The following is a 57,130-nucleotide window of genomic DNA, read 5'->3' as shown; positions in this document are numbered from 1 at the left end:
ATTGGGCGCGGGCAGCGGTAATCCGGTCAGCAGCGACTTGTGTTCATCCGTGATCAGGCGGTTGAGGTGCAGCACACCGCCACGGTCCGGCGCATTGGTTTCCTCGATCAGCAGATCAACCAACAGATTGCGCAGATGAAACACCCCCAACACGCCGTTGATGTACTCACCGCGCCCTTCGGCCAGATGCAGCAGGCCGAGAATGCGAATGAACTCCTCGAACTGGTAGGCAAGCCGCCGGGGGTTGGGGGCCGTGTGCGCCGACCCTTCGGCCAGACCGTCATAAAGCCCGTCGTGATCGAAAACAGGCGTCAGCGCATGACGCGTCTGCGCGCCCAACTGATCGGGGCGCAAAACAATGACATCGGTGCGCGTCCAGTCGGCCGTTATGGCGTTGATCAACACCGGCACAGTGGTCCGATCCCACCACAAAACGATCTCACCCGTACGCGCGACGGCCTCGCGCCAGATCTGCGCAACCGCGTCGTTGATACCTTCCTGCGTCACGAGGACAAAGTCGATGTCGCTATAGGCATCGGCACGCCCGTTGCCATGGCTGCCGCTCAGAAACAGGGCGCGCACGGTGGGTGCGTCGCGCAGCGCCTCTGCGATGGTATCGATCACATGCTGATGTGTCATGCGTGCCCCTCGGTTCGGGTCGGCGCCGCTCAGACCAGCTTGCCTTGCGACATCCGCTCCAGAAAGGCGTCGGCCTCTTCTATCACGGTCGCGCGCTTGGTGTCATCCATCCGGTCCCACGTCCGGTACATGTTGCCCATTCGGGCATTGTTCGAAAACCGGTCGCGGTGCCGATCAAGGAAATGCCAATAGAGCAGGTTGAACGGACACGCCCCCTCGCCCGTCTTGACGCTCACCTTGTAATGGCACCCTTTGCAGTAATCAGACATCCGGTTGATGTAAGCCCCTGAACTCACATAAGGTTTCGACGCAATCACGCCCCCGTCGGCAAATTGCGACATGCCCACGACATTGGGCGCTTCGACCCATTCAAACGCATCCGCATAAACGGCCAGATACCACTCCGACACCTCTCCCGGATCCAGCCCTGCCAACAAGGCAAAGTTCCCCGTGACCATCAACCGCTGGATATGGTGGGCATAGGCCTCGGCCCCCGTCTGCTCGACCGCCTTCGACACGCACCGCATCCGCGTCTCGGCCCCCCAAAAGAAATCGGGCAGTTTGCGCCGATGGTTCAACCCATTGCGCCGCGGATAGTCCGGCCCCTCGTGGAAATAGATGCCCCGCACATATTCCCGCCAGCCGATGATCTGCCGGATAAACCCTTCGGCGGCGTTGATCGGCGCATCGCCGTCCTTCCACGCCTGCTCCACCGCGCGGCAGACCTCCAAAGGATCCAGCAGACCCACGTTGATATAAAGGCCAATGACCGCGTGATAGAGAAACCGGTTGTCGGCCAGCATCGCGTCCTGAAAATCCCCGAACTTCGGCAGCGCATGGGCCACGAAATGTGCCAGCGCCCGCCGCGCCTGCCCCTGATCGGTGGCAAACCAGAACGGGCGCAAGTCCCCGAAATGATTGCCAAACCGCCGCTCGACCAGATCCAGCACCGCCTCCACGTCTTCATCCGGCGTAAACTGCATCGGCCCGCCAAAATCCACGTCATCCGGTGCGGGCTTGCGGTTGTCGTGGTCATAATTCCACTTGTCGCCCGCAGGCTTGTCGCCTTCCATCAACAGGCCCGTCTTGCGCCGCATCTCGCGATAGAAATACTCCATCCGCAGCGCCTTGCGTCCCTCGGCCCAGGCCTCGAACTCCTTGTGAGACGCAATAAACCGATCATCCTCCAACAGGCGCACGGTCAACGGACAGTCCTCCAGCGCCGCGATCAACCGATACTCGCCGGGCCGCGTCGCAATCACCTCCGACGCCCCATGCTGATCCGCCCGCCGCAACAGCTCACCGACAATCGACTGGCTGTTCTCGGTGTCGTCCAGCTCGGAATAGGCAACCGTCCAGCCATCCGCCCGCAACCGCGCCGCAAACTTGCGCATCGCGGCGAGAATAAAGGCGATCTTCTTGGGATGGTGCGGCACATAGGATCCCTCCTCTGCCACCTCCGCCATCACCACCACGTCGCGCGCCTTGTCCGCCGCTTTCAGCGCCGCAACGCCCGCGCTCAACTGGTCCCCAAGGATCAGGATCAACCGGCTCACCACGGCACCTCCGCGCCCGAATAGTCAAAAAATCCGCCCGTCTGTTCTGGCCCCAAACCATCCAAAACCGCGATCAACTCCGCCGCCGCCTGTCCCGGCTCCACCGCCGGATGCCGCCCCAGATACTTCTCGGTAAAGGCCGTCTTCACCGTGCCGGGATGCAGCGCGACAACCGCCGCCCGCCGGTGCGTGCGCGCCAATTCCACAGACGCCGTGCGCACCACCTGGTTCACCGCCGCCTTTGCCGACCGATAGGAAATCCACCCGCCGATCCGGTTGTCGCCAATCGATCCCACCCGCGCCGACAACACCGCAAACACCCCCGGCGCATCCCGGTCCAGCAGGCGATGCGCATGGGCAAGCACCAGTGCAGGCCCCACCGCATTCAGCGCAAACTGATCCATCATCGCGGCCGGATCCAACCCCTTGATCGTCTTTTCCGGCCCCGCCCCGCCGATCTCCAGCGCACCCGTCGCCACGACCACCCGCGCATAGGGCCCGCGCCCCTCCAGATGCCGCGCCACCGACGCTGCATCCGTCACGTCAAACCCGTCCACCGACCGCGACAGCGTCTCGACCCGCGCACCGCGCGCGCCATACCCCGCCGCCAGCGCCGACCCGATCCCGCCCGACGCGCCCAAAATCAAAACCGTTTCCATCAGCGCCCAGCTAGACCGGATCGCGCGACAAACCACCTTCATTGTTCCAAAAATATGCACATCACGACCGAGGGATTCAAAACGACACTTCCCATTTACGGCACACCGGCTATAGTTCGCGCCATGACACATGCCAGGCATATCCCGACCGCACGCCGTTCCGGCGCGTCCTCGCGTGGCCTGCTGCTCCTAATCCGCCTCTGAGCGTGCCCCCAGGCGCGCCCGCTCAGAGGTAGTTCGCGCGCCATGATTAGGACCACATCAAAAGAGATACCGACATGACCCAAGACAAAGTTGTCATTTTCGACACGACCCTCCGCGACGGCGAACAATCCCCCGGCGCCACCATGACCCACGCAGAAAAGCTCGAAATCGCGGGCCTGCTGGACGACATGGGTGTCGACATCATCGAGGCCGGCTTTCCCATCGCCTCCGAAGGCGACTTCAACGCCGTCTCCGAGATCGCAAAGAACGCCGAAACCTCGGTGATCTGCGGCCTCGCCCGCGCCCAGCTGGGCGACATCGACCGCTGCTGGGAGGCCGTCAAGCACGCCAAACAACCGCGCATCCACACCTTCATCGGCACCTCGCCCCTGCACCGCGCCATTCCGAACCTGACCAAGGACGAAATGGCCGAGCGGATCGAACAGACGGTGACCCACGCCCGCAACCTCTGCGACAACGTGCAATGGTCGCCCATGGACGCCACGCGCACGGAGCTTGACTACCTCTACCGGGTCGTCGAAATCGCGATCAAGGCCGGGGCGACCACGATCAACATCCCCGACACCGTGGGCTACACCGCCCCGCGCGAAAGCGCCGATCTGATCCGCAAATTGCTGGAAAACGTGCCGGGTGCGGACGAGATCGTGTTTGCCACCCACTGCCACAATGACCTCGGCATGGCGACGGCGAACTCCCTCGCCGCGGTCGAGGCCGGTGCGCGCCAGATCGAATGCACGATCAACGGGCTGGGCGAACGCGCGGGCAACACCGCCCTCGAAGAGGTCGTGATGGCCCTCAAGGTCCGTAACGACATCATGCCGTTCCAGACCGGCATCGATTCGACCAAGATCATGAACATCTCGCGCCGTGTGGCGGCCGTTTCGGGCTTTCCCGTCCAGTTCAACAAGGCCATCGTCGGCAAGAACGCCTTTGCCCACGAGAGCGGCATCCACCAGGATGGCATGCTCAAGAACGCCGAAACCTTCGAAATCATGCGCCCCGAGGACGTGGGCCTGTCGGAAACCAACCTCGTCATGGGCAAGCATTCGGGCCGTGCTGCCCTGCGCGACAAGCTCGAACAGCTGGGCTTCGAGGTGGGCGACAACCAGCTCAAGGACGTCTTTGTCCGGTTCAAGGCGCTCGCTGACCGCAAAAAGGAAATCTTTGACGACGACCTGATCGCCCTCATGCGCACGTCCGAGGATGACGACTCGACCCGCCTGCGCATCGTGTCGCTGGCTGTGCAGTGCGGCACCGAAGGCCCGCAACAGGCCGAACTGACCATGGAAATCGACGGCGAGGTACACAGCACCACCCAGACCGGCGACGGCCCCGTTGATGCGACATTCAACGCGGTCAAGGCGCTCTTTCCGCATGACGCGCGGCTGCAACTCTACCAGGTCCACGCCGTGACCGAAGGCACCGATGCGCAGGCCACGGTCAGCGTCCGGATGGAAGAGGCGGGCCGCATCGTCACCGGCCAATCGGCCGATACCGATACGGTCGTGGCCTCGGCCAAAGCCTATGTGCACGCGCTCAACCGCCTGCTGGTCCGCCGCGAGAAATCGGGCACCGACAAGGCCGAGATCAGCTACAAGGACGTGAGCTAAACGCGTAAGGTGGGCAGTATTGCCCACCCTACACCTATAGCGGACGTCTCATGCAATATCACCTCAACGGCTTCCGCCCCGGCGACCCAACCCATCACCCGGCCTCCGACACCAGCAAAACCGACACCGATGTCCTGATCGTCGGCACCGGCCCCGCGGGCCTCACCCTCGCCGCATACCTCGCGCAGTTCCCCCACATCCGCACCCGCATTATCGAACGCCGCGACGGCCCATTGGTCATGGGACAAGCCGACGGCATCGCCTGCCGCACGATGGAGATGTTCGAGGCCTTCGGCTTTGCCCATCTCGTCCGTCACGAGGCCTACCACGTCAACGAGACCTCCTTCTGGAACCCCGACACCACAGGCCAGATCACCCGCACCGGCCGCATTGATGATGTCGAGGACGGGCTCAGCGAACAGCCCCACGTCATCCTCAGCCAGGCGCGCGTGCACGACTTCTACCTCGACCTGATGCGCAAATCGCCCACCCGGCTGGAACCGGAGTACAACACGCAGCTCACCGGCCTCACCATCGGCGACAGCGTCACGGCACACACGACCCAAGGCGACATTCAAACCCGATACGTCATCGGCTGCGATGGCGCGCGCAGCGTCGTCCGACAGGCGCTCAACATCCCCCTCAAAGGCGAAGCGGAAAACGCAGCCTGGGGTGTCATGGACATCCTCGCCACCACCGACTTCCCCGACATCCGCCTCAAATCGGCCATCCAGTCCAGGGATCAGGGCAGCCTCCTGATCATCCCGCGCGAGGGCGGCTATATGGTCCGCTTCTACATCGAACTGGCCAAACTCAACCCGGACGAACGCGTGGCCGACCGGGACCTGACCGAAACCGACCTGATCGCCGCCGCCAAACGCATCCTCCATCCCTATACTCTGGACGTCAAAGACGTGGTCTGGTGGTCGGTCTACGAAATCGGCCAGCGCGTCACCGACCGTTTTGCCGACACCGCCCCGGACGACCCGCCCCCGCCGCGCGTCTTTATCGCGGGCGACGCTTGCCACACCCACAGCCCCAAGGCGGGCCAGGGCATGAACGTGTCGATGCAAGACGCCTTCAACCTCGGCTGGAAACTGCAAACGGTGATCGAAGGGCGCGCCGATCCCGTCCTGCTGCACAGCTATTCAGCCGAACGTCAGGCCATCGCGCAGGACCTGATCGACTTCGACCGCGACTTTGCCCGCGCATTCGCCGCGCGCGGCACCGACCCGCACGCCTTCCAAAGTCATTTCCAGAAACATGCGCGCTACACTGCAGGCGTCGAAACCGGCTACGCGTCCGGGCGGCTGACCGGGCCCGACACCTACCAAGGTTGCGCCACAGGCTTTGCCATCGGCAAACGGTTTCACTCCGCCCCCGTGATCCGCTGGGCCGACGCCTACCGGATGCAGCTGGGCCACACGATCACCGCCGACGGGCGCTGGCGCCTCTTTCACTTTGTGGGCGACACCGACCACACGCACGCGCTGCGCGACCTGATCGCCCGTTACACGCCGCACGGCGCAGACCCCGACGCCGTCATTGACCTGCGCACGATCCTGCAATCACCGCACCGCGACACACGAGGCCACCACACCCTGACCAAGGGCGCCCTGAACCTGCACGATATGGAAAAGCTCTTCTGCCCGGACCCCGCCGCCGACATCTTTGACAGCCGCGGCATCGACCGGATGACCGGGGCGCTTGTTCTGGTGCGCCCCGATCAATACGTGTCACACGTCCTGCCACCGCAGCAGCAGGACACACTGGTTAAATGGCTGGACCAGATCCTGACGACCTGACCCCCGTAGGGTGCGCCGTCACGGCGCACCGCACGTCTCAGCCGCTGGCACCATCCGCATCGAACATAAGGCGCAGCGTTACCGGCACCGCGCGCACGATGTTGGGCAGGCTTGCCAGCTCCATCAACTTGTCCACACCGGGGTCCAGCTCCGCATCCGCCGTCGACAAAAACAGCATGCTGTCCGTCGTCACCATCACCTTGTCCTCCGACAGGCGCATCACGAACATATCACCGTAGAGGGGCACTTCGACGCCCAGCAGGCTCAGATCCCCCTCGACCTCCATCACCGCGCTCTCGCCCACGGCCATGCCTTCCATCGCGGCCATGTCGATCTGTGCCGAAATCGCAGCGCGCGGCGCGTTCTTGAACACATGTTCCACCATCCGCTCGTTGCGGATGTCGATATTCGTCTCGACCGACGCCAGATCAATGCCCAGCGCCACCGCACCATCCGCACCCACGGTTCCGTCCAGTGATTTGAAACTGTGCACCTCGCCCAGATCGTTGAACTTGATCGACCCAAAGGCCAGCTTGGACGCGGCCCCATCCAGGGTCCATGTGTCGGCCTGCGCGGCCGCAGCGCCCAGCGCCAGTGTCAGCCCGAAACAGGCGGTGCGAAACAGTGTCATCTTATCCTCCCAGAGATGCGTGATGCCCCGAACCGGTCGTGGCCGGGCACAGGGAAAACAGCGCAGGCCGGCGATTTATTCAGAGCCTGCGAAAATTTATTTCCCGACGGATCCGCAGCTTGGCAAAAGACCGCCGACCCCGCCGCCGTTTCGGGCCTTTCGTCCCATCCGTCACAGCCCTATAAAGCGGGCGGTCCGCCCTCGTTCTGAGTCGCGGACCCAAATTTATTGGGGCGAGGCGGAAGCCCCGTTAATAGGCAAGGTGCGCAGCATGTCGATATTCGGAAATCTGGGCGGACTGTTCTCGTCCGATATGGCGATTGACCTCGGTACGGCCAACACGCTCGTCTACGTCAAGGGCCGCGGCGTGATCCTGTCCGAACCCTCCGTGGTGGCCTATCACGTCAAGGACGGCGTGAAAAAAGTGCTCGCCGTGGGCGAAGACGCCAAGCTGATGCTGGGCCGCACGCCTGGGTCCATCGAGGCCATCCGCCCCATGCGCGAGGGTGTGATCGCCGACTTCGACACCGCCGAAGAGATGATCAAACACTTCATCCGCAAGGTCCACAAACGCTCGACCTTTTCCAAGCCCAAGATCATCGTCTGCGTCCCGCACGGCGCGACACCCGTTGAAAAACGCGCGATCCGCCAATCAGTGCTGTCCGCAGGTGCCCGTCGCGCGGGCCTGATTGCCGAACCCATCGCTGCGGCGATTGGTGCGGGCATGCCGATCACCGATCCTACCGGCAACATGGTCGTGGACATCGGCGGCGGGACCACCGAGGTGGCTGTGCTGTCGCTTGGTGACATCGTCTATGCCCGCTCCGTCCGCGTCGGTGGTGACCGCATGGACGAGGCGATCATCTCCTACCTGCGCCGCCAGCAGAACCTGCTCGTGGGGGAAACCACCGCCGAGCGGATCAAGACCTCCATCGGCACCGCGCGCATGCCCGATGACGGGCGTGGGACGTCCATGCAGATCCGCGGCCGCGACCTTTTGAACGGCGTGCCTAAGGAAATCGAAGTGACCCAGGCCCAGATCGCCGAGGCACTGGCCGAACCGGTCCAGCAAATCTGCGAAGCGGTGATGACCGCGCTAGAAACCACCCCGCCCGACCTGGCGGCGGACATCGTCGACCGGGGCGTGATGCTCACTGGTGGTGGTGCGCTGTTGGGTGATCTGGATCTGGCCTTGCGCGAACAGACCGGGCTGGCCGTGTCCATCGCGGATGAAAGCCTGAACTGCGTGGCGCTTGGCACCGGCAAGGCGCTGGAATACGAAAAACAACTGCGCCACGCCATCGACTACGACAGCTGATCCGGGGGCTGTCGGAAAATTTAACATAATGTGTCCCCGCGGGGACAAAGAGTTGACTTGCCCCGATCCGGCAAATGTCAGACCATCGTTAAAACGGACCAACCGTGAGGTGAGATCGCCTTGGCCAAGGACCGCGGACAGGTAGATTATGCAGGCCCGCTTCGGCGGCTGGTGCTGGCTGTGCTGGTGCTGGCGCTGACGGGTGTGTTCCTGCTCTGGCGCATCGACAGTCCGCGCGTCGAACGGTTCCGCGCGCAGGTCACTGACCGGATCGTGCCCAACATGGACTGGGCCATGGCCCCGGTCACCGGCACCATCAACCTCGTCCGCGATTTCCAGAGCTATCGCCGCATCGCCGAACAGAACACCGAACTGCGCCGCGAGCTGCGCCAGATGCAGGCGTGGAAAGAGGCGGCCCTCCAGCTCGAACAGGAAAACGCGCGGCTCCTCGATCTCAACAACGTGCGGCTTGACCCGCGCCTGACCTACATCACCGGCGTGGTGCTCGCCGATAGCGGCTCGCCCTTCCGTCAGTCGGTGCTGCTGAATGTCGGCGCGCGCGACGGCATCGTCGAAGGCTGGGCCACCATGGACGGCATCGGCCTTGTGGGCCGGGTGTCGGGCGTGGCGCAGAACACCAGCCGCGTGATCATGGTCACCGACGCCTCAAGCCGTGTGCCAGCCGTCATCCAGCCCTCGGGGCAAAAGGCAATTGTGGCGGGCGACAATTCGGCCGCCCCGCCGGTCGACTTCTTGGAAAACCCCGACCTTGTGCGCCCCGGAGACCGCGTGATCACCTCCGGCGACGGCGGCGTGTTTCCGGCGGGCCTGCTGATCGGGCAAGTCGCTGCCGACCCCGGCGGGCGGCTACGCGTGCGGCTGGCGGCGGATTACGAACGGCTCGAATTCCTGCGGGTGCTGCGCCACTACGGCAACGAACCGGTCAGCGATGACAGCAACGTGCTGGCCCCCGGCGGCGCGGCGCTGCTGCTGGACGGGGAGGTCGCGGAATGACCGAGCTGAGCCCCTCCCGCCTGTGGTCGATGCGCGCGGCCTTTGCGGGCCTCGTGCTGGTACTTCTGTTCCTGCACCTGCTGCCGCTCCAGACGTCGACCGGCGGGCTGATCTGGCCCGACCTCATCCTCGGCTTTGCCTTTGCATGGTCGGTGCGGCGGCCCGAGTTTGTGCCCGCCGTCCTGCTGGCCCTCGTCTTTCTGATGGCGGACCTGCTGCTGCAACGCCCGCCCGGTCTGTGGGCGCTGCTGGCGCTGATCGCGTGCGAGCAGATCAAGGCCCAGTCGCGCAGCCTGCGCGACGCGAGCCTTGCCACCGAACTGGCCTCTGCGGGCGCGTGGATCGTGGGCATCGGCCTTGTCTATCACGTGGTTCTCGCCATCCTGCTGATCGACCGCCCGCCGCTGGGGCTGGTCCTGATCCAGATCATCGTTACCGCACTGGCCTATCCGCTGGTGGTGGCGGTGACGCATGCGTTCATGGGTGTGCGCAAGGCCGCGCCAAATGACATCGGCGGCAAGGGAGCGCGATCATGAAAGGGCCCCGCGTCGATACCGAGGCGAACCACCGCCTGTTCACGCGCCGCGCCGCGCTGCTGGGCGGCGTGCAGCTGGCCTTTGTCGCGGGTCTGGGCGCGCGGATGCAGTTCCTTCAGGTTGATCAGGCCGACCAGTTCCGCCTGCTGGCCGAGGAAAACCGCATCAACGTCCGCCTGATCCCGCCCGCGCGCGGCGAGGTGTTCGACCGCAACGGCGTGCCGCTGGCGCGTAACGTGCCCAGCTACCGGATCGTGATCGTCCCCGAGGATGCAGGCGACGTCGAAGAGGTGGTCGCCCGCCTGTCGCAGGTCGTGCCGCTGGATCCCGACGATGTGGAACGCGCCATGGCCGAGGTCAAACGCTCGGCCCCGTTCCTGCCCATCACCCTCGCCGACGAAGTCAGCTGGGAAGACCTGAGCCGCGTCAGCGTGAACGCCCCCGCCCTGCCCGGCGTCACGCCCGAGGTCGGGCTGAGCCGGGTGTACCCGCTGGGCTCGGACTATGCGCATGTGCTGGGCTATGTGGGGCCGGTCAGCGACTTTGATCTGGAACGGATCGAGGATCAGGACCCGCTGCTGCGCATCCCGCGCTTTCAGATCGGCAAGGTCGGGGTCGAGGCCAAGGCCGAAACCGCGCTGCGCGGCAAGGGCGGTGCCAAGCGAGTGGAGGTCAACGCCACGGGCCGCGTCATGCGCGAGCTGGACCGCCGCGAGGGCACGCCCGGTTCCGACTTGCAGCTGACCATCGACGCCAAATTGCAAAGCTATGTGCAGGCGCGTCTGAACAATGAAAGCGCCAGCGCCATCGTGATGGACGTGCAATCGGGCGACCTGCTGGCGATTGCCTCGGCGCCCACATTCGATCCCAACCTGTTCGTGCGCGGGATCTCGTCTCGTGACTACAATGCGCTGACGGAGAACAAATTCCGCCCGCTGGCGTCCAAGTCGGTGCAGGGCGCCTATCCACCCGGATCGACGTTCAAGATGATCACGGCCATGGCCGCCCTCGAGGACGGGTTGATCGGGCCGGACGAGACAGTCTATTGCCCCGGCCATCTCGAGGTGGCGGAACGCAAGTTCCACTGCTGGAAACGGGCCGGACACGGTTGGGTCGATCTGCAAAACTCGCTGAAACAGTCCTGCGACGTCTACTACTATGACTTGGCGCTGAAGGTCGGGATCGAGAAGATTTCGGCCATGGCGAACCGCTTTGGGCTGGGTGTGCGGCACGATGTGCCGATGTCCGCCGTGGCCTCGGGCCTGACCCCCACCAAGGAGTGGAAGGCGCGCGTGCACGGGCAGGACTGGGTGATCGGTGACACGGTCAACGCATCCATCGGGCAGGGATATCTGTTGGCATCACCGCTGCAACTGGCGGTGATGACTGCACGGCTGGCCAGTGGGCGCGCGGTCGAGCCGCGGCTGGTCAAATCCATCGACGGCATCGAACAGCCCGCGCGCGGTGGCGACAGCATGGGCATGAACGAAAACAACCTGCGCAAGATGCGCCGTGCCATGTACGAGGTCGTCAACGACCGGCGCGGCACCGCCTATGGCAGCCGCATCATCGAAGACGCGATGCGCATGGCCGGCAAGACCGGCACCAGCCAGGTGCGCAACATCACCGCCGCCGAACGCGCGCGCGGTGTCACCAAGAACGAAGACCTGCCATGGGAGCGCCGGGATCACGCGCTGTTCGTGAACTTTGCCCCCTATGACGATCCGAAATACGCGGTCGCCGTGGTGGTCGAGCATGGCGGCGGCGGGTCCACTGCCGCGGCCCCGATTGCACGCGACGTGACATTGCAGGCGATGTACGGGGACGAACCCCCGCTCGAGGCCTATCCGACCAAGGACCGTGACCGCATCCGCGAGCAACAGCGCGTGCTGCGCGGGATGCAGCCCTTGGCCAATATCTCGGGCAAGGATCAAGCATGAGCTATCTTGAGTACACGGTCAAATACGTCCCCACGGGGCCGCGCAAGGTGCTGTACCTGAACTGGCCACTTGCGCTGTTGCTGGCGGCGGTGGCGGGCGTCGGGTTCCTGATGCTCTATTCCGTGGCGGGCGGGTCGTTCAGCCCCTGGGCCGAGCCGCAGATGAAACGGTTTGCCGCGGGCTTTGTCCTGATGGTGATGATCGCGATGGTGCCGATCTGGTTCTGGCGCAACATGGCGAGCCTTGCCTATCTGGGCTCGCTTGCGCTGCTGTTGGCGGTGGAGTTTTTCGGGTCCGTCGGGATGGGCGCGCAGCGCTGGATCGATCTGGGGTTCATGCGGCTGCAACCTTCGGAATTGATGAAGGTGACGCTGGTTTTGATGCTGGCGGCCTATTACGACTGGCTGCCCCCGCACCGCAAATCGCGGCCCTTCTGGGTGCTGTTGCCGGTGCTGTTGATCCTGATCCCCACGGCGCTGGTTCTGCGCCAGCCGGATCTGGGCACCTCGATCCTGCTGATGGCGGCGGGTGGCGGGCTGATGTTTCTGGCCGGTGTGCACTGGGCCTATTTCGCGGCCGTGTTTGCGGCGGGCGCGGGGCTGATCACCGCCGTACTGCAATCGCGTGGGACCGAGTGGCAGCTTCTCAAGGACTATCAGTTCCGGCGGATCGACACGTTTCTGGACCCCAGTTCCGACCCGCTGGGCGCGGGCTATCACATCACGCAGTCCAAGATCGCGCTGGGATCCGGCGGCTGGACCGGGCGCGGGTTCATGCAGGGCACGCAGTCGCGCCTGAACTTTCTGCCTGAAAAGCACACTGACTTTATCTTTACCACGCTGGCCGAGGAGTTCGGGTTCATCGGGGCGTTTTCGCTGCTGGCGCTTTATGCGCTGATCATCCTGTTTTGCGTCGTGTCGGCACTGGCCAACAAGGACCGGTTTTCGTCGCTGCTGACGCTGGGAATTGCGTTGAACTTTTTCCTGTTCTTTGCGGTGAACATGTCGATGGTCATGGGGCTGGCGCCGGTGGTGGGTGTGCCCCTGCCGCTGGTCAGCTATGGCGGGTCCGCGATGCTGGTTCTGATGCTGGCCTTCGGGCTGGCGCAAAGCGCGCATGTGCACAGGCCGCGATAGGCACGCCGCATCACGATTTGTGGTCGCGGCGATCACAACTGCGGGTTTTGCAATTTGCATGTCACGCGGTACACGGGTCCCGACATAGCCACGTTCGGAGACCGCCATGACCGCCCTGTTTCACCTTGCCTTCAATGTCACGGACCTTGACGCCACCCGCGCCTTTTACGGCGACCTTTTGGGATGTGCCGAAGGGCGCAGCACGGACACCTGGGTCGACTTCGACTTTTTCGGGCACCAGCTGTCGTGCCATCTGGGCGCGCCCTTTGCCAGCGCGCCGACAGGCAAGGTGGGCGACGTGCAGGTGCCGATGCCGCATTTCGGGGCCGTGCTGCCGATGGCCACATGGCGCGCGCTGGCCGACAGGCTGACGGAGGCGGGGGTGGTTTTCGTGCTGAAGCCGCAGATCCGGTTCGAGGGCGAGCCGGGCGAGCAGAGCACCATGTTCTTTACCGATCCGGCCGGAAACCCGATCGAGATCAAGGGCATGGCCAGCCTTGATGCGGCATTCGCCACATGAGCGTGAACGTCCTGTTCGCCGCCACCGAAGACCGGTGGCCCCAATACGAAGGCCCCCTGTCCAAGGAGATCGCCGCCGCTGGCGTGGACGCGCATATCGCGCAGGATATCGCGCCGGACGAGGTCGACTATATCGTCTATGCGCCCAATTCCACGGTGCAGGATTTCGCGCCCTTTACCCGCGCCAAGGCGGTGTTGAACCTGTGGGCCGGGGTCGAGGACATCGTGCACAACCCCACGCTGCGCCTGCCGCTGGCGCGGATGGTTGACCCCGCGTTGACGCAAGGCATGGTCGAGTGGGTCACGGGCCATATCCTGCGCCTGCATCTGGGGATGGATGCGCATATCGGCGCGGCCCCCGGCACGTGGGCACCCAAACCGCCGCCGCTGGCCTTTGACACGCGGGTCACCGTACTGGGGCTGGGCGAGCTGGGTGCGGCCTGCGCCGGCGCGCTGGCGGGCCTGGGCTTTGACGTGGCGGGCTGGAGCCGGTCGGAAAAGCAGATCGCGGGCATCACCTGTCTGCACGGCGATGCGGGTCTGCGCGCAGCGCTGGAGCGGGCGGACTATTGTGTGCTGCTGCTGCCCAGTACGGCGGCCACGGAGAACACGCTCGACCGCGACAGTCTGGCGCTGATGCCGGTGGGGGCGCGGATCCTGAACCCCGGACGGGGGCCGTTGATCGACGATGACGCGCTGCTGGGCGCGCTGGACAGCGGCCAGATTGACCACGCCACGCTGGATGTGTTCCGGGTGGAGCCGTTGCCTGCGGCACATCCCTACTGGACCCATCCGCGCGTCACGGTCACGCCGCATATCGCATCCGAGACGCGCGCGGCCTATTCCGCCAAGACCATCGCCGAGAACATCCGGCGCGGCCAAGCAGGCCTGCCGTTCCTGCATCTGGTGGACCGCGGCGCGGGGTATTGAGATCACGCGTACTTCACGGACAGTTTTATTGTACCGATTGGTTCCAAACTCTAGCTTGGGGTCACCGCGCCACCCGATGGCCGATCCATGACCCCAAGGGAGAGACCCCCATGTTCCGCTTTTTCACCCGCCAGATGCACGCCTATATCGACTATCCCGTAGCGCTTGGCCTCATTGTCATGCCGTTTGTGTTGAACATCGGGGCCAGCAACCCCTGGGCCTTTGGCCTGTCCTTTGCCACCGGGATTGCGGCGCTGCTGCTGACGGCGCTGACCGACCACGAAACCGGGCTGGTGCGCGTACTGCCCTATTCGCTGCACCTGCTGGTGGATGGGATCGTTGGCGCGACATTCGTGGCCGCGCCGTTCCTGTTCGGATTTACCGGGCTGGACGCCCTGTATTACTGGGTGCTGGGCGCCACCGTTCTGGTGGTGGTGAGCGCACACAAGGCCGAGACCCGCGCGGTTGCCGCCGAATGAGCCGCGATGGCTGGTGGCCGGATCAGGCCACCAGTCCCCGCCCCTTGAGCAAGGCCTCGACTCCCGGCAACCGGCCCCGGAAGGCGGTATAGAGTTCGGCCGCATCCGCGCTGCCCCCGGTGGACAGGATATGCGTTTCCAGCGCCTGCGCCTTGTCCGGATCAAAGGGGCCGCCCGCCTCTTCGAAGGCGGCAAAGGCGTCTGCGTCCATCACCTCGGACCACATGTAGCTGTAGTAGCCCGACGAATACCCGTCGCCTGCGAACACGTGCGCAAAATGCGGTGTGGCGTGGCGCATGCCAATGGCGGCGGGCATTTCGATCTCGGCCAGCACCTCGGCCTGTCTGACCATCGGATCGGCGGGTGCGGCGCGGTCGTGAAAGGCCAGATCGACCAGCGCAGAGGCCACATATTCCACCGTCTGGAACCCCATGTCATAGGTCGCGGCGGCCAGCACGTTATCGAGCAGCGCCTGCGGCATCGCCTCGCCCGTTTCGGCGTGCACGGCAAATTCGCGCAGCACTTCGGGCACTTCGAGCCAGTGTTCGTAAAGCTGGCTGGGCAGTTCCACGAAATCGCGCGCCACAGAGGTGCCCGAAATGCTTTCGTAGGTCACGTTGGACAGCATCTGGTGCAGGGCGTGGCCGAATTCGTGAAAGAGCGTGCGCGCGTCATCATAGCTGAGAAGGGCGGGATCGCCCTTGGCAAAGTTGCAGACGTTGATGACCACGGGGGCCTGCGGTTCTGGGAACTTGGCCTGTGCGCGCATGGCCGAGCACCACGCACCGGACCGTTTGGAGCCACGGGCAAAATAATCGCCGATGAACACCGCCACATGGGCGCCGCCGCGGGTGACCTCCCACGCGCGGCAATCGGGGTGATAGAGCGGGATGTCGAGCGGTTTGAACGATAGGCCAAAAAGCCGCGTGGCGCAGGCGAATGACGCCTCGATCATGCGGTCGAGCTGGAAATAGGGTTTGACCTCGGCCTCGTCGAGATCGTGCAGGTCCTTGCGGCGGCGTTCGGAATAGAACCGCCAGTCCCACGGGGCCAGCGGGCCATTCACGCCGTCGGCCTGCATCATCTGTTCCAGCACCCAGGCATCGGCATTGGCCTGCCCCTTGGCCGGTTCCCAGACGTCCATCAGCAGGTCGCGGACGGCATCCGGCGTCTTGGCCATTTCGGTTTCCAGCTTGTAGGCGGCAAAGCTGTCATAGCCCAAAAGCTTGGCGCGTTCCTCGCGCAGGCTGAGGATTTCGGCGGCAATGGCGCGGTTATCGGTGTCGCCGCCGTTTGCGCCACGCGCGCCCCACGCCTTGTAAGCAATTTCGCGCAGGTCGCGGCGGGTGGAGAATTGCAGGAACGGCACGATCAGGGACCGCGACAGGGTGACGACGGGGCCGTCCACGCCCTTTTCCTTGCCCGCCGCGCGGGCGGTGTTGACGACAAACTCCGGCAGTCCGGCCAGATCGCCGTCGCCCAGTTCCATGAACCAGTCGCGTTCATCCGCCAGCAGGTTCTGGGTAAAGGCAGTGCCCAGTTCGGCAAGCCGGCCCTTGATCTCTTTCATCCGGTTGTCGTCAGCCCCGGTCAGGGCCGCGCCCGCACGGACAAAGCCGCGATGGGTCAGCATCAGCACCCGCGCCTGTTCGTCCGTCAGATCCAGCGTATCGCGCGCCTCGTTCACCGCCGCGACGCGGGCGAAAAGCGCCTTGTTCCCGGAGATCTCGGCAAAATGCGCGGCGAGTTTCGGGGAAAAGTCGCGCTGTAGCGCCTCGCGGGCAGGGTTACTGTCGGCGCCTGCGACCGTGTAGAAGGTGCCCAGCACCTTGTCGAGATCGCGGCCCGCAGCCTCGAGCGCCTCGATCGTGTTGGCGAAATCGGCGGGGGCCGGATTGGAGGCGATGGCGTCGATTTCGGCCCGGTGATTGGCAAGCGCCGTGTCGAGCGCTGGCGCGAAATCGTCGTCGGAAATCTGGTCAAAGGGCGCGATCTGGAACGGGGTGTCCCAGTCTTGCAGCAGGATATTGGTCATCTTGGCGGTCTCCTTTGCGGTCAATGTAGGGGGGCCGTCATCCGCCCGCCATGGGGGCCGTGCCACAATCGGGGCAATCGGCGCGACGGGCCAGCGTGATCGTGCGGTTTTCGCCGTAAAGCGCGTCGTAAATCGCCATTTGCCCGCGCAGGGGTGCGCCTGCGCCGGTGATCAGCTTGATCGCCTCAATCGCCATCATGGAGCCCACGACCCCCGGCAGCGGCCCGGCCACGCCTGCCTCGGCGCAGCTGGGGGCAAGTTCGGGTGCAGGAGCCTTGTCAAAGATGCAGCGGTAGCAAGGCGCGTTGCGGGCGGGGTCAAAGACGCTCAGCTGTCCTTCCCACTGGGTGAGCGCGCCCGAGATCAGTGGCACGCCCGCGCGCACGGCGGCGGCATTCACGAGATAGCGGGTGTCGAAATTGTCGGTGCCGTCGATGACAATGTCATAGTCCGCGATCAGGGTGTCCGCGATGTCCGGCGTGAGGCGGCGGTGATAGGGGCGCACGGTGACAAAGGGGTTCTGCGCTTGCATCGCGGTTTGGGCCGAGAACACCTTGGGCGTGCCGATGCGGGCATCGGTGTGGATGACCTGGCGTTGCAGGTTGGCGTTTTCCACCACGTCGTCATCGATCACCCCGATGGTGCCCACCCCGGCGGCCGCGAGGTATTGCAGCACGGGCGCGCCAAGGCCGCCCGCCCCCACCACCAGCACACGCGCCTCGCGCAGCGCCTTTTGCCCCGGACCGCCGATTTCGCGCAGCACGATGTGGCGGGCATAGCGGTTGAGTTCGGTGTCGGTAAAGGCGCCGGCCTGCGCGGGCGGTTGCGCTGCGGTTTCGCGGTCCTGCGCCCGCGCGCGCAACCGCCGCAGCCCAAAGCGGTAGGCCACGACAAGGCCCGCAAACCCGCCAAGGATCAGCCAGAACGCCGGGCTTTCGCCGGTGGCGAGGCGCACAGGATGGTCGGGCGGCAGGGCGATCTGCACGGCCAGAACCAGTACGTAGAGAATGCCGATCATCAACCAGCGCGCGCGGCGCGGCGTCTTCATCGCGGCACCGACGCCCCACAGGACCGCCGCCAAGGCAAAGACCAGCACCATCAGCCGCGCCCGGTCGATCCAAAGCCGCCCGCACCGCGGGCCGTGTCGTCCAGCGTGTCGACTTCGGCAAAGGACGCCTGCACCACCGGGGCCAGCACCATCTGAGCGATGCGCATCCCGTGGGTGATTTCAAAGCCCGTGTCAGATGTATTGAGTACGATCACCCCGACCTCGCCGCGATAGTCGCTGTCGATGGTGCCGGGGCTGTTGACCAGCGCGATCCCGTGTTTCAGCGCAAGGCCAGAGCGCGGGCGGATCTGGACCTCGTACCCCTCGGGCACCGCCATCGCGAGGCCCGTGGGCACCAAAAGCCGCGCGCCCGGGGCCACGACCACCGCGGCACCACCCGCAAGGTTCGCGCGCAGATCCGCGCCCGCGGCGCCCACGGTTTCATAGGCGGGCAGCGGGATGTCGGTGTAGGATCCGCCGACGCGCATCAGTTTGAGGGTTACGGGCTTCATCGCTCCACCACATAAGCTGCGGCGGCGGGATGACCAGCGGCAAGGATCATGTTGCGAGCGCCTCGGCGATCTGGCGGGCAAGACGGGCGGCGACCTCGGCCTTGGTCATGCGCGGCCAGCTGTCGACGCCTGTGTCCGAGATCACGGTGACCGCATTTTCGGACCCGCCCATGATGCCGGTCTCGGGCGAGACGTCATTGGCCACGATCCAGTCGCAGCCCTTGCGCACCCGTTTGGCGGTGGCGTTGTCGATCACGTCATTCGTTTCCGCGGCAAAGCCCACGACAAGGGTTGGGCGGCCTTTGGTCATCTGCGCAACCGTCGCCAGAATGTCAGGATTTTCCGCGAACTGTAGGGTGGGCAATGTGCCCACCACTTTCTTGAGCTTGGCGTCGCTGGCCCCATCGACGCGCCAATCGGCGACCGCGGCGGCAAACACCGCCGCATCGGCGGGCAGGCCCGCCAGCACCGCATCGCGCATCTGGTGCGCGGTTTCGACCCGGACCACATCCGCGCCCACGGGCGGCGGTACGTCCGCCGGGCCGGTGACAAAGGTGACCTGCGCGCCCAGATCCAGCAGCGCGCGCGCCAGCGCGGTGCCCTGCGCGCCCGAGGACCGGTTCGCGATATAGCGGACGGGATCAATCGGTTCGTGCGTCGGCCCGGAGGTGATCAGCACATGTTTGCCCTTGAGCGGGCGGGGCCCGAAATGGCCCTGCACGGCGTCCACGATCTCCAGCGGTTCGGCCATCCGTCCGGGGCCAAATTCACCGCAGGCCATGTCACCGTCATTGGGGCCCACAACCGTCACCCCATCGGCGCGCAGTTGTGTCAGATTGCGTTGCGTGGCCGGGTGGTCCCACATGCGCACATTCATTGCGGGCGCGATCATCACCGGCGTGTCCGTGGCCAACAAAAGGGTCGAGGCCAGATCATTGGCACGGCCCTGCGCCATCTTGGCCATGATGTCCGCCGTGGCCGGGGCCACGAGGATCAGGTCGGCGGAGCGGCTGAGCTGGATATGTCCCATCTCGGCCTCGTCGGTGAGGTCAAAGAGGTCGCGGTAGACCTTGTGCCCGGCCAGCGCCGACACCGACAGCGGCGTGACGAACTGTTCGGCGGCGCGGGTCAGCACGGGCGTGACGGATGCGCCGCGTTCGCGCAGGCGGCGGATCAGGTCCAGCCCCTTGTAGGCGGCGATGCCGCCCGTCAGGATCAAAAGGATACGTTTGTCTTGCAGCATGAATGTGCGTCCGGCGGCCTGTGGTCGGCGTGACCATAGGACGACGCACCCCCGAGAACCAGCCCCCGCCGGGCTGAGGCCCCTAGTTGAATGCGGCGCAGGGATCGCCCCTGTCGGGCGCGGGCGCGCCGTTCAGCGTCCAGGAAAACACGCCCTCGGGTGGTTCCTGCCGTTCACCCTGCCCCACGCTGGTCACGGACAGGTCGGGGCGCGCGCGGGCCAGCGCGGCAGGCACGCCCCAATCTAGGCGCGCGTGGCCGTTGCCGGTGATCAGCACCACGGGGCTGCCATACCGGTCGAGGGCCGCGACCACCGTGCGGGCAAAGGCGGCGTCGCGCAGGCGCTGCGCCTCGACCATGCCGGACATCAGATCGAGCGGCATCGCGTCGCAATGGGCGTCGAATTGGCCAAGCTCGCGGATCTCCTGTTCCTCCGCCGCCAGCGGTTTGGTCAGGCCGTAGACGCCCGCATCCGGGCCAAACACCGCTGCCGCCCCGTCGCCAAAGGCCGCACGCACCGCATCACGCGGCAGGGCCGCGCCGACGATCACCGGGCTGGCGGCCAGCACATCCGCATAGTCCGCGATGTTGGACCAGTGGTAGCCTTGCGACGCCGCCACCATCGCCGCATGGTCGCGGGCGATGGCGTCGAGCGCTTGTGCCTCGTCCGGGGTGAGCATTTCAAAGACCACCGCGCGGGGCCGGATCACGCGCAACGCGTCGGCCTGCACCGCATGGTGGCGGGGATTGTCGTGGAATTCGCCCAGGATCAGCACGTCGCCGTCAAAGCCGGACCAATCAGTGGCCGCATATGAAAATGCCGCCGTCGACAGGGTCGCAACGGCGGCAAGGATCGGCGATGTGATCGCGGTTCTCATACGAGGAAGTGATGCACTTCCCGGCTCTGGGTCTCAAGGGACTTGCGCATCTTTGTGAATGCGGCCGCCTCAAGCTGGCGGACACGCTCTTTGGACAGGCTCAGCTCCTGACCGAGGCTTTCCAATGTGCGGGGGTCATCGCGCAGCTTGCGTTCGCGCACGATGAACCGTTCGCGGTCGTTCAGCGCGTTCAGCGCCATCAACAGCCATTCGCGCAGCTGTTCGGTGTCGTGGCTGTGTTCGACCGTCTCGGCGGCCTGCGCGCTGTCATCCTCGAGGGCGTCGATCCACTCTCGGCCCTCGTCCTCGGCAGATTGGGTGGCGTTGAGGGAGTAGTCGGAGCCGGAGAGGCGGCCCTCCATCATCTCGACATCGTGCAGGGGAACACCGATTTCGGTCGAGATCATCTGGCGCAGCTGGTGCTTGTCCAGCGTTTCACCTGCGGCGGCGCTTTCGCGTTCAAGGCGGGCCTGCACGCGCCGCATGTTGAAGAACAGCGATTTCTGGCTGCTGGTCGATCCGGTGCGCACCATGGACCAGTTGCGCATCACGTAATCCTGGATCGACGCCTTGATCCACCAGACGGCATAGGTCGAAAAGCGCACGCCGCGGTCGGGGTCGAACTTGTCCGCGGCCTTCATCAGGCCCAGACCGGCCTCCTGGATCAGGTCGTTCATGGGGGCGCCATAGCGTTTGAACTTGGACGCCATGGAGATCGCAAGCCGCATGTAGGCGGTGATCAGACGGTGCAGCGCGGCCTCATCCCGTTCATCCCGCCACGCATATGCGAGGCGCAATTCCGTCTCCGCGTCCAGCAATTCAGCCTTCATCGCGGTACGAGACAGCGAGAACTCTCGAACATTGTCCAATGCCATGGTTCTTCCCCCTGGATGGTTATGCTTGTTTTGCGCACTTACTCTGTCTACGCAGCAGGACGGGTTTTGGTTCACTCTGAGGATGAAAAAATGTTGCCGGCAGTGACATTCGTTCTAGGCGGCGCGGCGTCGGGCAAGTCCGTGATCGCCGAAAATTTTATTAAAAACAGTGGATTACAGCCTCTTTATATCGCCACAGCCCGCATTTGGGATGAGGAGATACAATTAAAGGTTGATCAGCACCGAGCGCGGCGTGGCGGGGAGTGGACCTGTGTGGATGCGCCGCTGGACGTGGCGGGCGCGCTTGGCGGGCTGGGGCCGGAGGCCTGTGTGCTGGTTGATTGCGCGACCATGTGGCTGACCAACGTGATGCTGGACGGGCTGGACCTTGAGGCCCAGCAGCGCGCGTTTCTGGACGCGTTGCGCGCCTGTGCGGCCCCGGTGGTCGTCGTGTCGAACGAGGTAGGACAGGGGATCGTGCCGGAAACGGCCCTGGGCCGCGCGTTCCGCGAGGCGCAGGGGCGGCTCAACATCGCGCTGGCGGCTGAGGCCGATTGCGTGGTGCATGTGGTGGCCGGGCTGCCCCGGACGCTCAAGGGAGAGATGCCATGACCACCTGGCACTGGATACGGCACGGGCCGACGCATCAGCGCAATTTCACCGGGTGGCGCGATGTGCCCGCCGATCTGTCAGACGCCGCCGCCATTGCCCGGCTGGCCGCGCATTTGCCGCAGGATGCGCTGGTGGTATCCTCCGATCTGCGCCGCTCAATAGACACGGCGAGCGCCATTCTGGCGGGGCGCGTGCGGCTGGCCCATGAGCCCGCCTTGCGCGAATTCCATTTCGGCACCTGGGACGGGGTACATTTCTCGGACGTATCGGACCGGCACCCGAAGTTGAGCCGCGACTATTGGGAGGCCCCCGGCGATCACACGCCCCCCGGCGGAGAAAGCTGGAACGACGCGGCAGCGCGGGTTGCCACAGTCGTGCGCCGGATCGAGGCGGCGCATTCGGGCGCCGATATCATCGCAGTGGCGCATTTCGGCGTGATCCTGACGCAGGTGCAGGCCGTTCTGGGCCTGTCGGCGGTGGATGTTCTGGCGCACAAGATCGATCCGCTGTCGGTGACGACATTGCACCCCGCGCGCGGGGCAGCCGAGGTGATCAATCATCTGCCGTGATGGCACAGGCCACAAATCTGCGTTGGCGTCGCGGGCCGATGTCGGCCTAGCGTGCGGCCCATGACTTATGACCTTTTTATCGGCGATCGTACATTTTCGAGCTGGTCCCTGCGCGGCTGGCTGATGATGGAGAAATTCAACCTGCCCCACCGGACCCATCTGGTGGGCCTTTATGCCGGGACAATGGCGGCGGATCTGGCCGACCTCGCGCCCGCGCGCCTGGTGCCCGCGATGCGCACGCCCGAGGGCACCGTGGTGGGCGAAAGCCTGGCCATGGCCGAGACCCTGGCCGAGCGGCACCCGCAGGCGGGCATGTGGCCTGCGGACCCTGCTGCGCGGGCGACGGCGCGCTGGCTTTGTGCCGAGATGGTGGGCGGGTTTTCCGCGCTGCGCGGCAACTGCCCGATGCAGTTGCAGCACGTCAACGCGGGCTTTCAGCCTGACGATGCGACGCGCACTGATCTGGACCGGGTCGAGACGCTGTGGGCCCATGCCGCGCGGTTCAAGTCCGAGGGGCCGTGGCTTTTTGGTGCCTATTCGCTGGCGGATGCGTTCTATGCCCCGGTCTGTGCGCGGATTGTCGGATATGATTTGCAGGTCGGACCGCAGGCGCAGGCCTATTGCCGGACGACGATTACCGATCCGGCATTCCAAGCGTGGCGCGCCGAGGGGCAGAAGGTCACCTATGACCCGTTTCCCTACGACATGGGCACGCCGACCACGCCCTGGCCCGCGTGAGCGGCGAAATTAACGAAACGTAAACCCTGCGCCGCTAGCCATTAACCATTCTTGTCAAAGGTGGGCGCATGGCGGCACGGACCTATACAGTGGCCTTTCAGGGGGTCGACGCGCGCGAAGTCGAGGTGCAATGCGCGCTGACGCCCGGCATGCCCGCCTTTTCCATCGTGGGCCTGCCGGACAAGGCCGTGTCGGAGGCGCGCGAGCGGGTGCGCACGGCCCTGTCGGCCATGTCCATTGCCCTGCCGTCGAAACGGATCACCATCAACCTGTCGCCCGCCGACCTGCCCAAGGAAGGGTCGCATTTCGATCTGCCCATCGCGATGGCGATCCTGGCCGCACTCGGGATCCTGCCCGAAGACGCGGTGGAGGCGACTGTGGCCTTGGGCGAGCTGTCACTTGACGGCACGCTGGTCCCCGTTCTGGGCGCGTTGCCCGCCGCCATGGCCGCCGCGGAGCAGGAGCGCAGCCTGCTCTGCCCTGCGGGATCAGGGGCCGAGGCCGCGTGGGTCGACGCCACGCGCGTCGTGGCCGCCGAAACCCTGGGCGAGGTCGTGCGCCACTATACCGGTCAGGTCCCGCTGGAGCCTGCGACGGCAGGCAAGGTGTCGACGCGCCGAGACCTGCCGGACATGCGCGACGTAAAGGGGCAGGAACGCGCCAAACGCGCGCTTGAGGTGGCCGCCGCCGGACGGCACCATGTGCTGATGGTTGGTACGCCGGGATCGGGCAAGTCGATGCTGGCCGCGCGTTTGCCCGGGATCCTGCCGCCGCTGTCGGCGATGGAGGCGCTTGAGACGTCGATGATCCATTCGCTGTCGGGGCTTTTGGATGCGGGCGGGATTTCCATGGACCGACCGTTTCGGGAACCGCATCACACCGCCTCGATGGCGGCGATCATCGGCGGCGGGCGCGGGGCCAAGCCGGGTGAGGTGTCGCTGGCCCATAACGGCGTGCTGTTCATGGACGAGTTTCCCGAGTTTCCGCGCACCGTTCTGGAGACGTTGCGCCAGCCCATCGAGACCGGCGAAGTGATGATCGCGCGGGCCAACAACCATGTGAAATATCCCTGCCGCTTCATGTTGGTGGCGGCGGCGAACCCGTGCAAATGCGGCTATCTCAGCGATGCGGCCCGCGCGTGCAGCCGCGCGCCGGCCTGCGGCGAGGATTATCTGGGGCGCATTTCGGGGCCCCTGATGGACCGGTTCGACCTGCGCGTGGATGTCCCGCCCGTGACCTATGCCGATCTGGATCTGCCCGCGACGTGGGATACATCGGCGACGATCGCCGCGCGGGTGGCGGCAGCACGCGACGTGCAGGCAGCGCGGCTTGACGGCACCGGGCTGCGCGCGAATGCGGATCTGAGCGGTGCGGCCCTGGACGCGTTGGCGATGCCGGATGACGAGGGGCGCGCCCTACTGACCCGCGTGGCGGACCGTTTCGGGCTGTCGGCGCGCGGCTATCACCGGGTGCTGCGGGTGGCGCGCACCATTGCCGATCTGGACGGATCCGCAGACGTGCGCAAACCCCATGTGGCCGAGGCCGTCAGCTACCGCGTGGGCGCATTGACCCCGGTCTGAGCCGTGATCCACCCGGCCAGTTGGTCCAGCGTTTCGTGCGCCTCGGGAAGGAGGTTATGGAACAGCGTCCAGACATGCGGGCGGTCACGGGCCACGGTCAGGTCCACAGGCACCGATTGCGCCCGCAGCCGTTCTGCAAGGCGGGTGCTGTCATCCGTCAGGATCTCGGTGTCGCCAACCGTCAGCCAAACGGGCGGCGCCCCGGTCAAATCGGCAAAGAGGGGGCTGGCGCGGGGATCGTCGGCTGCGTGCCCGGCGAGGTATCCCGCAGCGGTGTCCTTGATGCGGTGAGCCGGCAGGACAACATCGCTGTCCGCGTTGGCGACATGGCTCGGGCCGCTGAATGTCAGATCCATCAGGGGCGACAGGCCGAACACCCCCGCCGGCAGCGGGTCGCCCTCGGCCAGCAGGGTGGCCAGAACGGCAAAGGCAAGGTTGCCCCCGGCGCTGTCGCCGCCGACTGTCAGCCGCGCGGGATCCTGCCCACCGTTCAGCAAGGCGCGGTAGCAGGCAACGCAATGGTCAATGGCGGCGGGAAACGGGTGCTCGGGTGCCAGCGGATAGCGCGGCAACACGGCCACCCCGCCCGTGCGCTTGACCAGCGCAGACAGCATGGCCGCATGGGTGCGGGGGCTGCCGAAAACGTGGGCGCCGCCGTGGAAGTAAAGGATGGTGTGGTCGGCGCCAGCATCCGTTTTGCGCACCTCGAGCGCGTCGGCCCCGGCGAGGGTGGTCCTTGTCCGCTGCGTGCCCAACGGCGCATGAAAAAAGAGCCGCGATTTCAAGTCGAAACTGCGCCGCAGCGCGGTGGCGCTGGTTGCGTTGGCGAGGAACGGCTTTTCCGTCCAGCGCAACCATGTGTTGAGCAGGGTCAGAGGCAGGCTCACGCGCGCTTGGCCTCGATGGCCTGCCAGATCTTTTCGGCGATGTTGACACCGTCGAACCGCTCCAGCTCCTGAATACCGGTGGGGGAGGTCACGTTGATCTCGGTCAGGTAGTCGCCGATGACGTCGATGCCCACGAAAATCTGGCCCTTCTCGCGCAAAAGCGGGCCGATGGCCGCGCAGATCTCCTTGTCACGGTCTGTCAGACCGATCTTTTCGGGACGGCCACCGACATGCATGTTCGACCGCGTCTCGCCCTCGGCGGGCACGCGGTTGATCGCGCCAACGGCCTCGCCATCCACAAGGATCACACGCTTGTCGCCGTTGGAGACGTCCGGCAGGAATTTCTGCACGATCAGCGGCTCGCGGCTGAACCCGGTGAACAGCTCGTGTAGCGAGGTCAGGTTGCGGTCATTGGCGTCGAGGCGGAACACGCCCGCGCCGCCATTGCCGTAAAGCGGTTTGAGAATGACGTCGCCGTGCTTGGCCTTGAACGCCTTGATCGTGTCGAGATCGCGGGCGATGGTCGTGGGCGGGGTAAGGTCCGGAAAGTCCAGAACCAGCAGTTTTTCCGGATAATTGCGCACCCAGAACGGATCATTCACCACCAGCGTTGTCGCCTTGAGCCGGTCGAGCAAATGGGTCGAGGTGATGTAGTGCATGTCAAATGGCGGGTCCTGCCGCAACCAGACGACATCGAATTCCGCCAGATCAACCTCGCGCATCGGCCCAAGCTGGGCATGGTCGCCCTGCACCCGCTGCACGGTGAAATCGTGGCCGCGCGCCGTGATCCGCCCCTCTTGATAGGCAAGATGGTCGGGGGAGTAGAAGAACAACGCATGCCCACGCACCTGCGCTTCTTCGGCGAGGCGGAAACTGCTGTCGGCATTGATGTCCACGGCCCCGATCGGGTCCATCTGAAAGGCGATTTTCATGGCGCGTCTCCGGCTTGTGCTGTGCCCTAGATGGCGCAGCCGCGACGGCCGTGCAATGGCATTACGCTGTGCGCACGCGCACCAAACCGTTGAGGCGCGGCATATGGGCCATCAATAACCGTGACAAAACGCGTTTTCCATGACCTGCACGATACCCTGCCCATCCACCAACGCCAGATCGAAGCGCAGATTCGTCAACAGACCCAAAGGTTGCGCGGCCGCGAGTTCTTCTGCCGTTGCAAAGAGACGGCGCACCTGTGCAGGCGACAAAAGGGCGAGGGCATGATCGAAGCTTTTGCTCTTCTTGACTTCGACGAGGACCAGACCGTCCGGGCCGGAAAACACCAGATCGATCTCTCCGCGCGTACCACGCCAGCGTTCCGCCACCAGCCTGTGACCGGTGCGCAGATAGTGACCTGCCACTGACCGTTCCGCCGCCATCCCGGCCTGATAGGACATCTGCCCCTGATCGGCGCGGATCCGGTCCACCGGGCGGGCCGAGAAGAGATCCTGTTGTCGCAGTGCCTGTGTCATACCCGGCCTCCCGGCGGGCTATTCGTCCTGCGACAGTTGCAGCGCCCGCTGGTACACCTGTCGGCGCGGCACATCGTAAGTTTCGGCCACAAATGCAGCCGCATCCTTGGTTCTCATGTCACGCATGGCCGAGCGTAAGGCCGAATCAATGTCCAAATCACTAACGGTAGCGCCGGTTTTTCGGCCGATCAGGACGACGACTTCGCCTTTGACCGACCCTTCGGCATAGGCCGCGGCCAATTCATCCAGGGTCCCGTGCCTGGTTTCCTCGAATTTCTTGGTCAGTTCGCGGCACACGGTTGCGGGCCGGTCTGCGCCCAGCGCATCCCGCGCATCCGCCAGCATTGCGCCCAGGCGCTTGGGTGATTCGTAGAGCACCAGCGTCGCATTCACGCCACCCAAGTCGGTCAGGGCGCGGCTGCGGGCGCTGCGTTGCGCGGGCAGAAACCCGCCAAAATGGAACGCGTCTGTCGGCAATCCGCCGATGGCCAGCGCGGTCAGGACCGCCGACGGCCCCGGCGCGCAGGTCACCATGACCCCGGCGGCGCGCGCGGCTTGCCCCAGCTCGAATCCCGGGTCCGCGATCAGGGGCATTCCGGCTTCCGAGGCATAGGCCACACTCTCCCCCCCGACCGCGCGTTTGACCAGCCGGTCCACCGCCGCGGCGTTGGAATGATCGTGCAGCGCTTCGATCCGGCGGCCATCCAGCGGCACTCCGTGGATGTCCATCAGCTTGCGCAGGCTGCGGGTGTCTTCGGCGGCCAGAACGTCCGCCGAGGCCAGCACATCAAGCGCCCTGAGCGTGATGTCGCGCGCCGTGCCGATCGGCACTCCGACAAACCACACGCCCGCACCAAGCGGCACCTTCTTGAAATTCAACGCTGGACCCGCCTTTCCTGACGTCTATTATCCGCCACAGAAAAAGGGGCAGGCGCAGGCCGGCCCGATAATGTTGGGAGTGACTGTAATCATGTTCGCGTTTTTTAAGTTCATGCGCAAGGCGACACGCCGCGCAATCCTGCCTGTGGCCGCGCTGGCCCTGGCGGCCTGCGACCCTGCCGCACTGGGTGGTCTGACTGGCGGCACCAGCGGCAACGGCCCGCGCATCGATGCGTCCAAGCCTGTGCCGGTCGCCCTGTTGCTGCCCCGCGGATCGGGCCAGGGCAGCGATGAGTTACTGGCGCGGAACCTTGAAAACGCGGCGCGTCTGGCGATGCGCGACCTCAACGGCGTGCAGATCGACCTGCGGGTCTATGGCACGGCAGGCAACGCGCAAACCGCTGCCAGCCAGGCGGCACAGGCCGTGAATGACGGTGCGCAGATCATCCTCGGCCCGCTATATGCCGAGGCGGCGAATGCAGCGGGTGTGGCGGTGGCCGCATCGAACGTGAATGTTCTGGCCTTTTCCAACAACACCACAATCGCGGGCGGAAACGTGTTTGTGCTGGGATCGACATTCCAGAACACTGCCAACCGGTTGGTGAGCTATGCCGGTTCGCAGGGCAAGGACCGGATCGTGGTCGTGCATGCGCAGGACGTCGCCGGACAGCTGGGCCGGAACGCCATTCAGCAGGCCATCGCCCGCAACGGAGGTACGCTCGCGGGGACCGTGGATTACCCGCTGTCGCAGGAAGGTGTCGTGGCGGCGGTGCCACGTATCAAGGCTGCCGTGGATGGGGCCGGAGCGAATGCGGTGTTCATGACAGCGCCCACCTCGGCCGCATTGCCTTTGCTGACGCAGTTGCTGCCCGAAGCGGGCGTGAGCCCCGCCACAACGCAATTCCTTGGCCTGACACGATGGGATATCCCGCCGCAGACGCTGGAGCTGCCCGGTGTACAGGGCGGGTGGTTTGCCCTGCCTGATCCGAACCGGGCCGCGGCCTTCCGTGGCCAATACGAGGCGGCCTATGGCAGCGCGCCGCACCCGCTGGCCGGACTGGCCTTTGACGGGATCGCCGCCATTGGCGCCCTGGTCAGCCGTGGTCGACCCAACGCCCTGTCGGGTGCTGCGCTCACGCAAGGGTCGGGGTTTCAGGGGGCCAACGGGATCTTCCGTCTGCGCCCGGACGGCACCAATGAACGCGGCCTTGCCGTGGCGACGGTGCAAAACAACCAAGTGGTCGTGATCAGCCCCGCACCGCGCGGTTTTGGTGGCGCCGGGTTCTAAGCCCACGCGCCCAAGCCCAAAGGACAGACCTGTGACAGACGCCGCCCTGCGGGCTATTGCCAAGCCAGATGCAACACTGATTTGCCCGGCCTCGGAGATTTTCGACGAGGCCGGGTTCAGCACCATCTTGGACAACGCCTTGAATGCGGGGACCGGAGACGGGCGCGCGCAGATCGTGGCGCACCTCAAAGAGGCGCAAAGTCGGGCGCGCGTCCTGATTGCGGACGCGTTCCGGGCGGACCCGTTTCAGTCGCGAAAGGCCACGCGATCCTACACATACCTCACGGATTGCCTTGTCCATGCGGCGTTGCGCACGGCGCAGACGCTGATGCACCCGATTTCGAACCCGACGCAGGGCGAACGGCTGGCGGTGATCGCAGTGGGCGGGTACGGGCGCGGAGAGATGGCCCCGTTTTCGGACGTCGATCTGCTGTTTCTGACGCCTTACAAGATCACGCCATGGGCCGAGAGCGTCATCGAAAGCACGCTGTACCTGCTGTGGGATCTCAAGCTCAAGGTCGGGCACGCCAGCCGCACGGTGCGGGATTGCCTGCGGCTGGGGGCCGAGGATTTCACCATACGCACCGCGATGCTGGAGCACAGGTTCCTGTTCGGTGATCGCGACCTGGCGGTGGAGCTGGACACCCAACTGCGCCGCGATCTGTTCCAGGGCACCGAGCGCGCGTTCATCGAGGCCAAGCTGGCCGAGCGCGACGCCCGCCACAAGAGGCAGGGTCAGCGGTATGTCGTCGAACCCAACGTCAAGGAGGGCAAGGGCGGTCTGCGGGATCTGCAATCGCTGTTCTGGATCGGGAAATACATTCACAAGGTGCAGGACGCCGCCGATCTGGTGCCTCTTGGCCTTTTCACCGACGACGAGTTTGACGCCTTTGTTGCCGCCGAAGATTTTCTATGGGCGGTCCGCTGCCATCTGCACCTTCTGTCTGGCCGTCCCACCGAACAACTGACCTTTGACATGCAGGTGTCGGTGGCCGAGGCGATGGGCTACGAGGACAAGGCCGGGCGGCGCGGGGTCGAGGTGTTCATGCAGGACTACTTCCTTCAGGCGACCGAAGTGGGTGACCTGACGCGCATCTTTCTGACCAAGCTGGAGGCGGTGCATCTTAAGGCAGAGCCCTTGCTGGAGCGGTTGTTCAAGCGCAAGCCGAGAGCGCGGAGTGGCTATGAGGTGATCCACAACCGGCTGGCGATTGCGGATGACGCGGCCTTTCTGTCGGACAAGCTGAACATCCTGCGCATCTTTGAAGAAGCGCTGCGCACGGGCATGTTGATCCACCCCGATGCGATGCGCTTGCTCAAGTCCAACCTTGACCTCATCGACGACGACCTGCGCTGCGATCCCGAGGCGCGGCGTATCTTTCTGGACCTGCTGTTGAAACACGGCAACCCCGAACGCGCGCTGCGGCGGATGAACGAGCTGGGCGTGCTGGCGGCATTCATCCCGGAATTTGAACCAATCGTCGCGATGATGCAGTTCAACATGTACCATTCCTACACGGTGGACGAGCATACGATCCAGTGCGTTGCGCAGCTGGCCATGATCGAAAAGGGCGAGTTGGTCGAGGACCTGCCGGTGGCGTCGTCGATCCTGAAGGACGGGAACGTCAATCGCCGAGTGCTCTATGTAGCGCTGCTGTTGCATGACATCGCCAAGGGGCGGCCCGAGGATCATTCGATTCTTGGCGCGCAGATGGTGCGCAAGATCGCGCCGCGACTGGGCCTCAAGCAGGACGAGGTGGATACTGTCGAATGGCTGGTGCGCTATCACCTGTTGATGTCCGACATGGCACAAAAACGCGACATTGCAGACCCGCGCACGGTGCGCGATTTCGCCAAGGCGGTGCAGACGGTCAAGCGGCTGGATCTGCTCTGTGTGCTGACGGTTTGCGACATCCGGGGCGTTGGCCCGAGCGTCTGGAACAACTGGAAGGCCGTGCTGATCCGCGCGCTGTACCGTCAGACGCGCCGCGCGCTCGAAGATGGGATGGAGGCGCTGACCCGCGAGGGCCGCGGCACGGAGGCCAAGAAGGCGCTGCGCGAGGAACTGGCAGACTGGCCGCGCAAGGACTTGCAGACAGAGACCGCGCGCCATTACGACCCCTATTGGCAGGGATTGCATGTGACGGCCCACGTCACCTTTGCCAAGCTGCTGCGCGATATCGGCGAGGACGAGATCGTCATGGACCTGCACCCCGACGAGGAACGCGATGCCACGCGGGCCTGTTTCGTGATGCCGGATCATCCGGGCATCTTTGCCCGTCTCACCGGGGCGCTGGCGCTGGTGGGGGCCAATGTGGTTGACGCGCGCAGCTATACCACCTCGGACGGTTTCGTGACGGATGCGTTCTGGATCCAGGATGCGGATGGCAACCCCTATGACGTCACCCGCCTGCCCCGGCTGCGACGGATGATCGAACGGACCTTGGCCGGCGAAGTCGTCACACGCGACGCCATCAAGGACCGCGACAAGGTCAAGAAGCGCGAGAAGGCGTTCAAGGTGCCCACGCATATCACCTTTGATAACGAAGGGTCCGATATCTACACCATCATCGAGGTCGACACCCGCGACCGTCCCGGCCTGTTGCATGACCTGACGCGCACCCTTGCGGCCATGAACGTCTATATCGCAAATGCCGTGATCGCGACCTATGGCGAGCAGGTGGTGGACACGTTCTATGTCAAGGACATGTTCGGCCTGAAATACCATTCGGCCAGCAAGCAGCGCACGTTGGAGAAAAAGCTGCGCGCCGCGATCGTCGAAGGGGTCGCGCGCGCCGCCGATTAGGCCCCGCGCCGGTGCAGCAGGTCATGCAGTGCCGGGTGCGGGTATTTGCGCGGCAGGGTCACGGCAAAGAACGGCTCGATCAGGTCGAGGTCAAAGGGCGCTGTGGCGACCGTGCCTGCGGCAATCTCGTCCGCCAGCACCACGGCGGGTGCGATGGCCACCCCGGCCCCTTCGCGCGCGAGCAGGCGCACCATGGCCATGTCGTCCACATTGGCGGCGATGCGGGGGTGCACATCCAGACGGGCAATGAGGCTTTCGAAGCCTGTGCGGATCACGCTTTCGGTGGGCAGGATGAGCGGTGCCGATTGCAGCAAGGCGCGCAGGGATCCGTGTCGCATCAGGTCGGGCCTGCCGTGCAGTTGCACCGCCTGTTCGCTCAGTTTTTGCGCGGCAAAGCCGGACGCGCTGCCTTGTGGCACCTCGGTCGTCAACACGACGTCGAGGGCAAGCGTTTCCAGATCGGACAAAAGCGTGTCCGTGTTGCCGGATTTCAGGACGATGGCACAGTCATCCCTGTCCAGGAGCGGGCGCAGGAACTGAAGCTGGAAGTTGCGCGACAGGGTCGAGAGCGCGCCGACGCGCAAGGGCGGGCTGGCCGTGCTGTTCTGTTGCAAGGTCGCCAGCAGATCATCGCCCGCAGAAAAGATCCGGTCGGCATGGTCCAGCGCGATGCGCCCCGCCTCGGTCAGCACAAGCGTGCGCCCAACCCGGTCAAAGAGGTTCTGGCCCAGCCGTTCCTCAAGCTGCTTGATCTGCATCGACAGCGCCGATTGCGCCACGTTGAGCCGTGATGCCGCCCGGCCAAGGTGCCCTTCGAGCGCGACCTCGCGGAAGTATCGCAGGTGGTGATAGTTCAGCTGTGCCATTCATTCTCAATATCAGAACAGAACCTTCGAAACGATATATTTTTCTGTCTACGCGTCCGGCGCTATCTCCGACCCAAGCGCAACAGGAGTCGCATCATGGATATCGTTTTCACAATCCTCGGCACTTTGGTCGAACAGTTTCAGAAACCCACGCTGGCCTTTTTGATCGGGGGCATGTTGCTGGCCGCATTGGGCAGCAAGTTCGAGATCCCGGACCCGGTCTACAAATTCATCGTCATCCTGCTGCTGCTCAAGGTGGGCATGGGCGCAGGCATTTCGGTCCGCGAGGCGAATTTCGTCGAACTGGCCGTGCCTGCGATTGGGGCTGCGGCGGTGGGGATCGGCATCGTGTTTCTGGGCCGTTTCACCCTCGCACGGTGGAAAGGTGTCTCGCAGATTGACGGTTTGGCTACGGCGGGCCTGTTCGGAGCGGTGTCGGCGTCGACGCTGGCGGCGGGCATGGCCATCCTTGATGACGGTGCTATCCCTTACGAAGGGTTCATTGGCGCGCTGTACCCGTTCATGGACATCGCGGCCCTCGTCACCGCCATCGTCATGGCCAAGATGAGTGCGGCCCGCAAGGCCGCCAGCAACGTGACGGTGAATGCCGATGGCACCATGGCCGGTGGCGGCGGGTCCGGCCCGGTACTGGAGGACGGCCTGCTGCGGGGCATTCTGGTGGACACGTTCCGCAGCCCCGCGATTTCGGCGTTGCTGGTAGGGCTGGCGCTGGGGGTCATGGCAAAGCCGGATTCGGTCTATCAGAGCTTTTACGAGCCACTGTTCCGGGGGCTGTTGTCGATCCTGATGCTGATCATGGGGATGGAGGCCTGGGCCCGGTTCGCGGAACTGCGCAAAGTGGCGCATGCCTATATCCTTTATGGGATTGCGGCCCCCATCGTACACGGCCTGATCGGGTTCGGCGTGGGGTATGTCGCGCATCAGTTGACCGGGTTTTCGGCGGGTGGCGTCGTGCTCTTGTCCGTCATGGCGGCGTCGAGTTCGGACATTTCCGGCCCACCCACCCTGCGCGGCGCATTGCCCGAGGCGAACCCGTCGGCCTATGTCGGCACCTCGACGGGGATCGGCACACCGGTCGCGATCCTGAGCATCCCCATGTTCATCGCATTGGCCGAGGTTCTAATCGGCTGGTAAAACGCAGGCGTGCGCGGCGGCGGGGCGGTCTGACCGGCGGGTCAGGCCGCCTGTCCCGTTGCGCGATGCTTGCGCGCCCGCGTCCCAACGGCTACGGAATCGGCAATGAAACCGATCCGCCTTATCAGCGGCTTTCTGACCGTGGGGGTCTGGACGCTGCTTTCCCGCATCTTGGGCTTTGTGCGCGAGATCATGATCCTGTCGCTGATCGGCCCCGGCCCCCTGATGGACGCCTTTGTCGCGGCATTCCGCCTGCCCAACATGTTCCGCCGCTTTTTCGCCGAAGGGGCGTTCAACGCGGCCTTTGTGCCGATGTTCTCGGCCAAGCTGGAGGGGGACGAAGACCCGGCGCGCTTTGGGCGCGATGCGCTGAACGGTCTGGCGCTGGTGACGTTGATCCTGACGGCACTGGCGATGGTGTTCATGCCCGCGCTGGTCTGGGCCACCGCGGGCGGGTTCGGGCCGGAGCGTTTTGACCTGACGGTCGGCTTTGGCCGCATCGTATTCCCCTATATCTTTTTTATGTCGCTCTCGGCGCTGTTCTCTGGCGTGTTGAATGCGACGGGCCGGTTTGCCGCCGCTGCGGCGGCGCCGGTGCTGCTGAATATATTCGTCATTGCGGCCATGGCGCTGGCATGGGTCACAGGTGGTCAGGTGATCACCTGGCTGATCTGGACGGTGCCTGTGGCGGGTGTTGCGCAACTGGCCCTGACCTGGAGCGCGGCGGCGCGCGCAGGCTTTGCCCTGCGGCCCGGACTGCCACGCTGGACGCCGGATATGGCGCAGATGGTGCGCACGGCCATTCCGGCGGCGCTAGCCACGGGGGTCATGCAGATCAACCTTGTGGTCGGGCAACTGGTTGCCAGCCAGTATGACAACGCGGTCAGCTGGCTCTTTGCCGCGGACCGGCTCTACCAGTTGCCATTGGGCGTTGTGGGCATCGCGGTGGGGATCGTTCTGCTGCCGGATCTGGCGCGCAGGCTCAAGGCGGATGACATGGCGGGCGCCAAGGCCGCCTATTCCCGCGCGGCGGAGTTTTCCATGGCGCTGACCCTGCCGTCGGCCATGGCGTTGATGGTGATCCCCCTGCCGCTGGTGTCGGTGCTGTTTCAGCGGGGCCAGACGGGGGCGGATGATGCCGCAGCCATCGCGGTTGCGGTTGCGATCTATGGCCTCGGGCTGCCGGCCTTTGTGCTGCAAAAGGTGCTCCAGCCGCAATATTTCGCGCGCGGAGACACGCGGCGGCCGTTCCACTATGCAGTTGTCGCCATGGTGCTGAACGCCGCGATTGCCATCGGGCTGGCCCCTGTCATCGGATGGATTGCGCCCGCGATTGCCACGACCGTGGCCGGGTGGGCGATGCTGGGCCTCTTGTTCTGGGGGTTGCGCGGCATGGGCGATGCGGTGCGTCTGGATGACCGCTACCGCGCCCGCCTGCCCCGGATTGCGCTTGCCACAGTGGTTATGGGGGCGGCGTTGTGGGTGGCTGCCATTATGCTCAAGCCCGCGCTTGGAACGGATGGTGTGCGGTATCTGGCGCTGCTCGGTCTGATTGTCATGGGCGGTGCGGTGTATTTTGCATCCGCACAAGTCACCGGCGCGCTGCGCCTGTCGGACATCCGGGCCGCGGTCCGCCGCTAGCGGCGGCGCAGGGCGGCCAGCACCCGCGTCATGCCACCCGGCATGACAAAGGCGGTCAGGGCAAAACCAGACAAGAACCCGGCCAATTCCCCGACCCAGGAATATCCGACCTCGAACAGCACGCCAAAGACCAGCTGGATGCCCATCAGCACGCCGATCAGCATAAAGGCCTGCCCCTGCGGGCCTCCGATGGCCACCTGTCGCTGCCAATAGAGAAACGTGTATGTCCCGATCAGGCCATACACCGCCGGATAGGCGCCGATCAGCCAAGGCTGATCGGTGAGCAGGCCAAAGACCGCCGCGCCGCAGATCCCCGACAGCATGAACATCAGGATGACGGCCCAGCCGCCCATGATCTCGCCCACCATCTTGCCCATCGCCAGAAGGATCACGCAGGCAAAGAGCGTGGCGGTGAAGTTCGTGTGCACAAACGGGTAGGTCACAAAGCGCAGCATGTGTTCGGGCAAGAGCCGCCCGTTGGCCAGCATAAAGTCAAACGCGTCACCCGAGAACGCATAGGCATTCAGCGCGTTCAGCCGCCAGCCTACGGCACCCGGCCCACCGATGATCCCGGCCTCGCCCAGCGCAAAGGTCAGTTCCGGCAGCGCCACCGCCGCAAAGAGCAACCACACGGCAGGCGGCAATGGGTTTACGGGGCTTGGATCGGGGGAATGTGTCATCTGTGGCCTGCTTGACGGGTCTCGCCCCCATGGGTAAGCCAGCGACGCAGATTTGCCCAGAGGTTCCAATGACCCAATCGACACCAAACACGGCTTTTACACCGCGCGTATTCTCCGGCATCCAGCCGTCGGGGGGGCTGACGCTTGGGAATTACCTCGGCGCGATCAAGCGGTTCGTGCAGATGCAGGACGAGGCCTATGAGACGATCTATTGCATGGTCGACCTGCATGCGATCACGGCCAAGTTCCTTGATCCCGAGACATTGCGGCACAACACGCGTGAACTGGCCGCGGGGTTCATCGCCTCGGGCATCAGCCCCGACAAATCCATCCTGATCAATCAGAGCCAGGTGCCTGAACACGCGCAGCTGGCGTGGATCTTCAATTGTGTGGCCCGCATGGGCTGGATGCAGCGGATGACACAGTTCAAGGACAAGGCGGGCAAGAACGCCGAAAACTCTTCGCTGGGTCTGTTTGCCTATCCCGCGCTGATGGCGGCGGACATCCTGATCTATCATGCGACGCACGTGCCCGTGGGCGAGGACCAGAAACAGCACCTTGAGCTGACGCGCGACATCGCGGCCAAGTTCAACCATGACTACGGCGTCGATTTCTTTCCCATCACCGAGCCGGTGATCGAAGGGGCCGCCACGCGCGTGATGTCCCTGCGCGACGGGTCCAAGAAGATGTCGAAATCCGACCCGTCGGACGCCAGCCGGATCAACATGACCGACGACGCCGACGCCATCGCCAAGAAGATCCGCAAGGCCAAGACCGATCCCGATGCCCTGCCCTCCGAGGCCAAGGGCCTTGAGGACCGGCCCGAAGCGCGCAATCTGGTCAACATCTATGCCGCCCTGGCCGAGATGACGGTGGATCAGGTTCTCGCCGATCACGGCGGAGCCCAGTTCGGCACGTTCAAACCAGCGTTGGCGGAACTGGCGGTGTCCAAGCTGGCCCCGATCTCGGGCGAGATGGCGCGCCTGATGGATGATCAGAGCGAGATCGACCGCGTTCTGGCCCGCGGCGCCGAACAGGCGCGCGAGATCACGGCACCGATCCTGAAACGGACCTACGAAATTGTGGGGATGGTCGGCGCATAGCCCACGCGCGTGCACCAATCCTGTGCGCGCATGCCGGTTCACCCGTGCGGGCGCGGTGCCTATTCTCCTTGCCATAAAGGAGAACAGCCATGTCTGCACGTGTTCCGGCCGAAACCCGCGTCGGCCATATCCATCTGAAAGTGTCCGACCTTGATCGCGCGATTGCCTTTTATGGCGACGTGCTGGGGTTTTCGCTGACGCAACGCTATGGCGATCAGGCGGCATTTCTGGCGGCGGGGGACTATCACCACCACATCGGGCTGAACACCTGGCATTCGCGCGGTGCGGGCCCTGCGCCGGAACGGGCCGCAGGCCTTTATCACAGTGCCTTTGTCTTTCCCGACCGCGCGTCGCTTGGTGCTGCGTTGCAACGGGTGCTGGACCACGGCACGCCGCTGGACGGTGCGGCGGATCATGGCGTGTCGCAGGCGGTGTATTTCCGCGATCCGGACGGCAACGGGGTCGAGCTTTATTGGGACAAGCCCGCCGAAGACTGGCCGCGCGCCGCGGACGGGACGCTGGCGATGGTCAACGATCGGCTGGATATCCCCGCACTGCTGGCCGAGGCCGCGTGACCACAGGACCTGCGTTGCGCATGGGCTGCATTTCCGCCACCTTGCCCGCAACAGCAGGAGGGGCGCGATGAGCACCGGGTTTTACTGGGACGAACGGACGATGTGGCATGCGGGCGGCAATTATGCCTTTACCGTACCGTTAGGCGGTTTGGTGCAGCCTCTGGCCGCTGGTGGCCTGCCCGAAAGTCCCGAAACCAAGCGGCGGTTGAAAAACCTGATGGATGTCACCGGCCTGACGCAGGATCTGGCCGTGTCCTCGGCGCCCGAGGCCACCGAGGCGCAATTGCTGCGGGTGCATGACGCTGCCTATCTCAAGGCGTTCAAGGAGATGTCGGATGCGGGCGGCGGCGAGATCGGCCACCATGCCCCCTTTGCCCGTGGCGGATATGAGCTGGCGGCACTTTCGGCGGGGCTGTGCGTGGCGGCGGTGGAGGACGTGCTGGCGGGCAAGCACGCCAACGCCTATGCGCTCAGCCGCCCGCCGGGGCATCACTGCCGCGCTGATGAGCCGATGGGGTTCTGCTTGCTGGCCAATATCGCCATCGCGGTCGAGGCCGCCAAGGCGTCGCGGCCCGACCTGAAGGTCGCGGTGCTGGATTGGGACGTTCACCACGGTAACGGCACCGAATCGATTTTCTATGACCGGGCGGACGTTCTGACGATCTCGCTGCATCAGGAAGGGAACTATCCGCTCGACACCGGGCGGCTGGAGGATCGGGGGGAGGCGGCCGGGGCGGGTTATGCCATCAACGTGCCCCTGCCCGCTGGAACCGGGCATACGGCCTATGTGCACGCCATGGACCGTATCGTGGCCCCTGCCCTGCGCGATTTTGCGCCCGACCTGATCATCGTCGCCTGCGGCTATGATGCGGGCGCGGTCGATCCGCTGGCCCGGATGCTGGCCATGGCCGAAACGTTCCGCGCCATGACACTGCGGATCAAGGCGCTTGCCAAAGAGCTGTGCCACGGGCATCTCGTGCTGTGCCACGAAGGCGGGTATTCCGAGATCTATGTGCCGTTTTGCGGGCACGCGACGCTTGAGGCACTGTCGGGCAGCAGCAGGACCGCACCCGACCCCATGGCACGCGCATTGAACAGCAGGCAACCGGGGCCACGGTTCGACGCGTTCCTGCGGTCGGAAATCGACAGGATGGCGGAGGAACTTGGGCTTTGACCCTTGACGCGGGCGCCCATGGCCACGACATGACATTTCAGATGTAAAAAGGCGTAACATATGCCCAACCCAAACCCATCCGCGCTGGATTTCCTGCTGACGCGCCGGTCGCGACCGGCCAAGACGCTGACCGCGCCCGTGCCCGACCGGGACACGCTGCGCACCCTGCTGACTGCCGCCGGGCGCACCCCGGATCACGGCAAGCTGGAGCCTTGGCGGTTCGTGGTCCTTGAGGCGGGCGCGATGCCGCGCCTTGCGCAAGCCGCGCAGGAACGGGGCGAGGCGCTTGGCCTTGATCCCGAACAGATCAACAAGGGGCGCAGCCAGTTTGACCAGGGCCATCTGGCCGTTGTCGTGATCGAAGTGCAAAAGCCGTCGGAGAAGATCCCCGCGCTGGAACAGACCTATTCCGCCGGGGCCGTGTGCCTTGCCCTGTTGAATGCCGCATTGGCCGCAGGTTGGGGCGCCAATTGGCTGAGCGGTTGGCCCAGCCATGACCGCGTGTTCATGCAGACGCTGGGGTTGGCAGATCACGAGCGCATCGCGGGCCTGATCCATATCGGGACCGAAACCAGCACACCGCCCGACCGGCCCCGCCCGGACGTTGACGCCATCACAGACTGGGTGACGTCGTGATCCTGGGCTCTTTCTTTGCGGCCTTGGGGCAGATTGGCGATCCGCGGTTTCGCCGTGTTTTGATGTTGGGTGTGGCGTTGACTGTGGCGCTTTTGGTGGCGGCGACGGCGGGGCTTGTCTGGCTTGTCGGTGCGCTCACCGCCGACAGCGTCACGGTGCCATGGGTAGGCGAGATCACGTGGCTGGACGATATTGTCAGCTGGGGGTCGTTTTTCCTGTTCTTCGTGTTGTCGGTCTTTCTGATGATGCCGGTGGCCTCTGCCATCACGTCGATGTTCCTCGACGAGGTCGCACAGGCGGTCGAGGACCGGCATTACCCCCACCTGCAAGCCGCACAATCCGTGCCCTTTGGCGATGCGGTGGTGGATACGGTGAATTTCCTCGGTGTGCTGATCGGAGCGAACCTGCTGGCGTTGATCCTGTACCTGTTCTTTGCGCCGTTTGCGCCGCTGATCTTCTGGGGGCTGAACGGGTTTCTGCTGGGCCGGGAATATTTCACCCTCGTCGCGATCCGCAGGGTCGGGCGCACGCAGGCCAAGGCGCTGCGGCGGGCGCATATCGGCACGATCTGGATGGCCGGGACGCTGATGGCGATCCCGCTTTCAATTCCGCTGCTGAACCTGCTTATCCCGATCATCGGGGCCGCGACGTTCACGCACCTCTATCATCGGCTCACAGCGGGGCAAGCGACCGGTCAAACCAGCTCATATCACTGAGGCTGATCCACCCCGACAGGATGATGCCCGCGATAATGATCCACAACACCAGCGCCACCCAGGTCACGATCCACGCCTTGCGCCGGGTGTGATGGTGTTCGGGCGCGCCCGCATGGGTGCCCGGTTCGATCTTGCCCAGATCGCCCTGTGTCTGCACCTTGATTGGCAGCGCGATCAGAAAGCACATCCACCAGATGACGGCATAAAGAACGAGGGCAGAGGTGATTCCCATCAGACCTGCTCCAGCTCGACAAGGCAGCCGTTGAAATCCTTGGGATGCAGAAACAGAACCGGTTTGCCATGCGCGCCGATCTTGGGCTCGCCTGAGCCCAGCACACGCGCGCCGGAGGATTTCAGGTGGTCGCGAGCCGCGATGATGTCGTCAACCTCGTAACAGACATGGTGAATGCCGCCTGACGGGTTTTTCTCAAGAAAGCCGTTGATGGGGCTGTCGTCGCCCAGCGGGTACAGCAATTCGATCTTGGTGTTGGGCAATTCGATAAAGATCACCGTCACCCCGTGATCAGGCTCATCCTGCGGCGCGCCGACCTGCGCGCCCAGCGCAGTGCGGTATTGCGCGGCGGCGGCCTCCAGATCGGGAACGGCAATGGCGACGTGGTTCAAGCGACCGATCATGGGGAAACTCCTGTTGTGCAAACGCAGCATCTTTACCGCCAAGCTTTGGGGCCACGCAAGAGCGCTAGCGTTAACGTACTGTTAGGCAACGTTCCGTAACCATAGGGGCCGACACATGACGGAGGATGTGATGGATACGACGGACCCGTTCAAGCCCAACTACCCCGCGCCCACCGCGATGCGGCCCCTGCTGGGGCTGACCGTTCTGGTGATTGAGGACAGCCGTTTTGCCTGTGAGGCGATGCGCCTGTTGTGTTTGCGCAGTGGTGCGCGGATCAGGCGCGCCGACACCCTGCGCGCGGCACGCAGGCACCTGCAAGTCTATCGCCCTTCGGTCGTGATCATCGATGTTGGCCTGCCCGATGGCAGTGGAACGGACCTGATCCGAGAGTTGTGCACGACCAATCACCGGCCTGACGTGATTCTCGGCACATCGGGTGATTTCAGCAGTGAGGCCCCGGTGCTCGAGGCGGGTGCAGATGGATATCTTGGCAAGCCGGTTGTGTCACTGGGCGTGTTTCAGGATACGATCCTGTCGCACCTGCCGATTGATCGCCGCCCGACCGGCCCGCGCGCAGTCAGTGACGACGTGGTCAGCCCCGATCCCATCGCCTATCGCGACGACATGGCCCATGTGGCCGATGTTCTGGAAAGCGGAACGGATTTCCGCACGCTCGACTATGTGGCGCAATTTCTCGGTGGCGTGGCCCGTAGTGCTCAGGATCAGGAGCTGGAACATGCGACGGCCGCGCTGGCGGCCAAACGGGCCCGCGGCGACGCTGCCGTGTCCGAGGCCGCAACTGTGGCCGGGCTGGTTCAGGAACGGCTGAGCGAAAAAATCGCGATCTGAACGTCAGAGTGTCGGATCGCTGGACACACGCACCAATTGGGTCAGATCGGTAAGGCTTTCGATCTGCTGGCCGTCCTCGCGAAAGTTCGAAGGGTTCAGCCAGGCGCGAAACGCTTCTCTCAGCGCCGGCCACTCGGTGTCAATTGCGGCAAACCAGGCGGTGTCGCGGTTGCGCCCCTTGACCACGGTTGCCTGACGAAACACTCCCTCATAGCTCAGCCCAAGCCGCTGCGCGGCGCGTCGGGACCCGGCATTCAGTGCGTTGCACTTCCATTCAAAGCGTCGGTAACCTGCGTCAAAGGCCCATTCCATCATCAGGTACAACGCTTCAGTCCCGGCGCGGGTGCGCTGCAAGGCGGGGCTGAAGTTGATGTGGCCAACCTCGATACTGCCATCCTTGGGTGAAATCCGCAGAAAACTGGCCACGCCTTCGAATGCGCCGGTCGACGCGTTGCGAATGGCATAGAACTGCACGGCGGGGTCCTGCTCTACTTCGCGGACCCAACGATGATATTGCGCCGATGAGGAAAACGGCCCGTAAGGCAGATAGTCCCAGACGTGATCGTGCCCGACATAGGCCCGGTACAGAAGTGCCGCATGACGTTCCGCGCTGAGCGGTTCCAGTTGGCAATGCACGCCGCGCAAAGACGTCACCGCATCGGGGACGGCTGGAGGCGACCAATCCGGCACCGGCGTCGCGTGTAATTCATAAAGCCCGGTCATTCGGCGACGTTAGGCGGATCACCGCCGAACGCCAAGCGCTTTCAACCTTTGCGTCTACAAGAGCAAACCGGGGTCGCTGCCCATGTCGAGACCGGGGAAAATCGACTGTTCGAACGTCGTCGTGTCGATGCCGGTCAATCCGCGCATGATCCACGCCGCCTGCGCGCGCACATCCGCGGTCGGCATCAGGTCACGACCCTGGTACAGGTCACCGTCCCCCAAGCCCGGCCACTGCCCGAACACACGCCCGCCGCGAATGGCGCCACCGGCCAGAACCATCAACCCACCGGTGCCGTGATCCGTGCCGCCTGTGCCGTTCTGACGTGCCGTTCGACCGAATTCGGTCATGGCGATCACGGCCGTCTTGCGCCACGTGTCACCGCGCATCTTACCGCGCAGCGTCGTCAACGTTTCGGCCAGACGTTTCAGACCAGGCAGGATTGCACGCTCCTGATGGAAATGCGTGTCCCACCCATTGAGAGAAAACGCAGCAATGCGGGCATCCTGTGACAAGCGGTCCGCGGCAAAGCGGGCGATCTCGATATGGTTGCCACCGCGCGGCCCGCCCATATCATCCGCCGCATCGGACAAAAGCTGCGCCTCGGCCAAGGCCGCATGGATCGCCGGATCGGATTCCGTCACCAGGTCCATCAAGCGTACGGCTTGCGGGCTCAGGCCCAGATCGGCATCCGGCGCCCAGTTCGCCACCTCTGCATCGCCACGCATCAGGCGCATGTCATTGCGCCCAACGGAATAGGCGGTTTGCGCGGTAACACCGGGAATGACCTGCAACATCCGGTTCAACCAGCCATCCCGCACCCCGGCCAGTGACTCCGTTCCCGCCTCGAGCAGGTCCTGCCCGTCAAAATGGCTCCGCTTGTCGCGGTAGGGCGTCGAAATCGCATGCACGAAGGACAGCTGCCCGGCCTGCCATAACGGCATCAACGAGGCCAATGCTGGGTGCAGAGCGAAGTAACCGTCCAGATCCAACGCCCCGGCCTGCGGCCCCCCGGAAAGGCTACCGCGCAACGCGGCAAAACCGGGATCGCCATAGGGCTGCACAACGTCCAACCCGTCCATGCCCCCCCGCAGGATAATGACAACCAACCGGGTATCCCACGGGGTTTGCGCAAAACTCACCGGAGTGAACAACGGGCTTGCGGCCAGTGAACAGCCGATGACCCCGGCACGGGCCAGAAAGTCACGTCGCGAAACTGAAGAAACCATGCTTTGTCCTATCTTCGCTGAAAGGCCGGCGACATCAGAACGATGCCGATGGCTTCGGGTCTGCTCTCTGCTGCGGCAGCGGCAAATCGCACGGGCTCTGTCACGAACGCGCCCAGCGCGGTTTCGGCAAAGTCGCGTGGATCGGGCAGCACCTTTACCAATTGCGCGGGAATCCGCATTGCCCAGTTCACCCGTGCGGCCAACCCCTGCGGCGTAATCCATTCGGGGTCTTCTTCGGGCCAGCCATCAGGTCCTAAAGGGCGCTCCCATTGCTGGCCCATCCGAATGAACGGCGCCGCGAACATGCGCCGCATGTCCTTTTCGCTTTGCCCGTCGAACGCATCTGCCGGCACGGCCAGCGCGCGCATGGCAGAAGACACGTAATCGGCGGGCGGTTTGAAATTGTTCAGCGGATCGCGCCAAGCAGATGGGTGTGTCAGCAACACCTCGTAGAGCACCATCAGGTCGCCGCCCGTGTCCAGATAGGCCTGCGTCAGCGCGTCAACCAGAGCAGGATCGGGCGTGTCGGCAACAAAATGCACCGCGAGTTTTCCCGCCAGGTGCCGCGCTGTCGACGGGTGGGCGGCAAGGTCGCGCAATACGGCACGGATGGCATTGATGTTGGGGACATCCGGATAGGCTTTGCCAAGTACCGTTTCCGGGCCGGGTTCCATGAAGTCCTTCCGGAATTTCAAACCGTTCTTGCTGTCGAAAGTGAGCCCGGCGAACAGTTCGGCCAGCTCGGTCACGTCCTGCTGTGTATATGGTCCGTCGACGCCCAGAGTGTGCAGTTCGAGCACTTCGCGTGCGAGATTTTCATTCAGGCCACGGGGTTTGTTCTTGCCCGCCTTGATCGCGCGTTCGCTGTTCGGGCCCATGGACAGCCGCTGATCGAGATAGTCGACCATGAGCGGATGCATGACCGCCGATTGCAACAGGTCCTCGAACCGGCCCGAAACGAAAGGTCGGATCGCATCCTCGATGTAAGGCGACGTTGCACGCCGCACGACGCCGCGTTTGCCCATGGCGGTAAAATGATCGGCCCAAAAGGCCACGACCCGTTCCCGAAATGCCGTGGTGGTGTGGGTCCGGCGCAGCATGGTCTGGCCCAGCCATTGGAACATCGCCACCCGCGCGTCCTTGTTCAGCTCGTTGCGCCGTTTGCGCGCCGCCGCGGCCAGGTCCGTGCCCCGGTTGGCCTGTCGTATCCTGATCTGTTCCTGTACCGCGACCATGCGATTGCGGAACACGTGAAAGGGTTCGACCGGAAAGCGGGTCGTCATCGTATCCGGGGTGCCCAAACCATCCAACATTTCGGCCACGCTTTGCGGCGCGGCGACCTGTGGCGACAGCCCGTAACCAAATCTTATTTCAGCAAGTTGGGGATCGAAACTGCTCATACCGCTCCGCCGTATCTACGCCGGACAAAGGATACCATAACGGGGCGGGAATGACACCGCCCCGAAATCCGGACATGCGCAGGTCTCTGCCTAGTCCTGCGGAATGACGCGCAGACCCAGTTCCATCAACTGGTCGCTCGTTGGATCGCTGGGCGCATCCATCATCAAATCCTCGGCGCGCTGGTTCATCGGGAACAGGATTACCTCGCGGATGTTCTGTTCACCGGCCAACAGCATGACGATCCGGTCAATGCCTGCCGCACAGCCACCGTGGGGCGGCGCGCCATATTGGAACGCATTGACCATGCCACCGAACCGCTTGCGCACTTCGGCCTCGTCATAGCCCGCAATCTCGAACGCCTTGAACATGATCTCGGGCCGGTGGTTCCGGATCGCACCCGACACCAGCTCATAGCCGTTGCACGCAAGGTCGTACTGGAACCCCAGCACGTTCAGCGGATCACCTTGCAGCGCCTCCATCCCCCCTTGGGGCATGGAAAACGGGTTATGTTCAAAGTCGATCTTGCCGGTCTCTTCGTCCGCCTCGTAAATTGGGAAATCCACGATCCAGGCAAAGGCAAAGCGGTCCTCGTCGATCAGCTTCAGCTCTTCGCCAATCACGTTGCGCGCACGGCCCGCAATGGCCTCAAACGCCTTGGGTTTGCCCCCGAGGAAGAACGCAGCATCCCCAACACCCAGCCCCAGTTGCTGACGGATGGCTTCGGTCCGCTCAGGCCCGATATTCTTTGCCAGCGGTCCTGCGGCTTCTATCCCCTCACCCTGATCACGCCAGAAGATATACCCCATCCCTGGCAGACCCTCTTTCTGGGCATAGGCGTTCATGCGGTCACAGAACTTGCGGGAACCACCGCCCGGCGCTGGAATGGCGCGGATTTCCGTGCCCTCCTGCGTCAACAGCTTTGCGAAAATCGCAAAGCCGGAGTCGCGGAAGTGGTCGGAGACCACTTGCATTTTAATAGGGTTTCGCAGGTCCGGCTTGTCCGATCCGTACCACAGCGCAGCATCGCGATAGCTGATCTGCTCCCAGCTGTCGGGCGCATCGACTTTCTTGCCGCCGCCAAACTCTTCGAACACACCCGCCAGCACAGGGGCAATCGTGTCGAACACGTCCTGCTGCGTGACAAAGCTCATCTCAAGGTCAAGCTGATAGAAATCCGTGGGCGAGCGGTCAGCGCGCGGGTCTTCATCGCGGAAGCAGGGCGCGATCTGAAAATATTTGTCAAAGCCCGAGACCATCAGCAACTGCTTGAACTGCTGCGGGGCCTGCGGCAGTGCATAGAACTTTCCCGGATGCAGGCGCGACGGCACGAGGAAATCGCGGGCGCCTTCGGGCGACGACGCGGTGATGATCGGCGTCTGGTATTCGCGGAATTCGCGGTCCCACATGCGCTTGCGGATCGATGACACCACGTCGCTGCGCAGCTTCATGTTCTCCTGCATCTTTTCACGGCGCAGGTCGAGATAGCGATAGGTCAGGCGCGTTTCCTCGGGATATTCCTGATCGCCGAACACCATCAGCGGCAATTCGGCGGCGTGGCCCAGCACTTCGAGATCGCGGACGAACACTTCGATCTCGCCGGTGGGGATCTTGGGGTTGATCAGGGACGCGTCGCGCGCCTTGACGGTGCCGTCGATGCGAATGCACCACTCGCTGCGCACCTTTTCGACCTCGGCAAACACAGGGCTGTCCGGATCACACAACACCTGCGTCATGCCGTAGTGGTCACGCAGGTCGATGAACAGCACGCCGCCGTGGTCGCGCACCCGATGGACCCAGCCCGAAAGACGCACGGTATCACCCACATTGGCCGAAGTCAGAGCGGCGCAGGAGTGAGAGCGGTAAGCATGCATGATGTGGTCCCTTCGGGGCTGCGTATAAGATCGGCGCAGATACACCGGGCGAGGGGTGGAAAGTCAAGGTGGCAAAGGCTTTTGGCACGACGCACGTGCCACGCGGCCGGCTTGCCCCAAAAACGCAAAACGCGGGCCCCGGGGGACCCGCGTTTCATTTCAGTGTACGGCGGATTACAGCAGGTCGAAACGATCCGCGTGCATCACCTTTGCCCATGCCGCAACAAAGTCGTTCACGAATTTGTCTGCGTTGTCGTCTTGTGCATACACCTCGGCATAAGAGCGCAGGATCGAGTTCGAGCCGAACACGAGGTCCGCGCTGGTGGCGGTGAACTTGATCGCGCCCGTGGCCCGGTCGCGCAGTTCATAGGTGCCGTCGCCCGCAGCGTGCCAGCTGTAGGCCATGTCGGTCAGGTTGACAAAGAAGTCCTGTGTCAGGTGACCCACACGGTCCGTGAACACGCCGTGGCCGGTGCCGCCAAAGTTCGTGCCCAGAACACGCATACCGCCCAGCAGCACGGTCATCTCCTGCGCCGTCAGGCCCAGCAGCTGCGCCCGGTCCAGCATCATTTCCTCGGGGCTGATCGCCAGATCGTCCTTGGCAAAGTTGCGGAAGCCGTCTGCGTGCGGCTCAAGCACGTCAAAGCTGTCTGCATCGGTCTGGTCGTCGGTCGCGTCACCTCGGCCCGGCGTGAACGGCACCGTGACGTCAAATCCTGCGGCCTTGGCCGCTGCCTCGACGGCGACATTGCCTGCCAATACGATCACATCCGCGACGGACGCGTCGGTTTCTTCGGCGATCGGCTCCAGCTTGGCCAGAACCGCGTCCAGACGCTCAGGTTCGTTGCCTACCCATGTACGCTGCGGGGCCAGACGGATCCGCGCGCCGTTGGCGCCGCCCCGTTTGTCCGACCCGCGGAAGGTGCGGGCACTGTCCCACGCCGTTGCAATCAGGTCCGCCTGGCCGATGCCGCTGGCGGCAATTTTGGATTTCACCGCCTCTACGTCGAAATCTGCATTGCCAGCGGGGATCGGGTCTTGCCAGATCAGATCTTCGGCTGGCACGTCCGGGCCGATATAGTTGGCGCGCGGGCCCATGTCGCGGTGAGTCAGCTTGAACCAGGCGCGCGCAAACGTGTCCCGGAAATAGGCTTCGTCTGCCATGAACTTTTCGCAGATTCCGCGATAGATCGGGTCAACCTTCATCGCCATGTCGGCATCGGTCATCATCGGCATACGGCGCACGGACGGGTCCGAGGCGTCGACCGGCATGTCTTCTTCCTTGATGTCGATGGGCTGCCACTGGTTTGCACCGGCGGGCGATTTGGTCAGTTCCCACTCGTACCCGAACAGCAGCTTGAAATAGCCCATGTCGAACTTCGTGGGCTCTGTCGTCCACGCGCCTTCGATGCCGGAGGTGATCAGCGAGCTGGCCTGATCAGTCTGGCTGGGATTGGTCCAGCCCATACCCTGCGCCTCGAGGCCCGCGCCTTCGGGCTCTGCGCCCAATGCGCCGGCGTCACCGTTGCCGTGCGCCTTGCCGACCGTGTGGCCGCCTGCGGTCAGGGCTGCGGTTTCTTCGTCATTCATGGCCATCCGGGCAAATGTTTCGCGGACGTGCAGCGCGGTCCGTGCGGGATCGGGATTGCCGTTCACGCCCTCGGGGTTGACGTAGATCAGGCCCATGTGGACCGCCGCCAACGGGTTGGCCATCGTCGATGGGTCGTCCAGATCCTCGTAACGGTTTTCGCTGGGTGCCAGCCACTCGGCCTCTTCGCCCCAGTTGATGTCGATGCCCGGCGCCCATGTATCGGCACGGCCAAAGCCAAAGCCAAACGTCTTCAACCCCATGGATTCATACGCGATATTGCCTGCCAGCAACATCAGGTCCGCCCAGGACAGGGCATTGCCGTATTTCTTTTTGACCGGCCACAGCAAACGGCGCGCCTTGTCGAGGCTGGCATTGTCAGGCCACGAGTTGAGCGGCGCAAAGCGTTGATCGCCCGACGCACCACCGCCGCGACCGTCCTGCATCCGGTAGGTGCCCGCAGCGTGCCATGCCATCCGGATCATAAAACCACCGTAATGGCCCCAATCGGCAGGCCACCACGGCTGGCTGTCTGTCATCAGCGCATGCAGGTCCGCCTTGACCGCGTCATAGTCGAGGGCCTTCACCGCTTCGCGGTAGTCAAAGTCGGGATCCATCGGGTTGGTCCGCGCGCCGTGCTGATGCAGCACCTCTATCTTCAGCGCATTGGGCCACCAGTCCTTGTTGGTGCGACCGCCAAACGTGCTGGCAAGGCTGGCGCCGTGCATCACTGGGCATTTGCCGATGTCGTTACCGTCCATGAGATTCTCCGATCATTGTCTGTTGCCCGCAACCTATAGTCAGATTGGAATGATTCTAGTCTTGCGCAACGAATAGTTTTTCAACCCCGAGCGCAGCACGTGTTTGGCCAGTTGATTCGTGCCGAGCACAGCCGCGTTTTTCCGGGTGTAGCGCTGTCATAGCAAGCGCGTGTCATTAGTATAAATTGTATTTTCCTATATCTGTGATAACCCCAACCTATGGATACGCTCACCCTCCGCCAACTCAGGTATTTTGCCGCTCTCAGGGACGAAGGCCATTTTGGCCGGGCGGCCGAACGCTGCGCCGTATCTCAACCTGCCCTGTCGGTTCAGATCAAGGATCTGGAGGGTCAATTCGGCTTTGAATTGTTCGAACGTGGCGCACGTGGCGTGCGGTTGACCAGTATGGGCGACGCCTTTGCCGGTCATGCACAAAGGATCCTGCAGTCCGTGGCAGACCTCGAAGACTGGGCCACATCCGCAAAGTCCGGCAAATTGGAACGCCTGCGCCTCGGGGTCATTCCGACCATTGCGCCCTATCTGGTTCCGAAACTCGTGCCTGCACTGGGGCATGCGTTTCCCGACATGGACATACACATCCGCGAGACCGTGACGCCCAAGCTGGTCGAGGAATTGTCTGCCGGGTTGATTGATGCAGCCTTGGTCGCACTGCCGCTGGATGAACCCAGCCTTACGGAGTTGCGACTCTTTTCCGAGGATATGGTTCTCATACGCCACACGGCTGCACTGCAGGATGGCCCACTCACTGCGGACAGCATCGCACATATGCGGCTGCTCCTTCTGGAAGAAGGCCACTGTTTTCGCGATCAGACCCTGTCCTTTTGCAACATCAACCCGCGTCAGAGGCGCGAAGGGCTCGACGGCAGTTCGCTGACAACGCTCGTGCAGATGGTGGGCGCAGGCATCGGGGTGACCCTAATCCCCGATATGGCCATTCCCGTGGAAACAAGATCAACGCCTGTGCAGGTCTGCCGCTTTGCCAGTCCCGCGCCACAACGCGATATCGGACTGGTTTGGCGCAGTACGAACCCAATCGGAAACGCGTTGACCGAAATTGGCCAGATAATCGCCCAAGTCCGCGCCTAGCCGGTCTTTTCAACCACGGGCGCGATGCGATACAGCCGGTCAACTGCGGTTTTGGGCGGACGGCGTGATCATGCGTGTGACACATGGCTGACATCTGGGATGGAATGCGCGCGGCCTTCTGGCTGATCGTCCAGCTTGACGCGGATCTGATGGAGATCACGCTGCGGTCACTGCATGTGAGCCTGACGGCCCTCCTGATCGCCTGCTTGATTGCCTTGCCCGCGGGGACGTGGCTGGCTGTGCGGCGGTTCCGGTTCCGTCGTGCAGCCATCGCTACCTTGAATGCGTTCATGGGTCTACCGCCGGTCGTCGTCGGGTTGATCGTCTATTTGCTGTTGTCGCGCGACGGACCGTTCGGCGTCTTTGGCCTGCTGTTCACCCCAACGGCGATGATCATTGCGCAGGTCATCATCATCACGCCGCTGGTCATGTCGATCACCCATCAAGCCATGCGCGAGCTGTGGTCCGAATACCATGACCTGTTGATCTCGCTGAACACATCGCGGTCCCAGCGGGTCAGGACATTGCTATGGGACGGGCGCCGCGCGCTGTTGACGGCCGCCTTGGCTGGTTTTGGTCGTGCCATAGGCGAGGTCGGCGCCATCATGATCGTGGGCGGCAATATCGATCATGTCACCCGTGTGCTGACCACAGCAATTGCGCTTGAAACGTCCAAGGGGGACTTTGCATTGGCCCTCGGCCTGGGATTTGTTCTGATCGGGCTGTCCCTGGTCATCAGCTTTCTGACCCACAGCCTGTCTCAGACCGAGCGGAGCGGACGATGGTAGGTGATCTGATGCCGCTGGACATAGTCGGGTTGGAAGTCCGCCGTCGCGGCAAGCGCCTACTGGGTCCGATCACGCACCGGTTCGGCCTTGACGGGCTGACCATGGTGATCGGCCCGAACGGGGCGGGCAAGACGACTTTTCTAAAGGCCCTGCACGGCATTGAAAGGATCAGCGCAGGAGACCTGCGGTGGGCGACATCGCCCGAAGATGCCAAGGGACGGCAAGCCTATGTTTTTCAGACGCCAACGATGCTTCGACGTTCGGTGCGGGAAAACCTTGCCTATCCGCTACGCCTGAACGGAGTACGGGGCGGGGATCTTGCCAAGACCTGCGAGGCTTGGGCTGAACGGATCAATCTGAGTGACGCACTTGAGCGCCCCGCGCCGCGCCTTTCGGGCGGTGAACGGCAAAAACTGGCAATTGCCCGAGCGCTGATATCCGGACCGGACCTTCTGTTTCTGGACGAACCTTGCGCCAATCTTGATGGATCGGCCACCGCCGATATTGAGCGGATGCTGGCGGACGCACTGGACCAAGGGACGCGCATCATCATGACCAGTCACGATGTCGGACAAGTCCGCCGACTGGCCCATGACTTTTTGTTTCTTCACGGCGGACAGATCCGGGAAGCGGGCTCATCTGGTCAATTGAATGATCCGCAAAGCATTGAATTGAAATCCTTTTTGAAGGGCGACATTCTGCGATGAAATGGCTTCTCTTTCTTGTGTCCCTGCTTTGGGCCTGCACTGCCTACGCCGACACCTTGCGGCTGGCCGTGACAACTTCGTTCGAGAATTCCGGCCTGTCGGAGGTCCTGTTGCCCGCGATACGTCGGGACACCGGGATTGACGTTCAACTGTTGGTTGTCGGCACTGGCCAAGCGCTGCGCCTTGGTCGCGCAGGGGATGTTGACGCAATTCTCGTGCACTCGCGCGCTGCCGAAGAACAATTTGTCGCTGACGGCTTCGGGACGCATCGGCGCGAGATCATGTACAATGATTTCGTTCTGATCGGACCATCATCTGACGTGGCCGGAGTCGCGGGTCAACCCACGATTCTCAAGGCATTTCAGGCTGTTGCAGATGCCGAAGCGACTTTTGTCAGTCGTGGTGATGACAGCGGGACACACCGCAAGGAACTGTCGATCTGGGCGGAAGCGGGAGTGAGCAGCGAGGCATTTGGGCGCTGGTATCTCGAGGTCGGATCGGGAATGGGCGCCAGTCTGAACACGGCCTCAGGTGCGAATGCGTATATACTTGCGGATCGGGCGAGTTGGCTGAATTTCAGCAACAAGGGGGAGCTTGAACTGCTTTTCTCCGGTGACCCTGCCTTGTTCAACCAGTACAGCTTTCTGCCGGTTGATCCCGCGAGACATGCTCACGTCAACCATGAAAGCGCGTTGTTGCTTGAGACGTGGCTGACCGGAGCGGTCGCAAGTGAGCTAATCAATGGACACTCGATTTCGGACCAAAAGCTTTTTGTGTTCAATGCTTTGGACCGACCTGAATGAAATAAGACACGAAAAACGCCGCCCGGTGAGGGGCGGCGTTTTTTGGTTGCGGGAGTAGGATTTGAACCTACGACCTTCAGGTTATGAGCCTGACGAGCTACCGGGCTGCTCCATCCCGCGCCAAGTTCGGCGTATGTACTGCCAAGAACAGGAAGGTGCAAGGGCTTCGGGGTGGGATTGGTGACTTTTTCTTTTGGTTTCGTACGGCATGTTAATTGACGAGTGTTCCGAGACCGGCCTCTTCCGCCCGGTCAAGCGCCAAGAGTGCGATGGCCGTGTCCTGCACCCCCGTGCCAGCCAAATCGCAGATCGAAATAGCGTGGTCTGGCCGATCAAGATGTACCGCCCCGGACGTCAATGCGCCAAGAGGAACGACGGTGTCCCTCTGTCCGGACAGCTGTTGAAGTTCTCCGTTGTTCAGGCATTGGTCGATGTCGTCGCAGCCAATTATATCCGCACGTTCGAGACAGTTCGGCGCAAGTTCCCTTTTTCCCGGCATGTCCGACCCCATCGCCGTGATGTGATGACCCGGAGGGATCATATTCGCTGTAACAAGTGGCTGTTTCGATGGCGTTGTGGTGACGGTCATGTCCGTGGAGGACAGAACTTTGGCCGGACTGGATGCGGCCTCAACCGGGACGCCAAGTTCCTGGGTCATTTCCGCGCAATAGGTGGCGAGCGCGTCCGTGTTTCGCCCAAAGGCCACGATTTTGGTCAACGGGCGGACGAGGTTGATGCACCGCGCCTGCCAACGTGCTTGTGTACCGGTGCCGATGACCCCCAAGCGTGAGGCGGATTTTCGTGCCATATGTTTGACCGAAACGGCGCCGGCCAGTCCGGTCCGCAAATCCATCAAGTAACCGTTGTCCACACAGATCGCACGCGTCATGCCGGTTTCAGAATCGAGAATGACAAATGAGCTGGAGCAACTGGCGAGCCCACGTGCCGGGTTGTCATAGAAACCCGATGCGATTTTGATCGCAAATGCGGGTTCGCCACGTACGACGGCTCCTTTCACGTCGACTTCTTTGCGAGCTGCGACATCGAAATGCATGATCGGCGGCATTTCGACCCTGCCCTCGAGCAGCCACGTAAATCCATTTTCGATGGCGCTCAGCGCATCTGGATCGTTCGGGACACATGCGCGCAGGTCTTCTTCGCTAAGAATACGTGTTTTCATCTGGATAGATTAGGCGAATTTCGTCCGCCAAAAAGCAAAAACGCCGCCCTTGAGAGGCGGCGCATTGTAATTGTTTCATCATATGAGAGATACGAAAACTTAAAGGGCTTTTTAGGTTTGGCGATGACCTACTCTCCCACGCCTTAAGACGCAGTACCATCGGCGCTACAGCACTTAACTGCCGGGTTCGGGATGGGACCGGGTGTTTTGCTTGCGCTATGATCACCAAACCGAAAAAGGCCTTTAAATTCCTCAACACGTTGTCCAAGTCGCGTACGACTGCATGTGTGTATGCTCTTTGATTATCGTTCATCACGAGGCGTATGAAGTCTCGCTTTTACTGGATCAAATCAAGCCTATCGGGCAATTAGTACCAGTCAACTGAATGCATTACTGCACTTACATCTCTGGCCTATCGACGAGGTGGTCTACCTCGGCCCTCAGGGATACCTTGTTTTGAGGGGGGCTTCCCGCTTAGATGCCTTCAGCGGTTATCCTGTCCGATCATAGCTACCCAGCACTGCCGTTGGCACGACAACTGGTCCACCAGTGGATCGTTCACCCCGGTCCTCTCGTACTAGGGGCAACTCCTCTCAAGTATCCTACACCCACGGAAGATAGGGACCGAACTGTCTCACGACGTTCTAAACCCAGCTCACGTACCTCTTTAAACGGCGAACAGCCGTACCCTTGGGACCTGCTCCAGCCCCAGGATGAGATGAGCCGACATCGAGGTGCCAAACACTGCCGTCGATATGGACTCTTGGGCAGTATCAGCCTGTTATCCCCGGCGTACCTTTTATCCGTTGAGCGATGGCCCTTCCACTCGGGACCACCGGATCACTATGGCCGTCTTTCGACTCTGCTCGACTTGTCAGTCTCGCAGTCAGGCTGGCTTCTGCCATTGCACTCAACGAGCGATTTCCGACCGCTCTGAGCCAACCTTCGCGCGCCTCCGTTACGCTTTAGGAGGCGACCGCCCCAGTCAAACTACCCGCCACACAGGGTCCCGGATCCGGATAACGGACCGCGGTTAGACATCAAGCAATGCAAGGGTGGTATCTCAAGGGAGGCTCCACAAAGACTAGCGTCTCTGCTTCAAAGCCCACCACCTATCCTGCACATGCATGGCCTGATGCCAGTGTGAAGCTGTAGTAAAGGTGCACGGGGTCTTTCCGTCTAACCGCGGGAAACCTGCATCTTGACAGGTAATTCAATTTCGCTGAGTCTATGTTGGAGACAGCGGGGAAGTCGTTACGCCATTCGTGCAGGTCGGAACTTACCCGACAAGGAATTTCGCTACCTTAGGACCGTTATAGTTACGGCCGCCGTTTACCTGGGCTTCAATTCAGAGCTCTCACCCCTCCTTTTAACCTTCAGGCACCGGGCAGGCGTCAGACCCTATACGTCGTCTTGCGACTTCGCAGAGCCCTGTGTTTTTAATAAACAGTCGCCACCCCCTGGTTTGTGCCCCCAGCCCCTAGTTGCCTAGGAACCGGGCCTCCTTCTCGCGAACTTACGGAGGTATTTTGCCGAGTTCCTTCAACATAGTTCTCTCAAGCGCCTTGGTATTCTCTACCAGTCCACCTGTGTCGGTTTAGGGTACGATCTTATAGGAGGGCTATTTCCAGGAACCTCTTAGCAGCCCATTCAATCCGATAAGGATGAACTACCTTCGAGATCCGTCACCACTCCACGGCCCAGGAATATTAACCTGGTTCCCATCGACTACGCCTTTCGGCCTCGCCTTAGGGGTCGGCTTACCCTGCTCAGATTAGCTTTAAGCAGGAACCCTTGGACTTTCGGCGAGAGTGTCTCTCACACTCTTTGTCGCTACTCATGTCATCATTCTCACTAGTGATCTCTCCACCGGATCCCTCACAGGCCGGCTTCACAGAAAACTCCGTATCCTCCGCTACATCCCGAAGGATGCAAAAGAGGATTGGAGTTATGTCACACTACGCTCTGCTACCATGCACTAAGTGCATCCTAAGCTTCGGCTCATGGCTTGAGCCCCGTTACATCTTCGCCGCAGGACAACTTATTTAGACCAGTGAGCTGTTACGCTATCTTTAAAGGATGGCTGCTTCTAAGCCAACCTCCTGGTTGTTTTGGTCGTCCCACCTGCTTTCCCACTTAGCCATGAATTGGGGGCCTTAGCTGTAGGTCAGGGTTGTTTCCCTCTCCACGACGGACGTTAGCATTCGCCGTGTGTCTGCCATCTAGTACTCCCGGGTATTCGGAGTTTGGTTAGGATCAGTAAGCCTGTGGGGCCCCATTACCCATCCAGTGCTCTACCCCCCGGGGTATTCGGATGACGCTCTACCTAAATAGATTTCGCAGAGAACCAGCTATCTCCGAGTTTGATTGGCCTTTCACCCCTAGGCACAACTCATCCCGACCTTTTTCAACAGGTGTGGGTTCGGACCTCCAGTAAGTGTTACCTTACCTTCATCCTGGTCATGCCTAGATCACTCGGTTTCGGGTCTGATCCACCTAACTCGACGCCCTATTAAGACTCGCTTTCGCT

Annotated in this window: 52 protein-coding genes, 1 tRNA gene and 2 rRNA genes (2 of these 55 running past the window's edge); 28 read left to right on the top strand and 27 right to left on the bottom strand. The window is 63.3% G+C overall.

The genetic code is table 11. The annotated features are described in order from the left end of the window. The 3 genes in view from Q0949_RS01540 to Q0949_RS01530 are tightly spaced (at most 29 nt apart) and all read right to left on the bottom strand, a layout consistent with a single transcriptional unit that may run on beyond the window. Positions 1–639, bottom strand: partial view of a nucleotidyltransferase domain-containing protein gene (locus Q0949_RS01540; RefSeq protein WP_299367565.1) — the 5' portion only. 174 nt of this gene lie to the left of the window's left edge; 639 of the gene's 813 nt are visible here — the first part of the coding sequence; it begins with the start codon at positions 637–639; its stop codon lies beyond the left edge, outside the window. 29 nt (positions 640–668) lie between these two features. Next, complete coding sequence (locus Q0949_RS01535) at positions 669–2,195, bottom strand: cryptochrome/photolyase family protein (protein WP_299367562.1); 1,527 nt, start codon at positions 2,193–2,195, stop codon at positions 669–671. Next, positions 2,192–2,854 carry an SDR family NAD(P)-dependent oxidoreductase gene (locus Q0949_RS01530; RefSeq protein ID WP_299367559.1) on the bottom strand — a complete coding sequence of 221 codons (663 nt, stop codon included), beginning with the start codon at positions 2,852–2,854 and terminating at the stop codon, positions 2,192–2,194. Before Q0949_RS01530 ends, Q0949_RS01535 begins: the two co-directional genes overlap by 4 nt. A gap of 278 nt (positions 2,855–3,132) precedes the next feature. Between Q0949_RS01530 and Q0949_RS01525 the strand changes: the two genes are divergently transcribed. Further along, the gene (locus tag Q0949_RS01525; protein ID WP_299367556.1) at positions 3,133–4,689 is read left to right on the top strand and encodes a 2-isopropylmalate synthase; all 1,557 of its coding nucleotides are present in this window, start codon (positions 3,133–3,135) and stop codon (positions 4,687–4,689) included. Positions 4,690–4,739: 50 nt separating this feature from the next. Further along, positions 4,740–6,494 carry an FAD-dependent monooxygenase gene (locus Q0949_RS01520; protein WP_299367553.1) on the top strand — a complete coding sequence of 585 codons (1,755 nt, stop codon included), beginning with the start codon at positions 4,740–4,742 and terminating at the stop codon, positions 6,492–6,494. A 37-nt stretch (positions 6,495–6,531) separates the two neighbouring features. Here Q0949_RS01520 and Q0949_RS01515 read toward each other — a convergent pair whose 3' ends face one another. Then, on the bottom strand, positions 6,532–7,125 hold the full coding sequence (locus Q0949_RS01515; protein WP_299367550.1) for a YceI family protein: 594 nt from the start codon (positions 7,123–7,125) through the stop codon (positions 6,532–6,534). A 271-nt stretch (positions 7,126–7,396) separates the two neighbouring features. Here Q0949_RS01515 and Q0949_RS01510 point away from each other — a divergent pair, with 271 nt between their 5' ends. From Q0949_RS01510 to Q0949_RS01475, 8 genes are all read left to right on the top strand, one after another. After that, entirely contained in the window at positions 7,397–8,443 is a 1,047-nt protein-coding gene (locus Q0949_RS01510; RefSeq protein ID WP_299143324.1) for a rod shape-determining protein, read from the top strand. Between the two features lie 120 nt (positions 8,444–8,563). Beyond that, complete coding sequence (mreC, locus tag Q0949_RS01505; protein WP_299367547.1) at positions 8,564–9,457, top strand: rod shape-determining protein MreC; 894 nt, start codon at positions 8,564–8,566, stop codon at positions 9,455–9,457. Then, on the top strand, positions 9,454–9,993 hold the full coding sequence (locus Q0949_RS01500) for a rod shape-determining protein MreD (RefSeq protein WP_299367545.1): 540 nt from the start codon (positions 9,454–9,456) through the stop codon (positions 9,991–9,993). Before mreC ends, Q0949_RS01500 begins: the two co-directional genes overlap by 4 nt. Further along, positions 9,990–11,933, top strand: a complete 1,944-nt coding sequence (gene mrdA / locus Q0949_RS01495; RefSeq protein ID WP_299367542.1) for a penicillin-binding protein 2 — start codon at positions 9,990–9,992, stop codon at positions 11,931–11,933. Before Q0949_RS01500 ends, mrdA begins: the two co-directional genes overlap by 4 nt. Beyond that, on the top strand, positions 11,930–13,069 hold the full coding sequence (gene rodA, locus Q0949_RS01490) for a rod shape-determining protein RodA (RefSeq protein ID WP_299367539.1): 1,140 nt from the start codon (positions 11,930–11,932) through the stop codon (positions 13,067–13,069). Before mrdA ends, rodA begins: the two co-directional genes overlap by 4 nt. A 106-nt stretch (positions 13,070–13,175) precedes the next feature. Then, a complete protein-coding gene (locus Q0949_RS01485) occupies positions 13,176–13,589 on the top strand; it encodes a VOC family protein (protein WP_299367536.1) in 414 nt (137 codons plus the stop codon). After that, positions 13,586–14,518, top strand: coding sequence for a glyoxylate/hydroxypyruvate reductase A (locus Q0949_RS01480; RefSeq protein WP_299367534.1), 933 nt, complete (start codon positions 13,586–13,588; stop codon positions 14,516–14,518). Before Q0949_RS01485 ends, Q0949_RS01480 begins: the two co-directional genes overlap by 4 nt. A gap of 110 nt (positions 14,519–14,628) precedes the next feature. Beyond that, on the top strand, positions 14,629–14,997 hold the full coding sequence (locus Q0949_RS01475; RefSeq protein ID WP_299367531.1) for a hypothetical protein: 369 nt from the start codon (positions 14,629–14,631) through the stop codon (positions 14,995–14,997). Between the two features lie 22 nt (positions 14,998–15,019). On the opposite strand, the gene Q0949_RS01470 is transcribed toward Q0949_RS01475, so the two are convergent. The 6 genes from Q0949_RS01470 to Q0949_RS01445 form a co-directional block, all read right to left on the bottom strand. Continuing rightward, positions 15,020–17,032 (bottom strand): M3 family metallopeptidase, encoded by a 2,013-nt coding sequence (locus Q0949_RS01470; RefSeq protein ID WP_299367528.1) that lies wholly within the window; start codon positions 17,030–17,032, stop codon positions 15,020–15,022. Positions 17,033–17,069: 37 nt separating this feature from the next. Further along, a complete protein-coding gene (moeB, locus tag Q0949_RS01465) occupies positions 17,070–18,131 on the bottom strand; it encodes a molybdopterin-synthase adenylyltransferase MoeB (RefSeq protein WP_299367525.1) in 1,062 nt (353 codons plus the stop codon). After that, on the bottom strand, positions 18,131–18,592 hold the full coding sequence (gene dut / locus Q0949_RS01460; protein WP_299367523.1) for a dUTP diphosphatase: 462 nt from the start codon (positions 18,590–18,592) through the stop codon (positions 18,131–18,133). The genes moeB and dut overlap by 1 nt, the downstream gene beginning before the upstream one ends. A 46-nt stretch (positions 18,593–18,638) precedes the next feature. Further along, positions 18,639–19,835, bottom strand: coding sequence for a bifunctional phosphopantothenoylcysteine decarboxylase/phosphopantothenate--cysteine ligase CoaBC (coaBC, locus tag Q0949_RS01455; protein WP_299367521.1), 1,197 nt, complete (start codon positions 19,833–19,835; stop codon positions 18,639–18,641). A gap of 82 nt (positions 19,836–19,917) precedes the next feature. Beyond that, positions 19,918–20,712, bottom strand: coding sequence for a ChaN family lipoprotein (locus tag Q0949_RS01450; RefSeq protein ID WP_299367518.1), 795 nt, complete (start codon positions 20,710–20,712; stop codon positions 19,918–19,920). Beyond that, positions 20,709–21,587: an RNA polymerase factor sigma-32 gene (locus Q0949_RS01445; RefSeq protein ID WP_299367516.1), complete on the bottom strand. Its 879-nt coding sequence runs from the start codon at positions 21,585–21,587 to the stop codon at positions 20,709–20,711. Before Q0949_RS01445 ends, Q0949_RS01450 begins: the two co-directional genes overlap by 4 nt. 15 nt (positions 21,588–21,602) lie before the next feature. Between Q0949_RS01445 and cobU the strand changes: the two genes are divergently transcribed. The 4 genes from cobU to Q0949_RS01425 all read left to right on the top strand — a co-directional run bounded on the left by cobU (position 21,603) and on the right by Q0949_RS01425 (position 25,086). Then, the gene (gene cobU, locus Q0949_RS01440) at positions 21,603–22,199 is read left to right on the top strand and encodes a bifunctional adenosylcobinamide kinase/adenosylcobinamide-phosphate guanylyltransferase (RefSeq protein ID WP_366523966.1); all 597 of its coding nucleotides are present in this window, start codon (positions 21,603–21,605) and stop codon (positions 22,197–22,199) included. Beyond that, entirely contained in the window at positions 22,196–22,768 is a 573-nt protein-coding gene (locus tag Q0949_RS01435; protein WP_299367511.1) for a histidine phosphatase family protein, read from the top strand. Before cobU ends, Q0949_RS01435 begins: the two co-directional genes overlap by 4 nt. Before the next feature lie 60 nt (positions 22,769–22,828). Beyond that, positions 22,829–23,506 (top strand): glutathione S-transferase, encoded by a 678-nt coding sequence (locus tag Q0949_RS01430; RefSeq protein ID WP_299367509.1) that lies wholly within the window; start codon positions 22,829–22,831, stop codon positions 23,504–23,506. 68 nt (positions 23,507–23,574) lie between these two features. Further along, complete coding sequence (locus tag Q0949_RS01425; RefSeq protein WP_299367506.1) at positions 23,575–25,086, top strand: YifB family Mg chelatase-like AAA ATPase; 1,512 nt, start codon at positions 23,575–23,577, stop codon at positions 25,084–25,086. Here Q0949_RS01425 and Q0949_RS01420 read toward each other — a convergent pair. From Q0949_RS01420 to rsmI, 4 genes are all read right to left on the bottom strand, one after another. After that, the gene (locus Q0949_RS01420; RefSeq protein ID WP_299367503.1) at positions 25,056–25,973 is read right to left on the bottom strand and encodes an alpha/beta hydrolase; all 918 of its coding nucleotides are present in this window, start codon (positions 25,971–25,973) and stop codon (positions 25,056–25,058) included. The genes Q0949_RS01425 and Q0949_RS01420 overlap by 31 nt on opposite strands. Then, positions 25,970–26,905, bottom strand: a complete 936-nt coding sequence (gene gshB / locus Q0949_RS01415; RefSeq protein WP_299367500.1) for a glutathione synthase — start codon at positions 26,903–26,905, stop codon at positions 25,970–25,972. The genes Q0949_RS01420 and gshB overlap by 4 nt, the downstream gene beginning before the upstream one ends. Positions 26,906–27,016: 111 nt before the next feature. Beyond that, positions 27,017–27,439, bottom strand: coding sequence for a YraN family protein (locus Q0949_RS01410; protein WP_299367497.1), 423 nt, complete (start codon positions 27,437–27,439; stop codon positions 27,017–27,019). A gap of 18 nt (positions 27,440–27,457) precedes the next feature. Continuing rightward, positions 27,458–28,318: a 16S rRNA (cytidine(1402)-2'-O)-methyltransferase gene (gene rsmI, locus Q0949_RS01405; protein ID WP_299367494.1), complete on the bottom strand. Its 861-nt coding sequence runs from the start codon at positions 28,316–28,318 to the stop codon at positions 27,458–27,460. 91 nt (positions 28,319–28,409) lie between these two features. Between rsmI and Q0949_RS01400 the strand changes: the two genes are divergently transcribed. Further along, entirely contained in the window at positions 28,410–29,606 is a 1,197-nt protein-coding gene (locus Q0949_RS01400) for a penicillin-binding protein activator (protein WP_299367491.1), read from the top strand. 31 nt (positions 29,607–29,637) lie between these two features. Then, positions 29,638–32,412 (top strand): [protein-PII] uridylyltransferase, encoded by a 2,775-nt coding sequence (locus tag Q0949_RS01395; RefSeq protein ID WP_299367488.1) that lies wholly within the window; start codon positions 29,638–29,640, stop codon positions 32,410–32,412. On the opposite strand, the gene Q0949_RS01390 is transcribed toward Q0949_RS01395, so the two are convergent. Then, positions 32,409–33,278 carry a LysR family transcriptional regulator gene (locus tag Q0949_RS01390; RefSeq protein ID WP_299367485.1) on the bottom strand — a complete coding sequence of 290 codons (870 nt, stop codon included), beginning with the start codon at positions 33,276–33,278 and terminating at the stop codon, positions 32,409–32,411. The genes Q0949_RS01395 and Q0949_RS01390 overlap by 4 nt on opposite strands. A gap of 96 nt (positions 33,279–33,374) precedes the next feature. Here Q0949_RS01390 and Q0949_RS01385 point away from each other — a divergent pair, with 96 nt between their 5' ends. Then, positions 33,375–34,433, top strand: coding sequence for a sodium-dependent bicarbonate transport family permease (locus tag Q0949_RS01385; RefSeq protein ID WP_299367482.1), 1,059 nt, complete (start codon positions 33,375–33,377; stop codon positions 34,431–34,433). A 105-nt stretch (positions 34,434–34,538) separates the two neighbouring features. Then, on the top strand, positions 34,539–36,074 hold the full coding sequence (gene murJ, locus Q0949_RS01380) for a murein biosynthesis integral membrane protein MurJ (protein ID WP_299367479.1): 1,536 nt from the start codon (positions 34,539–34,541) through the stop codon (positions 36,072–36,074). Here murJ and Q0949_RS01375 read toward each other — a convergent pair. Then, positions 36,071–36,754, bottom strand: coding sequence for a rhomboid family intramembrane serine protease (locus tag Q0949_RS01375; protein WP_299367476.1), 684 nt, complete (start codon positions 36,752–36,754; stop codon positions 36,071–36,073). The genes murJ and Q0949_RS01375 overlap by 4 nt on opposite strands. Before the next feature lie 68 nt (positions 36,755–36,822). Here Q0949_RS01375 and trpS point away from each other — a divergent pair, with 68 nt between their 5' ends. The 5 genes from trpS (at position 36,823) to Q0949_RS01350 (ending at position 40,958) form a co-directional block, all read left to right on the top strand. Continuing rightward, entirely contained in the window at positions 36,823–37,857 is a 1,035-nt protein-coding gene (trpS, locus tag Q0949_RS01370; protein WP_299367473.1) for a tryptophan--tRNA ligase, read from the top strand. An 89-nt stretch (positions 37,858–37,946) separates the two neighbouring features. Then, a complete protein-coding gene (locus tag Q0949_RS01365; protein WP_299367470.1) occupies positions 37,947–38,432 on the top strand; it encodes a VOC family protein in 486 nt (161 codons plus the stop codon). Between the two features lie 67 nt (positions 38,433–38,499). Then, positions 38,500–39,606, top strand: coding sequence for a class II histone deacetylase (locus Q0949_RS01360; protein WP_299367468.1), 1,107 nt, complete (start codon positions 38,500–38,502; stop codon positions 39,604–39,606). Between the two features lie 60 nt (positions 39,607–39,666). After that, positions 39,667–40,242: a nitroreductase gene (locus Q0949_RS01355; RefSeq protein WP_299367466.1), complete on the top strand. Its 576-nt coding sequence runs from the start codon at positions 39,667–39,669 to the stop codon at positions 40,240–40,242. Beyond that, entirely contained in the window at positions 40,239–40,958 is a 720-nt protein-coding gene (locus tag Q0949_RS01350; RefSeq protein WP_299367463.1) for an EI24 domain-containing protein, read from the top strand. The genes Q0949_RS01355 and Q0949_RS01350 overlap by 4 nt, the downstream gene beginning before the upstream one ends. Here Q0949_RS01350 and Q0949_RS01345 read toward each other — a convergent pair. After that, positions 40,915–41,190: a DUF1467 family protein gene (locus tag Q0949_RS01345; RefSeq protein WP_299367460.1), complete on the bottom strand. Its 276-nt coding sequence runs from the start codon at positions 41,188–41,190 to the stop codon at positions 40,915–40,917. The genes Q0949_RS01350 and Q0949_RS01345 overlap by 44 nt on opposite strands. Beyond that, the gene (mce, locus tag Q0949_RS01340) at positions 41,190–41,594 is read right to left on the bottom strand and encodes a methylmalonyl-CoA epimerase (protein ID WP_299367457.1); all 405 of its coding nucleotides are present in this window, start codon (positions 41,592–41,594) and stop codon (positions 41,190–41,192) included. The genes Q0949_RS01345 and mce overlap by 1 nt, the downstream gene beginning before the upstream one ends. A gap of 130 nt (positions 41,595–41,724) precedes the next feature. Between mce and Q0949_RS01335 the strand changes: the two genes are divergently transcribed. Continuing rightward, on the top strand, positions 41,725–42,444 hold the full coding sequence (locus Q0949_RS01335) for a response regulator (RefSeq protein ID WP_299369469.1): 720 nt from the start codon (positions 41,725–41,727) through the stop codon (positions 42,442–42,444). 3 nt (positions 42,445–42,447) lie between these two features. On the opposite strand, the gene Q0949_RS01330 is transcribed toward Q0949_RS01335, so the two are convergent. From Q0949_RS01330 to katG, 5 genes are all read right to left on the bottom strand, one after another. Then, a complete protein-coding gene (locus tag Q0949_RS01330; RefSeq protein ID WP_299367454.1) occupies positions 42,448–43,167 on the bottom strand; it encodes a GNAT family protein in 720 nt (239 codons plus the stop codon). Between the two features lie 54 nt (positions 43,168–43,221). Further along, a complete protein-coding gene (locus tag Q0949_RS01325; protein ID WP_299367451.1) occupies positions 43,222–44,394 on the bottom strand; it encodes a DUF1501 domain-containing protein in 1,173 nt (390 codons plus the stop codon). A gap of 8 nt (positions 44,395–44,402) precedes the next feature. Further along, the gene (locus tag Q0949_RS01320) at positions 44,403–45,794 is read right to left on the bottom strand and encodes a DUF1800 domain-containing protein (RefSeq protein ID WP_299367448.1); all 1,392 of its coding nucleotides are present in this window, start codon (positions 45,792–45,794) and stop codon (positions 44,403–44,405) included. Between the two features lie 90 nt (positions 45,795–45,884). After that, a complete protein-coding gene (aspS, locus tag Q0949_RS01315) occupies positions 45,885–47,666 on the bottom strand; it encodes an aspartate--tRNA ligase (protein WP_299367446.1) in 1,782 nt (593 codons plus the stop codon). Between the two features lie 174 nt (positions 47,667–47,840). After that, complete coding sequence (gene katG, locus Q0949_RS01310; RefSeq protein WP_299367443.1) at positions 47,841–50,015, bottom strand: catalase/peroxidase HPI; 2,175 nt, start codon at positions 50,013–50,015, stop codon at positions 47,841–47,843. A 219-nt stretch (positions 50,016–50,234) separates the two neighbouring features. On the opposite strand from katG, the gene Q0949_RS01305 reads away from it, so the two are divergent. The 4 genes from Q0949_RS01305 to Q0949_RS01290 all read left to right on the top strand — a co-directional run bounded on the left by Q0949_RS01305 (position 50,235) and on the right by Q0949_RS01290 (position 53,420). Then, on the top strand, positions 50,235–51,122 hold the full coding sequence (locus Q0949_RS01305) for a hydrogen peroxide-inducible genes activator (RefSeq protein ID WP_299367439.1): 888 nt from the start codon (positions 50,235–50,237) through the stop codon (positions 51,120–51,122). An 83-nt stretch (positions 51,123–51,205) separates the two neighbouring features. Beyond that, positions 51,206–51,910, top strand: a complete 705-nt coding sequence (locus tag Q0949_RS01300; RefSeq protein ID WP_299367436.1) for an ABC transporter permease — start codon at positions 51,206–51,208, stop codon at positions 51,908–51,910. A 101-nt stretch (positions 51,911–52,011) separates the two neighbouring features. Then, the gene (locus Q0949_RS01295; protein WP_366523964.1) at positions 52,012–52,617 is read left to right on the top strand and encodes an ATP-binding cassette domain-containing protein; all 606 of its coding nucleotides are present in this window, start codon (positions 52,012–52,014) and stop codon (positions 52,615–52,617) included. Beyond that, positions 52,614–53,420 carry a substrate-binding domain-containing protein gene (locus Q0949_RS01290; protein WP_299367430.1) on the top strand — a complete coding sequence of 269 codons (807 nt, stop codon included), beginning with the start codon at positions 52,614–52,616 and terminating at the stop codon, positions 53,418–53,420. Before Q0949_RS01295 ends, Q0949_RS01290 begins: the two co-directional genes overlap by 4 nt. A gap of 43 nt (positions 53,421–53,463) precedes the next feature. Here the strand turns inward: Q0949_RS01290 and Q0949_RS01285 are convergent. The 4 genes from Q0949_RS01285 to Q0949_RS01270 form a co-directional block, all read right to left on the bottom strand. Further along, positions 53,464–53,540: transfer RNA gene (locus Q0949_RS01285), tRNA-Met, on the bottom strand. Positions 53,541–53,631: 91 nt separating this feature from the next. Continuing rightward, positions 53,632–54,600: an ornithine cyclodeaminase family protein gene (locus Q0949_RS01280; RefSeq protein ID WP_299367427.1), complete on the bottom strand. Its 969-nt coding sequence runs from the start codon at positions 54,598–54,600 to the stop codon at positions 53,632–53,634. A 115-nt stretch (positions 54,601–54,715) separates the two neighbouring features. Beyond that, a 5S ribosomal RNA gene (gene rrf / locus Q0949_RS01275) occupies positions 54,716–54,830 on the bottom strand. A 116-nt stretch (positions 54,831–54,946) separates the two neighbouring features. Further along, positions 54,947–57,130: ribosomal RNA gene (locus Q0949_RS01270) — 23S ribosomal RNA — on the bottom strand (it continues 646 nt past the right edge of the window).

Origin of the sequence: uncultured Tateyamaria sp., assembly GCF_947487805.1 — a bacterium.
Classification (GTDB): Bacteria; Pseudomonadota; Alphaproteobacteria; order Rhodobacterales; family Rhodobacteraceae; genus Tateyamaria.
Note: the sequence above shows the minus strand (reverse complement) of the source record. Positions and strands in the feature narration are given on the sequence as shown.

Coding starts and splice junctions, on each gene's coding strand:
- Q0949_RS01530 (WP_299367559.1), bottom strand. CDS start 2,854: ATGGAAACGGTTTTGATTTTGGGCGCGTCGGGCGGGATCGGGTCGGCG.
- Q0949_RS01525 (WP_299367556.1), top strand. CDS start 3,133: ATGACCCAAGACAAAGTTGTCATTTTCGACACGACCCTCCGCGACGGC.
- Q0949_RS01520 (WP_299367553.1), top strand. CDS start 4,740: ATGCAATATCACCTCAACGGCTTCCGCCCCGGCGACCCAACCCATCAC.
- Q0949_RS01515 (WP_299367550.1), bottom strand. CDS start 7,125: ATGACACTGTTTCGCACCGCCTGTTTCGGGCTGACACTGGCGCTGGGC.
- Q0949_RS01510 (WP_299143324.1), top strand. CDS start 7,397: ATGTCGATATTCGGAAATCTGGGCGGACTGTTCTCGTCCGATATGGCG.
- Q0949_RS01500 (WP_299367545.1), top strand. CDS start 9,454: ATGACCGAGCTGAGCCCCTCCCGCCTGTGGTCGATGCGCGCGGCCTTT.
- mrdA (WP_299367542.1), top strand. CDS start 9,990: ATGAAAGGGCCCCGCGTCGATACCGAGGCGAACCACCGCCTGTTCACG.
- rodA (WP_299367539.1), top strand. CDS start 11,930: ATGAGCTATCTTGAGTACACGGTCAAATACGTCCCCACGGGGCCGCGC.
- Q0949_RS01485 (WP_299367536.1), top strand. CDS start 13,176: ATGACCGCCCTGTTTCACCTTGCCTTCAATGTCACGGACCTTGACGCC.
- Q0949_RS01480 (WP_299367534.1), top strand. CDS start 13,586: ATGAGCGTGAACGTCCTGTTCGCCGCCACCGAAGACCGGTGGCCCCAA.
- Q0949_RS01475 (WP_299367531.1), top strand. CDS start 14,629: ATGTTCCGCTTTTTCACCCGCCAGATGCACGCCTATATCGACTATCCC.
- Q0949_RS01470 (WP_299367528.1), bottom strand. CDS start 17,032: ATGACCAATATCCTGCTGCAAGACTGGGACACCCCGTTCCAGATCGCG.
- moeB (WP_299367525.1), bottom strand. CDS start 18,131: ATGGTGCTGGTCTTTGCCTTGGCGGCGGTCCTGTGGGGCGTCGGTGCC.
- dut (WP_299367523.1), bottom strand. CDS start 18,592: ATGAAGCCCGTAACCCTCAAACTGATGCGCGTCGGCGGATCCTACACC.
- coaBC (WP_299367521.1), bottom strand. CDS start 19,835: ATGCTGCAAGACAAACGTATCCTTTTGATCCTGACGGGCGGCATCGCC.
- Q0949_RS01450 (WP_299367518.1), bottom strand. CDS start 20,712: ATGAGAACCGCGATCACATCGCCGATCCTTGCCGCCGTTGCGACCCTG.
- Q0949_RS01445 (WP_299367516.1), bottom strand. CDS start 21,587: ATGGCATTGGACAATGTTCGAGAGTTCTCGCTGTCTCGTACCGCGATG.
- cobU (WP_366523966.1), top strand. CDS start 21,603: ATGGTTATGCTTGTTTTGCGCACTTACTCTGTCTACGCAGCAGGACGG.
- Q0949_RS01435 (WP_299367511.1), top strand. CDS start 22,196: ATGACCACCTGGCACTGGATACGGCACGGGCCGACGCATCAGCGCAAT.
- Q0949_RS01430 (WP_299367509.1), top strand. CDS start 22,829: ATGACTTATGACCTTTTTATCGGCGATCGTACATTTTCGAGCTGGTCC.
- Q0949_RS01425 (WP_299367506.1), top strand. CDS start 23,575: ATGGCGGCACGGACCTATACAGTGGCCTTTCAGGGGGTCGACGCGCGC.
- gshB (WP_299367500.1), bottom strand. CDS start 26,905: ATGAAAATCGCCTTTCAGATGGACCCGATCGGGGCCGTGGACATCAAT.
- Q0949_RS01410 (WP_299367497.1), bottom strand. CDS start 27,439: ATGACACAGGCACTGCGACAACAGGATCTCTTCTCGGCCCGCCCGGTG.
- Q0949_RS01400 (WP_299367491.1), top strand. CDS start 28,410: ATGTTCGCGTTTTTTAAGTTCATGCGCAAGGCGACACGCCGCGCAATC.
- Q0949_RS01390 (WP_299367485.1), bottom strand. CDS start 33,278: ATGGCACAGCTGAACTATCACCACCTGCGATACTTCCGCGAGGTCGCG.
- Q0949_RS01385 (WP_299367482.1), top strand. CDS start 33,375: ATGGATATCGTTTTCACAATCCTCGGCACTTTGGTCGAACAGTTTCAG.
- murJ (WP_299367479.1), top strand. CDS start 34,539: ATGAAACCGATCCGCCTTATCAGCGGCTTTCTGACCGTGGGGGTCTGG.
- Q0949_RS01375 (WP_299367476.1), bottom strand. CDS start 36,754: ATGACACATTCCCCCGATCCAAGCCCCGTAAACCCATTGCCGCCTGCC.
- trpS (WP_299367473.1), top strand. CDS start 36,823: ATGACCCAATCGACACCAAACACGGCTTTTACACCGCGCGTATTCTCC.
- Q0949_RS01365 (WP_299367470.1), top strand. CDS start 37,947: ATGTCTGCACGTGTTCCGGCCGAAACCCGCGTCGGCCATATCCATCTG.
- Q0949_RS01360 (WP_299367468.1), top strand. CDS start 38,500: ATGAGCACCGGGTTTTACTGGGACGAACGGACGATGTGGCATGCGGGC.
- Q0949_RS01355 (WP_299367466.1), top strand. CDS start 39,667: ATGCCCAACCCAAACCCATCCGCGCTGGATTTCCTGCTGACGCGCCGG.
- Q0949_RS01345 (WP_299367460.1), bottom strand. CDS start 41,190: ATGGGAATCACCTCTGCCCTCGTTCTTTATGCCGTCATCTGGTGGATG.
- mce (WP_299367457.1), bottom strand. CDS start 41,594: ATGATCGGTCGCTTGAACCACGTCGCCATTGCCGTTCCCGATCTGGAG.
- Q0949_RS01335 (WP_299369469.1), top strand. CDS start 41,725: ATGGATACGACGGACCCGTTCAAGCCCAACTACCCCGCGCCCACCGCG.
- Q0949_RS01330 (WP_299367454.1), bottom strand. CDS start 43,167: ATGACCGGGCTTTATGAATTACACGCGACGCCGGTGCCGGATTGGTCG.
- Q0949_RS01325 (WP_299367451.1), bottom strand. CDS start 44,394: ATGGTTTCTTCAGTTTCGCGACGTGACTTTCTGGCCCGTGCCGGGGTC.
- Q0949_RS01320 (WP_299367448.1), bottom strand. CDS start 45,794: ATGAGCAGTTTCGATCCCCAACTTGCTGAAATAAGATTTGGTTACGGG.
- aspS (WP_299367446.1), bottom strand. CDS start 47,666: ATGCATGCTTACCGCTCTCACTCCTGCGCCGCTCTGACTTCGGCCAAT.
- katG (WP_299367443.1), bottom strand. CDS start 50,015: ATGGACGGTAACGACATCGGCAAATGCCCAGTGATGCACGGCGCCAGC.
- Q0949_RS01305 (WP_299367439.1), top strand. CDS start 50,235: ATGGATACGCTCACCCTCCGCCAACTCAGGTATTTTGCCGCTCTCAGG.
- Q0949_RS01300 (WP_299367436.1), top strand. CDS start 51,206: ATGGCTGACATCTGGGATGGAATGCGCGCGGCCTTCTGGCTGATCGTC.
- Q0949_RS01295 (WP_366523964.1), top strand. CDS start 52,012: ATGGTGATCGGCCCGAACGGGGCGGGCAAGACGACTTTTCTAAAGGCC.
- Q0949_RS01290 (WP_299367430.1), top strand. CDS start 52,614: ATGAAATGGCTTCTCTTTCTTGTGTCCCTGCTTTGGGCCTGCACTGCC.
- Q0949_RS01280 (WP_299367427.1), bottom strand. CDS start 54,600: ATGAAAACACGTATTCTTAGCGAAGAAGACCTGCGCGCATGTGTCCCG.